Origin of the sequence: Paenibacillus canaveralius (assembly GCF_047238265.1) — a bacterium.
Classification (GTDB): domain Bacteria; phylum Bacillota; class Bacilli; order Paenibacillales; family NBRC-103111; genus Paenibacillus_F.
Genome location: NZ_JBDFMM010000001.1, coordinates 1,812,844 through 1,869,984, shown reverse-complemented (window position 1 = coordinate 1,869,984; position 57,141 = coordinate 1,812,844). Strand labels below are relative to the sequence as shown.

53 protein-coding genes, 3 pseudogenes and 1 riboswitch (1 of these 57 only partly in view) are annotated in these 57,141 nt (G+C 54.1%); of the genes and pseudogenes, 11 read left to right on the top strand and 45 right to left on the bottom strand.

Annotated elements, in window-relative coordinates; translation table 11 throughout:
* Window positions 1–120: 120 nt before the first annotated feature.
* A riboswitch (FMN riboswitch) is annotated at window positions 121–302 on the bottom strand.
* A gap of 333 nt (window positions 303–635) precedes the next feature.
* On the top strand, window positions 636–899 hold the full coding sequence (locus tag ABC395_RS08760; protein WP_413002307.1) for a hypothetical protein: 264 nt from the start codon (window positions 636–638) through the stop codon (window positions 897–899).
* A 48-nt stretch (window positions 900–947) separates the two neighbouring features.
* Here ABC395_RS08760 and ABC395_RS08755 read toward each other — a convergent pair whose 3' ends face one another.
* The 5 genes and pseudogenes from ABC395_RS08755 to ABC395_RS08735 all read right to left on the bottom strand — a co-directional run bounded on the left by ABC395_RS08755 (window position 948) and on the right by ABC395_RS08735 (window position 6,393).
* Window positions 948–1,379 carry a peptidylprolyl isomerase gene (locus tag ABC395_RS08755; protein WP_009674443.1) on the bottom strand — a complete coding sequence of 144 codons (432 nt, stop codon included), beginning with the start codon at window positions 1,377–1,379 and terminating at the stop codon, window positions 948–950.
* 171 nt (window positions 1,380–1,550) lie between these two features.
* Complete coding sequence (gene lysA / locus ABC395_RS08750; protein WP_413002305.1) at window positions 1,551–2,882, bottom strand: diaminopimelate decarboxylase; 1,332 nt, start codon at window positions 2,880–2,882, stop codon at window positions 1,551–1,553.
* 142 nt (window positions 2,883–3,024) lie between these two features.
* Window positions 3,025–4,717, bottom strand: a pseudogene (locus tag ABC395_RS08745) (spore germination protein).
* Window positions 4,718–5,335: 618 nt separating this feature from the next.
* Complete coding sequence (locus ABC395_RS08740) at window positions 5,336–5,755, bottom strand: stage V sporulation protein AB (protein WP_413002303.1); 420 nt, start codon at window positions 5,753–5,755, stop codon at window positions 5,336–5,338.
* Window positions 5,752–6,393 (bottom strand): stage V sporulation protein AA, encoded by a 642-nt coding sequence (locus ABC395_RS08735; RefSeq protein ID WP_413002302.1) that lies wholly within the window; start codon window positions 6,391–6,393, stop codon window positions 5,752–5,754. Before ABC395_RS08735 ends, ABC395_RS08740 begins: the two co-directional genes overlap by 4 nt.
* Window positions 6,394–6,582: 189 nt before the next feature.
* Between ABC395_RS08735 and ABC395_RS08730 the strand changes: the two genes are divergently transcribed.
* Window positions 6,583–6,792 carry a DUF378 domain-containing protein gene (locus ABC395_RS08730; RefSeq protein ID WP_103995167.1) on the top strand — a complete coding sequence of 70 codons (210 nt, stop codon included), beginning with the start codon at window positions 6,583–6,585 and terminating at the stop codon, window positions 6,790–6,792.
* 131 nt (window positions 6,793–6,923) lie between these two features.
* On the opposite strand, the gene sigF is transcribed toward ABC395_RS08730, so the two are convergent.
* The 15 genes from sigF to ABC395_RS08655 form a co-directional block, all read right to left on the bottom strand.
* Entirely contained in the window at window positions 6,924–7,679 is a 756-nt protein-coding gene (gene sigF, locus ABC395_RS08725; RefSeq protein WP_217556212.1) for an RNA polymerase sporulation sigma factor SigF, read from the bottom strand.
* Between the two features lie 12 nt (window positions 7,680–7,691).
* Complete coding sequence (gene spoIIAB / locus ABC395_RS08720) at window positions 7,692–8,138, bottom strand: anti-sigma F factor (RefSeq protein WP_009674418.1); 447 nt, start codon at window positions 8,136–8,138, stop codon at window positions 7,692–7,694.
* Window positions 8,135–8,488, bottom strand: coding sequence for an anti-sigma F factor antagonist (gene spoIIAA / locus ABC395_RS08715; RefSeq protein WP_009674398.1), 354 nt, complete (start codon window positions 8,486–8,488; stop codon window positions 8,135–8,137). The genes spoIIAB and spoIIAA overlap by 4 nt, the downstream gene beginning before the upstream one ends.
* Window positions 8,489–8,608: 120 nt before the next feature.
* Window positions 8,609–9,784, bottom strand: a complete 1,176-nt coding sequence (locus tag ABC395_RS08710) for a D-alanyl-D-alanine carboxypeptidase family protein (RefSeq protein WP_103995169.1) — start codon at window positions 9,782–9,784, stop codon at window positions 8,609–8,611.
* Window positions 9,785–9,976: 192 nt separating this feature from the next.
* Window positions 9,977–12,679, bottom strand: coding sequence for a CHASE3 domain-containing protein (locus ABC395_RS08705; RefSeq protein WP_413002298.1), 2,703 nt, complete (start codon window positions 12,677–12,679; stop codon window positions 9,977–9,979).
* A gap of 275 nt (window positions 12,680–12,954) precedes the next feature.
* The gene (locus tag ABC395_RS08700; protein ID WP_103995170.1) at window positions 12,955–13,335 is read right to left on the bottom strand and encodes a cupredoxin domain-containing protein; all 381 of its coding nucleotides are present in this window, start codon (window positions 13,333–13,335) and stop codon (window positions 12,955–12,957) included.
* A gap of 170 nt (window positions 13,336–13,505) precedes the next feature.
* Complete coding sequence (locus tag ABC395_RS08695) at window positions 13,506–14,327, bottom strand: purine-nucleoside phosphorylase (protein ID WP_413002296.1); 822 nt, start codon at window positions 14,325–14,327, stop codon at window positions 13,506–13,508.
* Window positions 14,328–14,577: 250 nt separating this feature from the next.
* Window positions 14,578–15,477, bottom strand: a complete 900-nt coding sequence (gene xerD / locus ABC395_RS08690) for a site-specific tyrosine recombinase XerD (protein WP_413002295.1) — start codon at window positions 15,475–15,477, stop codon at window positions 14,578–14,580.
* An 82-nt stretch (window positions 15,478–15,559) separates the two neighbouring features.
* Window positions 15,560–15,796, bottom strand: a complete 237-nt coding sequence (locus ABC395_RS08685) for a DUF4227 family protein (protein ID WP_103995173.1) — start codon at window positions 15,794–15,796, stop codon at window positions 15,560–15,562.
* Window positions 15,797–15,920: 124 nt separating this feature from the next.
* On the bottom strand, window positions 15,921–16,730 hold the full coding sequence (locus ABC395_RS08680; protein WP_413002293.1) for an SDR family oxidoreductase: 810 nt from the start codon (window positions 16,728–16,730) through the stop codon (window positions 15,921–15,923).
* 227 nt (window positions 16,731–16,957) lie between these two features.
* Window positions 16,958–17,479: a ferric iron uptake transcriptional regulator gene (gene fur / locus ABC395_RS08675; protein ID WP_413002291.1), complete on the bottom strand. Its 522-nt coding sequence runs from the start codon at window positions 17,477–17,479 to the stop codon at window positions 16,958–16,960.
* Between the two features lie 102 nt (window positions 17,480–17,581).
* Entirely contained in the window at window positions 17,582–18,223 is a 642-nt protein-coding gene (gene spoIIM, locus ABC395_RS08670) for a stage II sporulation protein M (protein WP_413002289.1), read from the bottom strand.
* Window positions 18,224–18,542: 319 nt separating this feature from the next.
* Window positions 18,543–19,046, bottom strand: a complete 504-nt coding sequence (locus ABC395_RS08665; protein WP_413002287.1) for a PCYCGC motif-containing (lipo)protein — start codon at window positions 19,044–19,046, stop codon at window positions 18,543–18,545.
* A 182-nt stretch (window positions 19,047–19,228) separates the two neighbouring features.
* Window positions 19,229–20,470: an endonuclease Q family protein gene (locus ABC395_RS08660; RefSeq protein WP_413002285.1), complete on the bottom strand. Its 1,242-nt coding sequence runs from the start codon at window positions 20,468–20,470 to the stop codon at window positions 19,229–19,231.
* Window positions 20,470–21,036 (bottom strand): NUDIX hydrolase, encoded by a 567-nt coding sequence (locus ABC395_RS08655; protein ID WP_413002283.1) that lies wholly within the window; start codon window positions 21,034–21,036, stop codon window positions 20,470–20,472. Before ABC395_RS08655 ends, ABC395_RS08660 begins: the two co-directional genes overlap by 1 nt.
* A gap of 217 nt (window positions 21,037–21,253) precedes the next feature.
* Between ABC395_RS08655 and mciZ the strand changes: the two genes are divergently transcribed.
* Window positions 21,254–21,391, top strand: coding sequence for a Z-ring formation inhibitor MciZ (gene mciZ / locus ABC395_RS08650; protein ID WP_103995180.1), 138 nt, complete (start codon window positions 21,254–21,256; stop codon window positions 21,389–21,391).
* A 35-nt stretch (window positions 21,392–21,426) separates the two neighbouring features.
* On the opposite strand, the gene ABC395_RS08645 is transcribed toward mciZ, so the two are convergent.
* A complete protein-coding gene (locus ABC395_RS08645; protein WP_413002281.1) occupies window positions 21,427–22,452 on the bottom strand; it encodes an LCP family protein in 1,026 nt (341 codons plus the stop codon).
* A gap of 268 nt (window positions 22,453–22,720) precedes the next feature.
* On the bottom strand, window positions 22,721–23,857 hold the full coding sequence (locus ABC395_RS08640) for a M20/M25/M40 family metallo-hydrolase (RefSeq protein ID WP_413002279.1): 1,137 nt from the start codon (window positions 23,855–23,857) through the stop codon (window positions 22,721–22,723).
* 71 nt (window positions 23,858–23,928) lie between these two features.
* Between ABC395_RS08640 and prli42 the strand changes: the two genes are divergently transcribed.
* Window positions 23,929–24,030: a stressosome-associated protein Prli42 gene (prli42, locus tag ABC395_RS08635; RefSeq protein WP_016423989.1), complete on the top strand. Its 102-nt coding sequence runs from the start codon at window positions 23,929–23,931 to the stop codon at window positions 24,028–24,030.
* Between the two features lie 6 nt (window positions 24,031–24,036).
* Here the strand turns inward: prli42 and ABC395_RS08630 are convergent, their stop codons facing one another.
* From ABC395_RS08630 to lpdA, 4 genes are all read right to left on the bottom strand, one after another.
* Window positions 24,037–25,446, bottom strand: a complete 1,410-nt coding sequence (locus ABC395_RS08630; RefSeq protein WP_413002277.1) for a dihydrolipoamide acetyltransferase family protein — start codon at window positions 25,444–25,446, stop codon at window positions 24,037–24,039.
* A gap of 14 nt (window positions 25,447–25,460) precedes the next feature.
* Window positions 25,461–26,441, bottom strand: coding sequence for an alpha-ketoacid dehydrogenase subunit beta (locus tag ABC395_RS08625; RefSeq protein ID WP_413002275.1), 981 nt, complete (start codon window positions 26,439–26,441; stop codon window positions 25,461–25,463).
* A 26-nt stretch (window positions 26,442–26,467) separates the two neighbouring features.
* A complete protein-coding gene (locus ABC395_RS08620) occupies window positions 26,468–27,469 on the bottom strand; it encodes a thiamine pyrophosphate-dependent dehydrogenase E1 component subunit alpha (RefSeq protein WP_413002274.1) in 1,002 nt (333 codons plus the stop codon).
* 120 nt (window positions 27,470–27,589) lie between these two features.
* On the bottom strand, window positions 27,590–29,014 hold the full coding sequence (gene lpdA / locus ABC395_RS08615) for a dihydrolipoyl dehydrogenase (RefSeq protein WP_413002272.1): 1,425 nt from the start codon (window positions 29,012–29,014) through the stop codon (window positions 27,590–27,592).
* Between the two features lie 457 nt (window positions 29,015–29,471).
* Here lpdA and ABC395_RS08610 point away from each other — a divergent pair, with 457 nt between their 5' ends.
* Window positions 29,472–29,729, top strand: a complete 258-nt coding sequence (locus ABC395_RS08610) for a DUF2627 domain-containing protein (RefSeq protein WP_413002270.1) — start codon at window positions 29,472–29,474, stop codon at window positions 29,727–29,729.
* A 249-nt stretch (window positions 29,730–29,978) separates the two neighbouring features.
* Here ABC395_RS08610 and ABC395_RS08605 read toward each other — a convergent pair whose 3' ends face one another.
* Both ABC395_RS08605 and ABC395_RS08600 read right to left on the bottom strand, forming a co-directional pair.
* A complete protein-coding gene (locus ABC395_RS08605; protein WP_413002269.1) occupies window positions 29,979–30,344 on the bottom strand; it encodes a carboxymuconolactone decarboxylase family protein in 366 nt (121 codons plus the stop codon).
* Between the two features lie 144 nt (window positions 30,345–30,488).
* Window positions 30,489–30,698: a hypothetical protein gene (locus ABC395_RS08600; protein WP_413002267.1), complete on the bottom strand. Its 210-nt coding sequence runs from the start codon at window positions 30,696–30,698 to the stop codon at window positions 30,489–30,491.
* A gap of 202 nt (window positions 30,699–30,900) precedes the next feature.
* On the opposite strand from ABC395_RS08600, the gene ABC395_RS08595 reads away from it, so the two are divergent.
* Window positions 30,901–31,155: a hypothetical protein gene (locus ABC395_RS08595; protein ID WP_413002265.1), complete on the top strand. Its 255-nt coding sequence runs from the start codon at window positions 30,901–30,903 to the stop codon at window positions 31,153–31,155.
* On the opposite strand, the gene ABC395_RS08590 is transcribed toward ABC395_RS08595, so the two are convergent.
* Window positions 31,098–31,373: a hypothetical protein gene (locus ABC395_RS08590; RefSeq protein WP_413002263.1), complete on the bottom strand. Its 276-nt coding sequence runs from the start codon at window positions 31,371–31,373 to the stop codon at window positions 31,098–31,100. The genes ABC395_RS08595 and ABC395_RS08590 overlap by 58 nt on opposite strands.
* Before the next feature lie 108 nt (window positions 31,374–31,481).
* On the opposite strand from ABC395_RS08590, the gene ABC395_RS08585 reads away from it, so the two are divergent.
* Window positions 31,482–31,751 carry a hypothetical protein gene (locus ABC395_RS08585; RefSeq protein WP_103995191.1) on the top strand — a complete coding sequence of 90 codons (270 nt, stop codon included), beginning with the start codon at window positions 31,482–31,484 and terminating at the stop codon, window positions 31,749–31,751.
* Window positions 31,752–31,878: 127 nt separating this feature from the next.
* On the opposite strand, the gene ABC395_RS08580 is transcribed toward ABC395_RS08585, so the two are convergent.
* Both ABC395_RS08580 and ABC395_RS08575 read right to left on the bottom strand, forming a co-directional pair.
* Window positions 31,879–33,909, bottom strand: coding sequence for an ATP-binding cassette domain-containing protein (locus tag ABC395_RS08580; RefSeq protein ID WP_413002261.1), 2,031 nt, complete (start codon window positions 33,907–33,909; stop codon window positions 31,879–31,881).
* Window positions 33,899–34,843: an ATP-binding cassette domain-containing protein gene (locus ABC395_RS08575; protein WP_413002259.1), complete on the bottom strand. Its 945-nt coding sequence runs from the start codon at window positions 34,841–34,843 to the stop codon at window positions 33,899–33,901. The genes ABC395_RS08580 and ABC395_RS08575 overlap by 11 nt, the downstream gene beginning before the upstream one ends.
* Before the next feature lie 77 nt (window positions 34,844–34,920).
* Between ABC395_RS08575 and ABC395_RS08570 the strand changes: the two genes are divergently transcribed.
* Entirely contained in the window at window positions 34,921–35,520 is a 600-nt protein-coding gene (locus tag ABC395_RS08570) for a biotin transporter BioY (protein ID WP_413002258.1), read from the top strand.
* Window positions 35,521–35,593: 73 nt separating this feature from the next.
* Here the strand turns inward: ABC395_RS08570 and ABC395_RS08565 are convergent, their stop codons facing one another.
* Entirely contained in the window at window positions 35,594–36,043 is a 450-nt protein-coding gene (locus ABC395_RS08565) for a FixH family protein (protein ID WP_413002256.1), read from the bottom strand.
* Between the two features lie 320 nt (window positions 36,044–36,363).
* Between ABC395_RS08565 and ABC395_RS08560 the strand changes: the two genes are divergently transcribed.
* Complete coding sequence (locus tag ABC395_RS08560; RefSeq protein ID WP_413002254.1) at window positions 36,364–38,196, top strand: UbiD family decarboxylase; 1,833 nt, start codon at window positions 36,364–36,366, stop codon at window positions 38,194–38,196.
* Between the two features lie 241 nt (window positions 38,197–38,437).
* Here the strand turns inward: ABC395_RS08560 and ABC395_RS08555 are convergent, their stop codons facing one another.
* Window positions 38,438–38,908, bottom strand: a complete 471-nt coding sequence (locus ABC395_RS08555; protein ID WP_413002253.1) for a DUF6884 domain-containing protein — start codon at window positions 38,906–38,908, stop codon at window positions 38,438–38,440.
* 167 nt (window positions 38,909–39,075) lie between these two features.
* Between ABC395_RS08555 and ABC395_RS08550 the strand changes: the two genes are divergently transcribed.
* Window positions 39,076–39,999: a S66 peptidase family protein gene (locus tag ABC395_RS08550; protein WP_413002251.1), complete on the top strand. Its 924-nt coding sequence runs from the start codon at window positions 39,076–39,078 to the stop codon at window positions 39,997–39,999.
* Between the two features lie 57 nt (window positions 40,000–40,056).
* Here the strand turns inward: ABC395_RS08550 and ABC395_RS08545 are convergent, their stop codons facing one another.
* The 4 genes and pseudogenes from ABC395_RS08545 to ABC395_RS08530 form a co-directional block, all read right to left on the bottom strand.
* Window positions 40,057–40,980, bottom strand: coding sequence for a copper amine oxidase N-terminal domain-containing protein (locus ABC395_RS08545; RefSeq protein ID WP_413006710.1), 924 nt, complete (start codon window positions 40,978–40,980; stop codon window positions 40,057–40,059).
* Window positions 40,981–41,672: 692 nt separating this feature from the next.
* A complete protein-coding gene (locus ABC395_RS08540; protein ID WP_413002249.1) occupies window positions 41,673–46,073 on the bottom strand; it encodes a polysaccharide lyase family 8 super-sandwich domain-containing protein in 4,401 nt (1,466 codons plus the stop codon).
* Window positions 46,074–46,107: 34 nt separating this feature from the next.
* The gene (locus ABC395_RS08535; protein ID WP_413006709.1) at window positions 46,108–47,115 is read right to left on the bottom strand and encodes an Ig-like domain-containing protein; all 1,008 of its coding nucleotides are present in this window, start codon (window positions 47,113–47,115) and stop codon (window positions 46,108–46,110) included.
* Window positions 47,116–47,495: 380 nt separating this feature from the next.
* Window positions 47,496–47,633, bottom strand: a pseudogene (locus ABC395_RS08530) (sporulation initiation factor Spo0A C-terminal domain-containing protein); the annotation flags it as partial.
* 140 nt (window positions 47,634–47,773) lie between these two features.
* Between ABC395_RS08530 and ABC395_RS08525 the strand changes: the two are divergent.
* Window positions 47,774–48,148, top strand: coding sequence for a site-specific integrase (locus tag ABC395_RS08525; RefSeq protein ID WP_413002248.1), 375 nt, complete (start codon window positions 47,774–47,776; stop codon window positions 48,146–48,148).
* Window positions 48,149–49,227: 1,079 nt separating this feature from the next.
* On the opposite strand, the gene ABC395_RS08520 is transcribed toward ABC395_RS08525, so the two are convergent.
* The 8 genes and pseudogenes from ABC395_RS08520 to dxs form a co-directional block, all read right to left on the bottom strand.
* Window positions 49,228–50,037, bottom strand: coding sequence for a hypothetical protein (locus tag ABC395_RS08520; RefSeq protein ID WP_413002246.1), 810 nt, complete (start codon window positions 50,035–50,037; stop codon window positions 49,228–49,230).
* A 572-nt stretch (window positions 50,038–50,609) separates the two neighbouring features.
* Window positions 50,610–51,404 carry a sporulation transcription factor Spo0A gene (spo0A, locus tag ABC395_RS08515; RefSeq protein WP_413002244.1) on the bottom strand — a complete coding sequence of 265 codons (795 nt, stop codon included), beginning with the start codon at window positions 51,402–51,404 and terminating at the stop codon, window positions 50,610–50,612.
* A 198-nt stretch (window positions 51,405–51,602) separates the two neighbouring features.
* On the bottom strand, window positions 51,603–52,937 hold the full coding sequence (gene spoIVB, locus ABC395_RS08510) for a SpoIVB peptidase (RefSeq protein ID WP_413002242.1): 1,335 nt from the start codon (window positions 52,935–52,937) through the stop codon (window positions 51,603–51,605).
* A gap of 111 nt (window positions 52,938–53,048) precedes the next feature.
* Window positions 53,049–54,788 carry a DNA repair protein RecN gene (gene recN / locus ABC395_RS08505; protein ID WP_413002240.1) on the bottom strand — a complete coding sequence of 580 codons (1,740 nt, stop codon included), beginning with the start codon at window positions 54,786–54,788 and terminating at the stop codon, window positions 53,049–53,051.
* 32 nt (window positions 54,789–54,820) lie between these two features.
* On the bottom strand, window positions 54,821–55,267 hold the full coding sequence (ahrC, locus tag ABC395_RS08500; RefSeq protein WP_103995206.1) for a transcriptional regulator AhrC/ArgR: 447 nt from the start codon (window positions 55,265–55,267) through the stop codon (window positions 54,821–54,823).
* Window positions 55,264–55,734 (bottom strand): hypothetical protein, encoded by a 471-nt coding sequence (locus ABC395_RS08495; protein ID WP_413002238.1) that lies wholly within the window; start codon window positions 55,732–55,734, stop codon window positions 55,264–55,266. Before ABC395_RS08495 ends, ahrC begins: the two co-directional genes overlap by 4 nt.
* A 117-nt stretch (window positions 55,735–55,851) precedes the next feature.
* Window positions 55,852–56,695: pseudogene (locus ABC395_RS08490) on the bottom strand (TlyA family RNA methyltransferase).
* 126 nt (window positions 56,696–56,821) lie between these two features.
* Window positions 56,822–57,141 carry the final stretch of a 1-deoxy-D-xylulose-5-phosphate synthase gene (dxs, locus tag ABC395_RS08485; RefSeq protein WP_413002236.1) on the bottom strand. It continues 1,582 nt past the right edge of the window, so only the last 320 of its 1,902 coding nucleotides appear in the window; its start codon lies off the right edge, out of view; the stop codon is at window positions 56,822–56,824.

The following is a 57,141-nucleotide window of genomic DNA, read 5'->3' as shown; positions in this document are numbered from 1 at the left end:
GTATGAACTCCGGAACTTTCTAGCACAAATAAGCCGGCCGGAAAAGGGCAGCGTATGTACTTAAACAAGCTCTTTCCGCGCGAATGCAGGTAAAGCTTCGTATGCAGACTGAATCGTTTCGTTCTCCTTCTCCCATCCAGACTTTAACTGTCGGTCTCGGACTCTCACCAAGTCAGCCGGATTGTCCCGCGTCGGAACGCTTAAAATCAGACAAGCCGGGTCACGGACTGAACTGCAGACCGGATAACCGGTACTGCGGCAACACCGCCGGTAGGGACTTCCACCCCGCCCCGAAGGATTGATTCAATCTTATTCGATTGTTGACTGAATAGTACCATTGTCATTTCCAAAATGCAAGTGTCAAGTTGACTAGTCCGCTCGGAAAACGGTATAAGAACACCCCCTGCCGGGAATGGCTGAATAAGAACGGTCATAGTGATATCGCTCGGAATGGGAAGTTGAGATTGATCAGGGAATGATTCTTGTTTGCCGTATCACAACGGAACTTGAAGCGGAGAGGCGAGCGGTCGGTCCTTCGGGACATGCTGATCATGCGGAATAGACAGCTCATCCGATTGTTCCTGCCGTTCCGACTTTTCCGGGCGATCAACTTTTACGGAGGGAAAGCGAATACAATGCACCGGTACACAGATTTTTCCTTACATGATTTGAATGCGGCCCGAAATATGACGAAGATCGGTTTTGCAGAGCTATGCCGCTGCGAAAATCGCGCGATTCCTGTTATCGTTCGCGGACGTGTCCTCCCCGAGGGATTAAAGGCAAGCGGGTGGGACAAAGCCCGGCTCTGGCATCAACTCGATCTAGCCGGCGTGGATTCCCTGCTGGATGTCGCGTACGCGGAAATACGCCGCGACGCCCTGATTATAAAAAGCCCCTGACCGGCCGCTATATTTCAGCGGTTGATCAGGGGCTTTCGGGTTCAATTCTTACACTTCGACGATTTCGACTTTCTCCATCGTGTCGCGGCCTTTGAACGCATCCACGTATTCCATGCCTTTGGTTACTTTGCCGAAAACCGTGTGCTGGCCGTCAAGATGAGGCTGCGGCTGGTAGCAGATGTAGAACTGGCTGCCACCCGTATTGCGGCCGGCGTGGGCCATTGCAAGCGTTCCGCGCTCATGCTTGTTCGGGTTGATTTCGCAGTCGATCGTGTATCCGGGACCGCCTGTACCGGTGCCTTGCGGGCAGCCGCCTTGGGCTACGAAGCCCGGGATGACGCGGTGGAAATTAAGTCCGTTGTAGAAACCGGAATTAGCCAGCTTCTCGAAGTTTGCCACCGTATTGGGGGCATCCTTTTCAAAAAGGTCGATCAGCACTTCGCCGCCGCCTGCCATCGTAATTTTCGCTTGTTTTGCCATGTGGGACACTCTCCTTTTATGTATCGGTTCCTGCTTGGATTGCGGGGTACATGATTGTGAAGCAATCTCTCTCATTGTACTCCATATTGAATGGATGTACAAATAAACAAGCCGGAGGGCAGCCCTCCGGCTTGCTGGCCGTTCCGGGAGGGTTTCCCGGATATCGGGACTTCAGCGGACCGGCTGAATTTGTTTCATCCGTTCCGGCACGACGTCGTTGCGGACCAGATCTTCATACGTTTCCCGTTTGACCGCAACGTCGGCCGTTCCGTCCTTTACGAAAACGACGGCAGGTCTGCGGATCCGGTTGTAGTTGCTGGCCATGGAGTAATTGTAGGCTCCCGTACTGGCAACGGCCAGAATATCTCCCGACTGCACAAGAGGAAGCTCCACGTCCCAGATCAGCATATCGCCGCTTTCGCAGCACTTGCCCGCGATGGATACCGTCTCCTGTGAAGCCTCCGAAGCCCGGTTCGCCAGCATCGCTTCATACTGGGACTGGTACAGGGCCGGACGCGGATTATCCGTCATGCCACCGTCTACAGAAACATACTTACGAACACCGGGAATGTCCTTGTTCGTTCCTACGGTGTATAGAGTCGTTCCGGCATCGCCGACGATGCTCCGGCCCGGTTCGATCCAAATCTCCGGCATCGGATAAGATACGGCCTCGAAGCGGGTTTTGACCGCTTCCGCGATCGCTTCGACGTAAGTCGACATCGGCAGAGGCGTGTCACCTTCCACATAGCGGATTCCGAAGCCGCCGCCCAGGTTGATGACCGAGAAAACCACGTTCAGCTCATCCCTTACCTGCGAAGCGAACTGGGCCACCTTCTCGGCCGCCACCCGGAAACCTTCGACCTCGAAAATTTGCGAGCCGATATGGGAATGTACGCCGAGCAATAGCAGATGATCCGCCGCGGCGGATTCTTTGACCGCTTCGAAAGCGGCCCCGTTCCCGAGGTCGAATCCGAACTTCGAATCGATTTGGCCGGTGGAAATATATTCGTGCGTATGGGCTTCAACGCCCGGTGTTATTCTCAGAAGAATCGGCACGCGCTTGCCTTTCGAACCCGCAATCGCATTAAGCATGCGGAGCTCCGTGAAGTTATCGACGACGAAACAGCCGATTCCGGCGTCAAGCGCCATTTCAATTTCGCCCGGCGTTTTGTTGTTGCCGTGGAAGTGTATGCGCTCGGGAGGAAAACCGGCCTGAAGCGCCGTAAACAGCTCCCCGTCGGATACGACGTCAAGGGACAGTCCTTCCTCGGCTACGATGCGGCACATCGCCATGACACAGAACGCTTTGCTTGCGTAAGCGACCTGAAATTTTAACCCCGACGCCTGAAAAGCATCGACAAACTCGCGGCAGCGCCTGCGTACAAGCGCCTCATCCACAACATATAACGGTGTTCCATAACGGGCGGCCAGTTCCGTGGTATCCACACCGCCGACTTCCAAATGGCCTTGAGCGTTAACTCGGCTTGTTCCATGAAGATGCATCGTCCGTTTCCCCTCTTCGTTATCCGTATCCGTGACTGCTTCCGTGTTGGTTCTCCATTACATTATTAACTAAAGTAACACAATGTCACTTAGCTGACAACACAACTTTCACGGAAGGAGGCAAGCCGGAACGGACGCACTGTCATTCGGGCGCAGGCTGGCGGGTTCCGTCTTTCGAACGGGTGATGCTCAGCCTTGTTTTGTGCTTCAGCACCGGCAGACGGAACACGATATTAAGCAGTCCCATCGCATTGAACGGAAGGAAGGGCCACATGTAGGGAGCCGTGTGCGAACGCTGAAGGGCCAGGAACATCAGCCACACCGTGCATGCGATGACGAAACCCGGAACTTTGAAGAGCGCCACCGAAAACAGCAGGACTAGCCGGACGATCCGGTTGGCGAGGCTAAGCTCATAGCTCGGGGTGGCAAACATGCCGATCGTCGCGATTGAAATGTAGAAAATAATTTCATTCGTGAACAGCCCCGTTTTGACGGCAATGTCTCCGATTAGAATAGCCGCCACCAGTCCCATGGCCACGGATAAAGGCGTCGGCGTATGGACGGATGCCATCCGCATCAGATCGATCCCGAGTTCGGCGAGAAGAAACTGGACCAGAACGGGGATTTTACCCGGATTTTGCGGCCCTATGAATTCAAGTCCGGCCGGTTTAAGCCCCGGCTCCAGTACCATCAGGAACCATAAGGGGAGAAGAAACAGGGAAGCCAGTATACCCAGAAAACGGACCCAGCGCAGATAGGAGCCGATGATGGGAAGCTGGCGGTATTCCTCCGCGTGCTGGAGATGATGAAAGAACGTCGACGGCATGATCATGACGCTGGGCGAAGTGTCGGACATCAGGATGACGTGCCCCTCCAGCAGATGAGCGGACGCAACGTCGGGCCTCTCCGTATAACGGACCAGCGGGTAAGGGTTCCACCCTTTCGCCACAATCGCTTCCTCCAGACTGCTTTTCGGCCAGCGGAATGCCGTCGAGCTCCACGTTTTTGACTTTGTCGCGTATCGCCTCGACCAGCTCGGGATTCGCTATGTCGTCGATATAGCCGATGCAGATATCCGTGCTTGTCCGCTTGCCCACCTGCATGATTTCGACCCGAAGCTTCGGATCGCGCACTCGTCTACGGACGAGTGCCACGTTCGTCATCAGCGTTTCCACGAATCCGTCCCTTGATCCGCGCACGACCCTTTCAAGGTCGGGCTCTTCCGTGGAGCGGACAGGGAAGTTTTTGGCGTCAACGGCGAGTGCCGTGCTTTCCCCCTCGATAAAAATACCCGTCGCACCGGTCATAACCTGGCCGATGACTTCTTTCATCGTCTGGTAAGGGTTCACCTGGATATGCGGGATAAGGTACTCTTTCAGGCTTTCGGCTGGGTTTTCCTCCATTGCCGCATGGTCCGCATAACTTAACCTATCGAGAACCATGGTCAGGACCTGATCCTTGGCCAGCCCGTTTACATAAAAGAAGCCTACCCGGACCGAACCGAAAACCATTTGGCGCAGCACCAGGTCGAACGAGGTCCCGAGTCCCGAGCGCTCCTCCAGCATATCGTTGACTTCCTGCATCGAAAGAGGAATGGGGTCATCTGCAGGCTCGGAAGAGTCACCGTTAGACGGTTCCTTGTCTTTTTGGCCCTGCTCGTCCCCCTTTTCACCGGTTTTCCGTTTCGGCCCCTTCGAGTTCGCGGTTTTCCCGCTGCCGCCTTCCTTGGTGCGGCTGTCTCTGTCTTTGTCCCCGCCATTCTCCGGCTGCCCTCCGCTCTCCCGCTCCCCTTCTTGGCTTGCAGCCGGATTTTTCCGGAAGAAAGAAGCTTGAATAGGACCCTTGTGTCCATCCTGCAAAAGCTTCTTGATCCCGAAGGCATCTTCTTCCGGAAAGCCTCCGGAAGAGACCCGCTCCCTGTCTGCGGGTCCGCCTTGGCCGGAGGATTCAGCCCCTTGGCCCAATCGGCGCCCGTGCTCTTTACCAGCCGCCCCGGTCCCCTCTTCGGATGATCCTTTGCCGGCCCGTTCGTCCTCGCGGTTCCCTTTGTGCATTCTGCCGGGGGCGGAATTGTCCGGCGCTTCTTCATGCCGGGATTCGACCGGATTTCCTTGCGCCCGTTCATGCTTACGGCGATCCGGATTCCCGCGCCCTTCACCTTCGGGCGCTTCTTTCTCCGGAGCATCTTCCGGCGCCGTGCCCAGAATTTGCGGCCGTTCCTTACGCCCGGCATCTCCGGCCTCTTCGTTCAGCTCCGTCCCCGATGGAGCGTACTCCTCCGTTTCCGGAGCGGCGAAGAGATTGCCCGCTTCATCGATCTGGAGGGCGGGAGGTTTAGTCCTGCCGCCCGCGGTGTCACCGTGACCGGTCTCTTCGCCCGGCCCCGCGTGCCTGCGGTCTTTATCTTTTACCATCTTACCGATTAACTTCTTCATGCCTACTCCTCCTCAGCCTCAATAAATAAACCATTCGAACAAGGAGCCCAGAACCTTGCCTGCGATCATGGCCATGAGCAGCCATACCATGTAGGACGTTACGCCTACCCGTTTCGCGAGTACCGGCAGGACGTTGATAATTTCCGTCAGGGCTGCGGACAGCATGCCTACAAACGCGCCGGCAAACAGCCCGAAAATCCCCGTCCACCAGACCGGAGCGGACAGCTTCCAGTTAAAGAAATCCGTAACGGTGAAAAAAAGCGAGCCGGCAATGACCGCGATCTCGCAGCTTCGGATGCGGTTCTGAGCCCGGCTCACCTGCAGCAGACGCGGGATGATATCCAGCACAAGCAGAAAAGCCACCATGCCGCTGCCGACCGCGATGCCCCCCGCAAGTCCGGTTACGACGGCGGCCGTCCAACCCAGCAGCGTGATCATGAGGAGGGCTCCTGCGGTTTCTCGCGGTTTAAAGACTGGTATTCCTCGGTTATCGTATAGCGGTCGATATTCTCCTGATAAGTAAACATTTCAACTTCGAGCGGGCTCGGTTCTTCGTTGAATTTTTTCTTGAAGAAATGATTAAAAAAAACCGCCATACCGATTCCGATTCCAAGCGAATACGGAATTTGCAGAAACAGCGGATGCTCGGTTTTACTGCCGGTTACAAGCTCGTACACCCGCTGATGCACCTCAAGCATGCTGACGTCCGCATGAAAATTCATAATGGTGAGGCCCGACCCGATAAAAAGCAGAACCCAAACCGCCGCGAGAAACAGCAGGTTGGGTTTGCGGGAGCCCGAATCGACCTCCACAAGCGTATGCGGTTCGCCGAAATGTTCGATCTGCAAATGAGGGTGCACGTTCTTGACAGCCGCCACAATGCTCAGCATGTCGATCAGAATACGGTTGCCGTCCTTGACTTTCGGGTGAACCAGAACAAGCTCCCGGAGCGTGCTTTCATACTCGGGCTCGACAATCATCTGAGCCACTTTCCCCAAGGTAACCGGCTCCCGTGCGGGTACCCGTATTCTGCGGCGCAAGCGGATATAGAGACAGGCGTCTGCGGTTTGTTTCAACCCTCATCCCCCCAAAAACATCCTTTTGCCACTAGTATGCGGCGCTTCCGGCAGAATCATCCAAGGAACCGTTCCCAAACTTTGCTTAGGATGCGCTCCGCTTAAATACCGCCATGTATAAAAATCCTCCGCCGAGGAACATTAGGTACGAAAATGTTAGTCCAACTTCCAAACAGGTGGTGAACACCCATGTCTCGAATCGCTCTTACCCTGATTATCGTAGGCGCGCTGAACTGGCTTCTCGTAGGAATCTTCGAGTGGGATCTGGTTTCCGCGATTTTCGGCGGCGAAGTACACCGCGAATCTTCCGCCTTCAGCCGCATTATTTATACGCTGGTCGGATTGGCGGGCATCTACAGCCTTTCGTTCTTCTTCCGGGACGATGCGGCCGTACGCTAACGAAACCTGATCCCGGTTCCGCTTCTTAGGAAAAGCCGGGACAGATCCACGAAACGTTTCAGTCTCCCGGCGGGCGGACGTATCGTGGATTTTTCTTTTATTCCGGAAAAAACAAAAAAAAGACCAGAGCGCTATTGAGCGATCTGGTCTTTTATGGACTGCAATATTTTTTTCTCCAGCCTGGATACCTGGACCTGTGAAATGCCGAGCCTGCTGGCGACCTCCGACTGTGTCTGATCCCGGAAATACCGGAGATACACGATCAGCCGTTCCCGTTCGTTCAGAGCGCCGATGGCTTCATTAAGAGCCAGTTTCTCGAACCATTTGTCCTGGGTTTCGTCGGCGATCTGGTCCATCAGCGTGATGGGGTCCCCGTCGTTCTCGAACACGGTTTCGTGGATCGAGGAAAGCGGCTTGCTCGCCTCCTGCGCGAAGACGACTTCCTCCGGCGTAATCTCCAGCGCATCCGCGACCTCCTTGATCGTCGGAAGGCGGTTCATGCCTTTGGAGAGCTCGTCCTTGGTCTTGCGGATCTTGCTGGCCAGTTCTTTAAGCGATCGGCTGACTTTCAGCGTTCCGTCGTCACGGAGAAACCGCTGGATCTCCCCGATTATCATCGGAACCGCATAGGTCGAAAACTTCACATCGTAGGACAAGTCGAACTTGTCGACCGATTTGAGCAGCCCGATGCAGCCGATTTGAAACAAATCCTCGGCTTCGTAGCCGCGGTTCAGAAAGCGCTGAACGACGGACCAGACGAGCCGGATGTTGGAATTAACCAGCCGTTCCCGGGCGAGCGAATCGCCCGATTGGCTGAGTGCGATCAAACGCTTGACTTCACTATCATCCAGGAAACTGTGCGAGGAACCTTTCAAATCGACATCCATCGTATCAAACCCCTAGTTTACCAAAGCTTTTTTGGATTCAATTCTCTTCTTCATCCGGATGCGGGTACCGGTACCGACTTCGGTGACCACGTCGACCTCATCCATAAAGTTTTCCATAATCGTAAATCCCATTCCGGATCTTTCCAGCTCCGGTTTGGACGTATACAGCGGCTGCTTGGCTTCTTCCAGATCTTCGATACCCGCACCGTTGTCTTCCACGGTGATATAGACCTCATCATCCACAATTTCCGTTACGATCGTGACGACTCCGTCGGGTTTGTTGTCATAACCGTGGATAATGCAGTTCGTTACCGCCTCGGAAATGACGGTCTTGATATCCGTCAATTCGTTCATGGTCGGATCGAGCTGGGAAATGAACGAAGCGACGGCGACACGCGCGAAAGCTTCATTCTCGGACTTGCTGGCGAATTGGAGCTTCATGAAATTCGATTCGCTCATAACGCGACCTCCAGACTGGAGATCGCGGATCTCTCGTTGTCTTCGATCGTTACGATCTTGAACATGCCCGACAATTCGAACAAGCGGTAAACTTCCGGAGAGATATCGCAAACCACCATCCGGCCGCCTTTGCCCGTAATCTGCTTGTAGCGCCCTAGAATGACACCCAGACCCGAGCTGTCCATGAAGGAAAGATCCTTCAGGCTCAAAATGAGGTGTTTGGTATCCTGCCGGAAAATGGCATCTTCCATGCGGGTTTTGACCACATCGGCCGTATGGTGATCCAGTTCCCCTTTCAGACGAACGACCAGCGCTTTACTTCTGTGCTCAAATTCGATTTGCAAACTCATGTGCCATGTCACTCCTTCCCACATGACTCACAAGTTCTACAATTCCTTTGGCATTTCCTGCCTGCTGACAAAACTAGAAGAAAAGCGCCAAAAGCTCTTCGGAAGCGGGAAAATGCGACTTTATTCTCCGCCGAACAGGCTGCGCGCCGACCTCTTCATCAGCGTCCACCAGCCAGCTTTTTTAACCTCGGCGGGAGACTCGATCGGGTACTCCGTCAGCACTTCGTTGTTCTTGTACACGACGATTTTGCCGATAGGCTGTCCCTTGGCGATCGGCGGCTTCAGATCCTGGTTAAGCTGGAGCTCGTGGCGAATGCCTTCTTTGCCCTCGCCTTTTTTCATCAGAATGCTGTACGAACGCGCTGCGGTCAGAGGTACCGACGCCACGTCGCCCTTGCTGATCTTAAGCTCCCCGAGGGCGTCTCCGGCTTTGAAGATCGGGAAATTCGTGTACTGGGCAAACGCGTAGTCGAACAGCTTCGTCACTTCGGCATTGCGTGTTTTCGTGTTGGGTTCGCCGAGTACGACGGCAATCACGCGGAAACCGTCACGGATAGCGGTCGCGGACAAGCAGAACTTCGCTTCGCTTGTGTATCCCGTCTTCAGGCCGTCCGCTCCCGAATAAAAACGGACGAGCTTGTTCGTATTGACGAGCCAGAACGGTTTGGCGGAATCTTTCCGCAAATGGTCTTGGTAGTTGCCGGTAAACTTCGTGATGCCGGTATGTTTGAGAAGTTCACGCGACATAATCGCGATGTCATGCGCGGAGGTATAATGATTTTCCGTCGGGAGCCCGTTGCAGTTGGAGAAATGGGTGTTGTTCATTCCGAGCTGCTTGGCGCGCTCGTTCATCATCGCGACAAAATTTTCCTCGGAGCCCGCCAGCTTCTCGGCCATCGCTACGGACGCGTCGTTCCCCGAAGCCATGGCGATACCTTTGAGCATTTCTTCAACGCTCATCTCTTCGCCGGGCTCCAGGAAGATTTGCGATCCGCCCATCGACGCCGCATATTCGCTGGTGCTGACTTTGTCCGTCATTTTGATTTTTCCGCTGTCTACGGCTTCCATAATGAGAAGCATCGTCATGATTTTCGTGATACTGGCCGGCGGAAGCTTCGTATCCATGTTTTTGTTCACAATAATTTCGCCCGAGTCCGCATCCATGAGTACAGCCGATTGCGCATTGGGAGCGAGATCAACCTGCTGAGGCTTCTCCTCTTTGGCCCAAGCGGCCGGCCCGGCTGCGGTCAGCAGCAGACTCAGCGCCAGAACCGCGCAGCTCATTTTCTTCCACATCGTCTTCTACCCCTCCTGCTCAACAATTAGACATACGATTCACAAACCGGGTGGCCGGCAGGTAAACCGGGAATTTCATTAAGCAGTCTTGACGGAACCGGGTGAAAATATTCCAGTGATTCCCTGTCCCCCGCAAAAGTCTTCAACAAAAAAGAGCGGGCTTCTCAGCCGCGCTCTACTCTTTCCCCTATTTCAATTCTCGTTTAACCAGACATTCAGCAGAGAGATCAGCTGATTTAAATCGACGGGCTTGGAGATGTAGTCCGAAGCGCCGGCCTCGATACATTTATCCCGGTCGTTTTTCATGGCTTTGGCCGTGACGGCAATGAGCGGAAGATCCGCCCACTCTTCGCGCTGCCGGATGCGCGTCATCGCCTCGTATCCGTCCATCCCCGGCATCATGATGTCCATCAGCACGACGTCGATATCCGGCGTCCGTTCCATCAGCGCGAGACATTCGATCCCGTCGCCAGCGGTCAGCACGCGCATTCCTCTGCTTTCCAGCGCCACGCTGAGCGCCGTGACGTTACGGGGATCGTCATCCACGATAAGCACCGTTTTTCCCGCGATAATCGTTCCCGTACGCCCGGAAGCTTCCCGCTTCGGCCTAGCCGGAGCCGGCAGGGCATCCGCCTCCGCTTCCATTGCGGAAGCCGCTTCCAGACTGGCCGTATCCGCCCGTTCCAGGCAGCAGATATACAGCGTGAAGGTGCTTCCCGCTCCTTCCTCGCTCGCCAGATGGATGCAGCCGTTCAGCAGACCGGCCAGATCGCGGGAAATGGACAGTCCCAGCCCCGTGCCTCCGTACTGCCGGCTCGTGGCCCCGTCCGCCTGCCTGAATGCCTCGAAGACATGCTCCTGCTTCTCCTTCGGAATGCCGATCCCCGTATCCCGCACGGATATCGCCAGTGCCGTCGTCCAGTCGAGCCCGGGCAGCAGGTGGTTCTCTTCGCTCTCTTTGGCACGCCGCAGCGATAGGGTTACTTCGCCGTAATGCGTAAATTTAACCGCGTTCGACAGCAAATTCTTGACGATTTGCTCCAGCCGCTGACCGTCGGTCTGGATGATCTCCGGCAGTCCGGGTTCGATGGTACGTTTGAACGCAACATCTTTGTCTTCCAGCATTTTGCCGAAAAGATGTTCCATTTTGTCGGGCAGTTCCGTCAAATTAAACGGCGCGTAATTCACTTCGAGCTTGCCCGCTTCGACTTTGGAGAGATCGAGTACGTCATTGATAAGGGCGAGCAAATCGTTGCCCGCTTTATGAATCAGCTCCACGTACTGAAGTTCTTCCTCGCTCAGCGTGTTGTTCTGATTTTCAGCGAGGAATTGGGACAACAGCAGCATGCTGTTCAGCGGTGTCCGCAGTTCGTGGGACATATTCGCCAGAAATTCCGATTTGTATTGGGACGCCAGCTGCACCTGCTCCGCCTTGGCCTGGAGCTCCAGTGACGCCTGTTCAAGCTCCAGCGTTTTTTGTTCCGATACCCGGTACTGGGCTTCCAGCTCTTCGTTGGTGACCTGCATTTCTTCCGTCTGGGTGCGCAGCTCTTCGGATTGAACTTGCAGTTCCTCCGCCATCACTCTGGATTCCTGCAGGAGGCGCTCCACTTCCATGCGGCTTCCGACGCTGTTAAGAATAATAGCGAACGAACTGAGAAGCTCTCTCAATACCAGACGCTGAGAAGCCGTAAACGGCTCGAAAGAGGCAAATTCCACCACGGCCGTAACCGAACCTTTAAAGGAAGCCGGGGCGATCAGAATATGCCGGGGCGCCGCTTCTCCGAGGCCGGAGCGGACCGTCACATAGTTTTCCGGCAGGTGGTCGACGGCCAGCATCCGGTTTTCTTCGGCACACTGCCCGACAAGCCCTTCGCCCGGCTTAAACATGCGGCGGCGCTCCCCGTCTCCGCCATCGGACGCGTAGGCCGCCATCCGGTGAAGGCCGTATTCGCCTTCGACGGTTTGAAGCACGTACACCACACCATAGGGAGCGCGGAACAGTTCCGCCGCTTTGCGGACGAACATTTCGGATAGTGCCGTCGTGTCCGTAAAGCCCTGCAAAGCAGTCGTCAGCTCGGCCACCTGCGTTTTCTCCCCGGTCTCACGCTGCACGTTGTCGAGCAGACGGTTCGTGGCGTCCCCAAGGTCGCGGATTTCATCGCGCGATTTCACTTCGATCCGTTCGGATAAATCTCCTTCCGACGAAGCCAGGTGGTTGATGGCGCGGATCACCTTGCTGATCGTTCCCTGAATCGAGCGGGAGATGAGTATGGCCGTCGCGATGGCTACGGCCGCCACGCCGAACATCATCAGGTATAGGGCGCTGCGCATATCCTGATTGCGCTCGTCGAGATTGGCTACCCGGTCCACCGTCAATTTCGTTTCCGTGCTGCGGAACGTGTCGATCATCACACGAATCCGGTCCATATATTTCTTGCCGGGATCCTCTTGAAAATACTGCTGGATTTGCGGAGTATTCCCGGCCTTTTTCCAGGCAATGACAGGCTGTCCCGACTCGGCGATCCATTTCTCGATGACCGAACGCAGTTCCTCCAGACGTTTCTGCTGAGAGGGATTGTCGGCAACAAGCCCGTGAAGCGTATCGTAATCGGACAGCCAGCCAGCCTGCGCTTTCTCATATGGCTCCAGGTAGCGGTCGTCACCGGTAATGACATACCCCCGCTGGCCGGTCTCCATGTCGAGGAGCTCTTTTTCTATCTCCGACGTAATGTCATGCACCGCGATATCGTGTTCGGTGACAAAGTCGATCTCGTTCTGTAAAGATACAATCCGTCCGTTAACGGCAAAAATCGAGGCCCCCAGGCAGATCAGGATAAGCAGGTAGCCGGACATAATTTTCCACCGGATACTGAAACGCCGTGCTCGCGCCACACTTACTCCCCCTAGCTAGTTATACTTCTCTTTAACGAATACAAGGGCACGGCCGAAAAGGCCGCATGCTCCCGATAAGGCACACGACTCGCAGAGGCCTGCAGCAAACACAGCCTTTTGCATTCGCATTAAAAAGCTCAATTTAACTAGTATACTACTGATCTCTATCACGTGCTAACTGTCTTTACTAGATTTTTATAAAAAAAAGCCCTTGCCGCGTTTGGGGAAACAAAAAGGAGCCCGCCCGGGACTCCTTTTCCATAACCGTACCGCTCTTATTCGACCACCAGAACCGATTTCATCTCGTCATGGCCTTCGCCGCAAGGCAGGATACACTTAATTTCGTATTTGCCCGGCTTCTCGAAGTTCACTTCCTGAGACTTGTTCGTTCCGTCCAGCTTAACGTCAACGCCTTCACCCGTAATGTCGATGGCGTGCACGCCTTCTTTCAGGATGAGAGAAACCTTGGTCTGGCCTTTCGGAATTTTGTACTCCGCTTGATCGAATTTCCAGTTGGATGCTGCAATTTTGAGAGAAGCGCCGGCTGTTTCTTCCGCGGCTCTTTCCGCTTGTCGGGCATTGATATCTTGAAAGAGGAAACCCACTCCCATAGCACTCGCGCCGATAAATAGTACAAACATGATCCACTTGTACATGAAGATCCCCCCATCGCGTAATTACCTAATTATTGTACCTAAAATATCGGAAATTGCCTAATCCTTTCCTGAGGCAAACTTCGAATAATTTGTGACAATTTTGTGATATTTGATCTCCAGGCCGCTTCGGACCTACCCTGCCCCCCGAGCGGCGCCGTTTGCAAAAAGCTCTACAGCTCCTCGATAATGCCGAGAACCAGCTGAAGGAACTTGGGCTTGACCTTCTCGGTCGTCTCCATCACTTCCTGATGGGAAAGCGGCTGGTCCAGGATGCCCGCGGCCATGTTCGAGATGCAGGAGAACCCGAGCACTTCGATGCCGGCGTGGCGTGCGACGATCACTTCCGGAACGGTCGACATGCCGACGGCATCCGCTCCGAGCGTACGGATCATGCGGATTTCGGCCGGTGTTTCGTAAGTCGGTCCGAGCAGGCCGAGGTAGACTCCTTCGCGCAGAGAGAAATTCTGCTTCTCCGCAACGCTGTGCGCAAGCTTGCCGAGTCTTCTGCTGTAAGCTTCGGACATATCGGGGAACCGCAGTCCGAGCTCGTCGTCGTTAGGACCGATAAGCGGATTGCGGAACATGAAGTTGATATGATCCCGGATCACCATCAGATCGCCGACTTCATAAGAGGTGTTTACTCCGCCTGCCGCATTGGTCACGATGAGCGTCTGAACGCCAAGGTCTTTCATGACACGGACAGGGAAAGCGACCGTTTCCGCGCCGTATCCTTCGTATTGATGGAAACGGCCTTTCATCATGACGACTTGTCTGCCTTTGATCGTACCGGCCACCAGCTCGCTTGCATGACCTTCAACGGTCGAAACCGGGAAGTGCGGGATATCGCTGTAGTCGATAACGACAGCTTCTTCGATCAGATCGGCCAGGACGCCGAGTCCGGAGCCGAGAATAAGACCCACGGTAGGACGGAAGCCGAGCTTTCCTTCAATATAAGCCGCCGCTTCGGTGACGCGTTGTTTTTCTGTGCTCATGTAAGAACACTTCCTCTCTTATTGTGTCCGATTATTTGAATTCCTTGACAAAGGTCGTTTCATTTGGACAACCCCCTCCGGTTGTCAAATGCGGGGGTACAGCCCGGTCATTTTTTATGTAAGGCAAAAACAGCATGGACATTATCTCATTATTGCCTCCGGGATGCAAAAATACCCAATACCGCATTGACGCGTTAAAGGAAGCTTTCGTACCGGCAAAAGGAAAAGCCCCTAAAGGGGCCGGGAACCGTTACGTCATTTTCGCTCTCGGATGCGTCCGGTCGTAAACTTCCTTCATCTTGGATTTCGTCACATGCGTATACACTTGTGTAGTGGAGAGGTCGGCGTGACCGAGCATTTCCTGCACGGAACGCAGATCCGCCCCGTTCTCCAGCAGATGCGTGGCGAAGGAATGCCTCAAGGTGTGCGGCGTAATGTCCTTATCCACTTCGGCGTCCGCGGCGTACCGCTTAAGCATTTTCCAGAAGCCCTGGCGGGTCATGCGCGTACCCAGATGGTTCACGAACAAGGCCGTTTCCGGCTTGTGAACCTTCAGCAGATGCGGCCGCGAAGCGGATACATACTCGTCAACCACCTTGGCGGCCATAGTTCCAAGCGGAATAATCCGCTCCTTGGCCCCGCTGCCGACGCAGCGAACAAATCCCAGGCTCGTGTTGACGTCGCCGACATCCAGGCTGATCAGCTCCGACACGCGGATACCGGTCGCGTACAGCACTTCCAGCATCGCCTTATCCCTGATGCCGTTGCTCGTGTCCGTCTGCGGCGCGCCGAGCAGCCGCTCCATCTCGTCCATGCTCAGCACCTGGGGCAGCTTCTTCTCCTGTTTCGGATTCTCTATATCCCGCGTCGGGTCGAAATCCATCTTTCCGCGGCGGATCATATACCCGTACAAGGAACGGACCGAAACAAGCGTCCGGGACTGGGTCGCCGTTGCCCTGCCGAGCTGCTTCAGACGGGCGATATAGCTGACCACATGCACCTTGCTCGTCTCTCCGAGCGTCCGGACGTTCTGCTGTTCCAGAAATTCTATATACTGTTGTAAATCCCGAGCATACGATTCGAGCGTATTCCGGGACAACCCTTTCTCATGTTCCAGATAGTCCATGAATACTTCCAGATCTTCTCTCAAGGTTCCTTGCTCCTTCATGGCGTTTCTAAGCTAGCCGGTTTTAAGTCTATATACCATTCGTCACAAATCCGGTAATTCCTCTTTATTCCCCGTACCAATAAAACAAACGGAGCCTTGTCGCCATACTCTCGCTGCCTTCCGTCTGAATCGCGTGCTGCTGGAACACTTTTACCGAGGTGCCGCTGGGATGACGGTATTTGTCAACCGGTTCGACCCAGACCGAGAACAGGGCAAACACCCGGTACAGGACATACGTAAGCGTGACGAACAAAATGAGAAACTTGGTTCTTTCCAGCCATTTATGTACGGATACGATCATATAACCCGTCCCCCTTTAATACAAGCGTATGACCGGGGAACGCCGGATATGCGGCTCCGGCCGCATTCGGGAAAGGTTCTGATTTGTAAAAGGAGCACCCGCAGGCGCTCCTCCGCTTGAGCCGTTAAAGGAGCGATTCCGCACCGTCGATGTATACTTCCGTCCCCGTAACGTGGCTGGACAGGTCGGAGCCGAGGAAAACGAGCAGATCCGCCACCTGTTCCGGCGTTCCGGGTCGGTCCGCCAGCGGCATGCTCGTCTCCGGATATTCGACCGGAATCCGGATTTCCTCCAGCTCGGGCGTGCGTTCCGTGCTGTCCTCGATGTTCGTGTTGATCGAACCGGGGCAAATCACGTTGACGCGGATTTTATAACGGGCCAGCTCAAGCGCAGCCATTTTGGCGAAGGCCACCTGCCCCGCTTTGGAAGAGCTGTAGGCCGTGAACCCGAAATTTTTAAAAATTCTCGTTCCGTTGATGGAACTGGTGATAACGATGCTGCCCCCGTTTTCTTTGAGCAGGGGAATCGCATGTTTTACGGTCAGGAACGTGCCTTTCAGATTGGTTTGCAGGGTCGCGTCCCACTCCTCCGGCTCCAGGTCCTCGATCGGCGCTATTTTGCCGTTAATTCCCGCATTGGCGAGCACGATATCAAGTCTTCCCCACGCATCCCGCACCTTCCCGAACGCGGCTTTGATCTGCTCCGGGTCGGAAATGTCCGCTTCCGCGACAATCGCTTCCCCGCCCTTGCGCATAATTATTTCCTGAACATCCTCGGCATGCTCTTTGCTGATATCCACCAGGCAGACCTTGACCCCCAGCTTGGCTAGTCTGAGCGCCGCCGCTTTGCCTATCCCCGAGCTTGCTCCCGTGATCAGAGCCGTTTTTCCGGCCAAGCAGTAGTCCCCCGTATGTACGCCATTCGTTTGCTCCATGGTCCGTCCTCCTTTGAAAGCCGATCCTGTGCCAGGCAGCGGCATGTTGGTGTTGGGTATGTTCCACTGCCTCCTTACCCGGTGAACCGCCCGAAGAAACGATAGCACGCGCCCGAATTTATCTCCGTCGGGAAGGGCTCCGGAAGCGGCAAAAACCCGCTGGATTTGCAGCGGGTTTTCCGTAACCACGGGTCGCGTCAGACAGACAAAAACCTTCCGCGCCTGCGTTAAACGAGCGTGGAAGGTTTTGCGCTTGCATGATGATGGTGATGCTTGTGGTTACTGTCTTTATTTTTCGGCTGATCGACGCCTTTTTCCTGACATCTGTGACAGATACCTTGGAAATCGAGACGGTGATCCAGCACTTTAAAGTTATATTCACGGGCGAGCCGTTCTTCCAGCGGTCCCAGCCAATCTTCCATAATCTCGTCCACTGCGCCGCACTGCACGCAGATCAAATGATGATGATGGTGATGGGTGCTGTCGCTGCGCAGATCGTAACGGGCTACGCCATCTCCAAAATTCATTTTCTCAAGCACATGCATATCGCTAAGCAATTCGAGCGTCCGGTACACGGTAGCAAGTCCGATTTCAGGAGCTTTATCCTTGACGAGCATAAATACGTCCTCGGCGCTAAGGTGATCTTCTTCATTCTCGAGCAGCACTCGAACCGTCGCTTCCCGCTGGGGAGTCAGCTTGTAACCTTGGGATTGCAGCTGCTGCTTGATCTTCTCAATACGTGCTTCCATACTCCTCCCCCTCTTACAACGCGTCTAAACGGCGCGATAGTTTCCCTTTTTTCATTATAGAGGGAGGGAGTCACGAAAGTCAAACGACTATTTAGAATAATTCTAGTTAGCAAAAGCCGCCAGCATCGGTGTAACCCACTTCATCATCGTCGGAGACACGAATGCTTCCAAAAGCGCCGCTCCAAGCATGCAGACGCCCATCGCCAGCGTAACGCCCGAGTACCGCATAAACGGGTGATAAATGGTGCCGCTGCGGCGGACAAGCCTGTTTTTGATGATGAAAAGAGAGAAGCTGATGGAAACGACGCTGCAGATCAGAATGGCCGGTACCACGATCAGATTCGGGGGCGCGATGGAGACTAGGGCGAAAGCGATGCCTTTCCAGGAAAGCTGCCCGACCATAAAGCCTACGCTGAAGCCGATCAGGACCCCTTTGAGAAAATCCAGCACGAGGATGAGCGGCAGCCCGATTACGGACAGCCCCAGCGTCCAAATGAGCAGGATCCATTTCATGTGAAGCGAGAACGCCGCCAGCATCGACTGCTTTCCGTCCACCTGGGCCCCGTCTTCTATCGTCCGGTAGAACGAACTGAGATAGCGCCCCAGCTCCTGCTTCTGCTCGAGAGACAGCGCATTGACCATAACTGCGCCGAACACGACACCCACGACGAAGAGGACCGAGACGAATAGAAAGAGCGTAAACTGTTCTCTGAAATACTGCTTCAAGGTCTGCATAGCCGGCATGATAAGTCCTCCTTGTCCGCTTGTTCACTATAAGCATTCTATGCGGAAGGCAACAAGGATAGACCAGACGGCGGTCTTGGGCTAAAACGGACTGGAATGGCGACCGCCGCCATGCGGCTCCCAAATAAAAAAAGCCCTCATAAGAATCGAGGGCTTTCCTTTTTGCGGCAGCGGCGGCAGGCGGTCGATCGTCCGGCAGGAATGCCTTCCGTCGTTCCCAGCCGGATTCTGCCCGCTGCGCGGGATGCTTCTGCTGCGCGGGATGCGTCTGCTGCGGCGGGCACGGTCTCCGGCCGCTGCGCGAAGGCCGCCGCCTGACTTACGCCTCCGGCAGAGGCGTATCGGTCGGCTTGCCCGCACTGCCCCCGTAGGTCTCGTCGATCACCTTGCGGATTTCGAGCGGCGTCTTGCCGTCCTTCTTGAGTGAGACGGCCTTTACCGCGATCTCGAGGCAGATGCCGCAGCGGGTCCCGTGATCGTCCCAGACAACGGAGCCGTCCGCGTTCGTTTCGCGGATAAAGCAGTTCTGATTGCTCTTGTGACCCGCGCTCTCGCCGCAGCCGCAGTAGCACGGCATGGATTGCAGCAGGTCCGCGTTTTTGCCGGCCAATTCGTAAACAATCCGAATCTCTTCGCGCTGCTTGCTCAGGAAGGACGGCAGGACGGCGGACGAAGCCGTCTTCTCCTGCAAGTCCCCGTTCGCGGCATGATGCGCCTCGCCGGCTCCGTGCACTTCCTCCTTGGCTCCCCCGCTTCCGCAGGCGGCCGCCAGCATACTTGCGCACAAAAGAGTGGCCGTAAGCAGGCCCCATTTTTTGTTCATCTTCACATTCCCCTCTCCCTATGCGGGAATAAGATTATTCTTCCCGCTTCCCCACTCTAGAGGCGCGCGGGCATACGCCTCATTCAGCCCTCAACATTCAGCCTTACTTCCAGCCAAAGCATTCTGCCTTAACATTCAGCCTTAAATACCAGCCAAAGCATTCAGCCTCAGCCTCCCAGTCTTCAGCCAATTGAACTTTTGTCCGCCGTACCCCCGTCGGCCGGCTGTGTTTTCACGGAAGCTTTCACCGGCGCTTTTACCTTCCCGTAGGTGCCTCCGCCGCCCACCTGGAGATCAAGAACTCCCGAACGGGCCTCCAGAATCATCCCGGCGATGTCGTCCCCCACCGTCTCGGCCAGTTCTTCCCGCGTCGCCCGGTGCAGGATGTTCATTTCGGTGCCGAACCTGGCCAGCAGCCCGTCCAGCTTTCTTTTGCCCAGTCCCGGAATGAACTCCAGGGGAACCTGGTAGTAGTAAGGCGGGCGGTAGTCCGGCACATAAGGCTCCTCGCGTCCGGCAAGCTCCAGAATGCGGTCCATGACGCCCCGCACCACTTTGGGGCTGCCGCAGTACAGGCATCTTCCGACCGCCGCCTCGCTCTCATCCAGGATGCTTTCGCAGCTTAGACAGTAGGTACGGTGATACTTGCCGAGCCGCGGATTGAGGCCGTAGTTCGCGGTAACCGCACGACCGCCTTCTCTCCGGAGAGCGAGCACAAACTCTTCGAACGTGGGCTCCGCCAGCAGCAGCTCATTGTACTCGCGGCCGATTTTTCCGAGCGAATGGGCATCCGAATTCGTAACGTACGTGTAGCGGTCCAGTTCCGGCAGATAGCCTGCCATCTCGGAATCGGAGCTCAGCCCCAGCTCGACAGCCGCCAGCCCGTCCAGGTCCAGCATGTGCTCCATGCGGGTCGATCCGCTGCCGTAAATGCTTTTGTGCGGCGTAAAAATATGGGCGGGAATCATAATGCCGCCCCGGCCGAGCACTTCGGCCTGGAGCTCCCTGGCCGTGACGTACATACGCTGGGAGCTCAGCTCCACATTTTTCATGCGCGGACGCATCCACTCTGTAAACTCTTTCATCTGAGCCAGTTTCGGGAGAAAAACGAGCAGATGCACCGGTCCCATCCCGGGATCGCGCACCTCGATTTCACTTCCCAGCAGAACGGTGGTCTGATGATAGCGGATGCCCCCGCCGTCCAGCTCCTTCATTTCTCCCACAGCGAGATAGTGCTCGATTTCTTCCTGCACCGCCGGAGAATGACAGTCAATGATGCCGACGATCTCGATTCCTTTACGGTCGGACGCCTCGCGGGCAATGTTGTAGAACGTCAAATTCCGGGCTCCGCTGATCTTTACCGCGGCCCCCTTCTCCGTCCGGCCGATATGAATGTGAAGATCCGCGTAGTACGTCCGCAGCATCAGAACGAGCCCGTCAGCTTGTACGCCTGCCAGGCATACACGGCCGTAATGGTTTTGGCGTCGCTGATGCTCCCGCGCGCAATCAGCTCTTTCGCTTCCTGGAGGGTGATCGCTTCGCACTCCAGAAATTCATCCTCATCCGGCCGCGCTTCACCCCGCACCAGATTTTCGGCTACGAACAGATGAAGAATTTCATCGGCAAAACCCGGCGACGTATAGAAGGAGCAAACCGGACGGACCGACTCCGAGCTGTAGCCGGTTTCCTCCTCCAGCTCCCGGATGGCCGCCCGGATCGGCTCTTCGCCCGGATCCAGCTTACCCGCCGGAATTTCCACCTGGCTTTTCTCCAGCGCCTTGCGGTACTGCTCCACCACGATCATCCGGTCGTCGTCGGTTAAGGCCAAGACTCCCACGGCACCCGGATGCTTCACGATCTCGCGCGTGGCCGTTTCCCCGTTCGGCAGGCGGACGTGATCCACCTGCAGCGTGATGATTTTCCCCTCGAAGATGGGTTCGGTTTTTATCGTTACTTCCTCAAATTTCCGGTTGTTTTGATCTGCTGACATGTTCCGCTCCTCCCCCGGGCAATCCCCGGAAACGCTTGTTTTCTCCCCTATTATATCAAATGTCGGAAAAAAAGCGGCTTTACCCTGTGTTGAATTATGGCAAAACGGGGAAAGAATGATTACAGGGTTTTGTGCCTTATTTTAACAGCTGACATAACTCGTCCCTTACTCGCATAGGTTTTTAACCTAAACTAATTGCGGAAATGAGGAATGAATCATGAAAAATTATACAGCTTCCGAAAGCCTGCGTCTCGTCGGAAAAGCATGGGAGATCAAACAGTACCTGGAGCTCGCCGTAAAGAAGGGCGGACGCGATCTGCCGCTTGTCGTTTTTCTGGAACAAAAATCCGGATAACCAGGCGCTCCGCAGCCTCGACAGGCATCAATCGCTTACGGTTTCCCGAACCTGTTTCCGTTCCAGAACTCCATCTTGTCGTAACTTTCGTATGATTGTAAAGGCGCCGCGGCAGGGTCCGGCTGTTTACGGATGAGCCGCTGCAATTCGGCCGATACCCGGCTGCGTTCGCTCTCCGTTATATTCATATACGACACTCCCCCGATCGTCGCCGTATCGGCTTCAATCGGCATCGTAACCACATCGTCACCGGTCAGGGCCGAAAAAGTTCCCGCAAACTGGAATACGGTCCGGGCCGGTATGTCCATACGGACATTGCCTCCCATAATTTTGAGCAGGTTATTGATCTTGGCCACGTTGCGGTATTGAACCGTCTGGGTAAGAAGCTCGCGCACAACCTGCTGCTGGCGGCGCATTCGCCCGAAATCGCCGTCCGCATCTCCCCGGTACCGGGCGTAATTCAGCGTCTGCTGACCGTTCAGCGTCTGACGGCCTTTCTTGAGATACACATGACGATGCGTAATCCGGTCGTCGAAGTCCATATTCTTTTCCACGTCAACAGACAGTCCCCCGAGCGTGTCCACAAATTCTTTGACCCCGTTGAAGTTAAAAGCCACATAGTAATCCACCGGAATGCCGAAAAACGCTTCGACCGTTTTCACGGCCAGATCCGCTCCCCCGTAAGCGTAAGCGTGCGCCAGCTTCTCTTTGCCGTGTCCCTGAATCCGGATCCGCGTATCCCGCGGAATCGACAGTAGCGTTATTTTCTGGTTCGAAGAATCGGCAACGGCCAGCATGTTCGTATCCGAACGCCCCTGTTCGACGTTTCCCGAGTCTATTCCCAGCATCAGAAACACATACGTCTCTTTGGCAAGTGTTTCCCTCACCGGAGCGGGATTAACCGGCGCGATTTGCGGAACACCCGTTTCGGTCCGTTCTTTGTACACCAGATCCCAGCTGTGATAAGCGTGCCAACCGTAATAGCCGCCTACCGCGAGCAGCAGTGCAAGGGGCAGCGCCGCCCAGAGCCAGAGCTTTTTTCTTCTGCGTTCTCGTTTCATCCGTTCCGTCTCACCCCCGGTTCTGCAATGTGCACTTATCCGTAGTATGGGAAAACCGCCGGTAAAAAAAAGCTCCCCGCCTCTAACATCTTCTGTAGAAAGCGGGAAACTTTGTGAAACCGAAACGAAGACTTACTTCTCCGGGGAAGACGTACGTCTTTGCCGATTTTTAAACGGAGCGGACTGTAAGCAAAAAAACCTAAAAACAAAACCTCCATCCCGAGTGCCGCTAAGGCTTCTGGAATGGAGGTTTTTGAGCCGGGACTGCTTATTTTGCCTGTTCGGTCACTTCCCGCACGATAGCCACTACCGCTTCGGCTGTTTTCACGAGGTCGGATACCGCGATATGTTCGTTCGTCGTGTGAATTTCCTTGTAACCTACCGCCAGGTTTACCGTAGGAATTCCCATGCCGTTGAAAATATTCGCGTCGCTTCCTCCGCCGGAATGGAACGTGCTCGTTTTGCAGCCCATGCCTTCCAGGGCTTTCATGGCCAGCTTCACAACCGGCGATGTTTCGTCGTGCATGAAAGCGGGATAAACGATATCCGCTTCGAAATCGCACGTCGTGCCGAAATCGGCCGCCGTATCTTTGCACGCCTGCTCCATCGCGGCCAGCTGGGCCTCCAGCTTGCTTTGAACGATGCTGCGCGCTTCCGCTTCAAGAAGCACACGGTCGCAGACCACGTTGAGGGGACCGAGGCCGGAGAAGCTGCCGATGTTAGCCGTCGTCTCCGAATCCAGGCGGCCCAGCTTCATGCGGGATACCGCTTTGCTCGCCACTTGAATGGCCGAAATGCCGTCTTCCGGATTCACGCCCGCATGAGCGGATTTGCCGTACATGACGATCTTGATTTCGGCGCGGGCCGGAGCCGCGACGGCGATCTCGCCGATTTCGCCGTTAGAGTCCAGCGCATAACCGAACTTCGCCTTCATGACGGACGGATCCATCGCGCGGGCGCCTTTCAGGCCGGACTCTTCCCCGACCGTGATCACGAACTGGATGGGACCGTGAGCGATATTCTGCTCCTTCAGCACGCGGATAGCTTCGAACATGGCCGCGATTCCGGCTTTATCGTCGCTTCCCAGAATCGTAGTCCCGTCGCTGCGGATAATGCCGTCTTCACCGATCTGCGGCTTGATTCCGTTGCCCGGAGCCACCGTATCCATATGGCTGGTGAAGAAAATACACGGAGTCGATTCCGGTGCGCCGCTCGCTTCCAGCATGCAAATCAGGTTGCCGGCGCCATGTCCGGTTTTCTCGGCCGCGTCGTCCGTCTGGATGGAAAGGCCGAGGTCCTTGAATTTCTTTTGCAGGACTACACTGATCTCCTGTTCGTATTGCGTCACGCTGTCGACCTGTACAAGCTCGATAAATTCTTTTATTAACCGTTCCTGCTGGATCATGGGTTCCCTCCGTTGTTGCTATGGTTTACAATAGAGTCAGCGAAAAGTTTGTCCGAATAGGAGTGATTGGTATGAAACGCAACCGTCTGTTCAAAATCGTCGTGTATATCATGCTGTTCAGCATGGTCGCCTCGACTTTGATGGTCTCCCTCAGCTTCCTGACAACCTCATAATACGCCTCAATACAGCTTGGTTTCAAGATTGTAGGCTTCCATATTTTCCTTCACGCGCTGTAAAAAGCGTCCGCAGATAACCCCGTCCAGAATCCGGTGGTCCAGCGACAGGCAGATGTTCACCATCGAACGGACCGCGATCATATCCTGGATGACGACCGGCCTTTTCACGATGGATTCGAAGGTCAGGATGGCCGCCTGCGGATAGTTGATAATCGGCTGCGAAAGGATGGAACCGAAGGACCCCGTGTTGTTCACGGTAAAAGTGCCCCCCTGCAAGTCGTTTAACGACAGCTTGCCGGAGCGGGCCTTTTTCGATAGGGTGTCCGCTTCGCGGGCCAGCCCGGCGATATTCATCTGATCCGCTTTCTTGATGACGGGCGTCAGAACGGATTCCTCCGTGCCGACCGCAAGCGCGAGATTGATATCCCGCTTGATAATGATTTTGTCGACCGCCCAGACCGAGTTCATGATCGGATAGTCTTTGATGGCGTTGACCACGGCTTTCAGAAGAAAAGGCAGATACGTCAGATTGATTCCTTCCTGACGCATGAATTCTTCTTTAACCTTGCTCCGCAGGGTGACGAGATTCGTGACGTCCACTTCGATCATGGTCCAGGCGTGCGGAATTTCCGATACGCTCTGGCGCATGCGGCTCGCAATCGTGTTTCGGATCGGCGTCACGTCGATGAACGTTTCGCCCCGCGAATCGGAATTCGCGTCGAATTCGAGCGGTGTCGGCGGATTCTGCGAAAGGTGAATTCCGCTGCTGCGCACCGGAATTTGCGGCTCCGGCTTGTAAGGATTCACGACCGGCGCTTGCGCAGACGGCTGGTGAGCCGGCGCGGACGGCGCCTGCTGTGCCGCGGGGGCTCCTTGTGTGTGCGGTGCGGCAGCAGCCTGGCCGCCGCCGTTCGGAGCCGATGCGGTTCCGCCCTGCGCTATGTAGGTTTCGACGTCCTTGCGCGTGATGCGTCCGCCGAAACCCGTGCCCTTGACGCGGCCCAGGTCCACGGCGTTCTCCGCGGCAAGACGCTGTACGGCAGGCGAGTAGCGGCCGCGCATGCTCTGGTCGGCGCTGTCCTCCGCGATTGCCGCCGCGGAGTCTCCCTGCGGTGCAGTGCCGCCGCTTGCGCCAGCGGAAGCCGCATCCGCCGTCTCCGGCACTTCCATGAGGCAGATCGGGTCTCCTACGGCTGCGGTTTCGCCGCTGCCGACAAGGATTTTGACCAGCCGGCCTTCGATCGGGCTGGGCATTTCGACGTTGACTTTGTCCGTGTACAGCTCGCAAAGCACGTCGTACTGCTGGATATAGTCACCGGGCTGCTTCAGCCAGGTACCGATCGTAGCGGAAACGAGACTTTCCGCCAGATGAGGCACCGGCACTTCGGCCAGCCGGAATTTTGATTCGCTCATATCGCGTTCCCCCATTAAAACTGCGCGAGTTCTCTCATCGCGTCCGCTAATTTGTCCGTGTTAAGCAGGAAAAACTTCTCCATCGGCGGGTTCATTCCGACGGCCGGAACATCCGGTCCGCATAAACGTCGGATAGGCGCATCGAGATCGTACAGCAGCTCTTCGGCCACGATGGCGGCTACTTCCGCTCCGATTCCGCCTGTCTTGTTGTCTTCATGGGCAATCAGAACCTTGCCCGTTTTTGCCGCCGCTTCCAGAATCGCCGGTACGTCAAGCGGCTGGATCGTGCGCAGATCGAGCACGTGGGCGCTGATGCCTTCCTTCGCCAGCTCTTCCGCCGCCTGAAGGGCGAAATGCACGGCAATTCCGTAAGCGATCACGGTCAAATCCGTGCCTTCGCGCTTCACTTCGGCTTTGCCGATCGGTACGATATAGTCACCCTCCGGCACTTCAGCCGATAACGAGAGGTAGCATTTTTTATGTTCAAAATAAAGCACCGGGTCCGGGTCACGGATAGCCGCCAAAAGCAGTCCCTTGGCGTCATAAGGATTGGACGGCGCGACCATTTTGAGGCCCGGCGTTCCGAAGAACACCGATTCCGGGCACTGCGAGTGATAAATCGCTCCGCCTCCCGCCGCTCCGTAAGGGGCGCGGATGACGATCGGACAGCTCCAGTCGTTGTTGGAGCGGTAGCGGATTTTGGCCGCTTCGCTGATAATCTGGTTCGTCGCCGGAAAAATAAAATCCGCGAACTGGATCTCCGCGATAGGTTTCATCCCGTACATCGCGGCTCCGATCGCCGTTCCGACGATAGCCGATTCGGCCAGCGGCGTATCAAGCACGCGGCTCTCGCCGTACAGGTCACGAAGACCTTTCGTCGCGTTTAGCACGCCGCCTTTGCCAACGTCTTCTCCCAAAACAAATACATTTTCGTCGCGCTGCATTTCGTCCTGCATCGCCGAACGGATTGCTTCCAAATAGGTAATTACTGCCACGTTGCTGCCTCCCTCTGCTCTTGCACTTACGCCTGGGCGTATACGTGCTTCAGCGTATCTTCGCCTGTCGGATAAGGAGCCGCGTCCGCGTAGGCTGTCGCTTCATTGATTTCCTTCTGAATCGCAGCCTGAAGCTCCTGGTCCTTCTCTTCGCTCCAGATGCCGCAGTCGATCAGATATTGACGGAATTTCGGCAGTCCGTCTTTGGCGCGGTTCTCTTCCACTTCTTCCTTCGTGCGGTACAACAGATCGTTGTCGGACGTGGAATGCGGGGGAACCCGGTACAGATCCGCCTCGATCAGCGTCGGTCCTTCGCCCCGCAGAGCGCGCTCGCGGGCTTCCTTGACCACGCGGTACACTTCCAGCGGATCGTTGCCGTCCACTTTCACACCCGGGAAGCCGTAGCCGATCGCCCGGTCGGCGATATTGCCCGCAACCTGCTTATGGTGCGGAACCGAAATCGCGTACCGGTTATTCTCGCACATGAGAATGACCGGCAGTTTGTGCACGCCGGCGAAGTTGCAGCCTTCGTGGAAGTCTCCCTGGTTGCTGGAGCCTTCCCCGAAAGTAACGAAGGAGACGAGCTCGTCGCCCTTCATTTTGGCGGCCAGGGCAATCCCTACCGCATGCGGCACCTGCGTCGTAACCGGGCTGGAACCCGTCACGATCCGGTGCTTCCGGTGTCCGAAGTGGCCCGGCATCTGGCGGCCGCCGCTGTTGGGATCTTCCGCTTTCGCGAATACCGAAAGCATCAGCTCCTTCATCGTCATGCCTACCGAAAGAACAAACGCGTAATCGCGGTAGTAAGGCAGGAAATAATCTTTCTCCGCGTCGAGAGCGTACGCCGCTCCCGCCTGGGCGGCTTCCTGGCCTACGCCCGATACGTGAAAGGCGATTTTGCCGGAACGCTGCAGAAGCAGGGACCGCTCGTCGAATTTGCGCGCGAGCAGCATGGATGTATACATTTGAATGACTCTTTCATCGGAAAGTCCTAATTGCTGATGCTTAACGTATTGACCGATGGACATTGGGGCTGCGCCTCCTTTTTGTTACCTGGTCTTAATACTAGACACTATAACTTTATTATAAACGGTATTCTTGTCCAATTCAACGGACATTTGGCACAGACAACCGTTTTAGACCCTTGGTTAAATGTGGATCGCCCGGCCTTCGGCCGCGAGAACCGCTTCCGCGAACGCCTCGGAAAGCGTCGGATGCGGATGAATCGTGCTTCCGATTTCCCACGGGGAAGCTTCCAGAAGCTGAGCAAGCGCGGCTTCCGCGATATAGTCCGTGACGTGAGGCCCGATCATGTGAACGCCGAGCAGATCGTTCTTCTCCGCGTCGATCACGACTTTGACAAACCCGTCGTTCTCCCCGTACACGATGGCTTTGCCGAGCGGCTTGAAGCCGAATTTGCCCGTTTTTACCCGGAAGCCTTTCTCCTTGGCTTCCGCCTCGGTCCAGCCCACGGACGCGATTTCGGGCCGTGTGTACACGCATCTCGGGATGCGGTGCGCCTCGTGCGCGTGCGGCTTCAAGCCGCAGATATGCTCGACCGCGACGACGCCTTCGTGGCTGGCCGCGTGGGCCAGCTGCAGACCGCCGATCACATCGCCGATGGCGTAGATGTGCGGGATGTTCGTCTGCATGTGCCCGTTCACGCGGATAAAGCCGCGCTCCAGCTTCACATCGGTGTTCTCCAGCCCGAACTGTTCCACGTTCGGAGATCTTCCCACCGATACGAGGATCTTGGCGGCGGCGAGCTCCACGCGCTCGCCTTTCTGCTCGGCCGCGACCGTGACGCCGGACGCGTCCTTGCGGAGCGTGTCCGCGAGCACACTGGCGTTTGCGAGCACCTTCACGCCGCGTTTGCGGAGCAGCCGGTCCAGCTCGCGGGAGATTTCCTCGTCCTCCGTCGGGACGAGACGGGGGCCTGCTTCTACGACGGTTACGTCCACGCCGAAATCGTTCATCATCGACGCCCATTCCACGCCGATAACACCCCCGCCGACGATGATCAGGGACTCCGGCAAGTTTTCAAGCGCCAGAGCTTCGTCGCTCGTCAAAATGTGCTCACCGTCCGGTTCCAGACCCGGCAGAACGCGCGGACGTGATCCTGTAGCGAGAATAAGGTGCTCCGGAACCAGCGTCTCGAAGCTGCCGTCCGGCATTTCGACGGAAAGCGTTCCGCTTCTCGAAGAGAAAATCGACGGGGCCATAATACGTCCGATTCCGTTGAAAACGTCGATTTTATTTTTTTTCATCAGATACTGCACGCCCTTGTGAATTTGCGCCACAATCCCGTCTTTGCGGGACTGCACACGGGTGAAATCCAGGGAAACCTCCGGCGCGATAACGCCGAACTCTTCCGCCTGTCTCGTCGTGGCCAGAACCTCCGCGCTTCTGAGCAGCGCTTTGCTCGGGATACAGCCGCGGTGCAGGCAGGTCCCCCCCAGTTTGTCCTTCTCCACCAACGCTACTTTCTTGCCGAGCTGGGCCGCACGGATTGCAGCCACGTAGCCGCCCGTTCCGCCTCCGAGAATAACGATATCGTATGCTTGTCCACTCATTCCTGTTTCCTCCTGTTCTTAACAAGACCGTTGACTCCGGCCCGTTCTTCGGATCCTTCTTTGGATTTTTGGATCCTACTTTGGATCAATCTTTGGATCCTTTTCCGGATCCCTCTTTGGATGCACATATAGATCCTGCTTTCGGATCCTTTCTTTTGGTTACTTCCTTAGAATCTTGTACGGGTCTTTCATGCTTCTATGTGTAGGTATCTTTTATGTAAGGCAGGGCTGGTTCGTCCTCATTGTACAACGTACAAGGGCCTTCCGTAAAAGCCGGCTGCCGGGCAGGCGTGTGCCCCCGTACGGCCGAGCCCGTCCCGTTCATTGTAACTCCTGTACGCCTTTAAAATATAGTAGCCGTCCGAAAATAGACAGAACCATCCGGACACGGTATCATGGGAATAAAGGCGCTGAGCCCTCACTTATTCTCTTTTCTGATTTGTAAAGGAGCCGCATTATGAAAGATAAATTAAGCCGTTTTGTCGCGATTATGCTACTCGTTGTCCCCGGTGTTATGGCGACCTACGGTTTTCTGTCCATGAAAGACGCATTCTTCCATCAATTCGAGGCGGAAGGCTATATGCAATGGGGCAAATTCGTCCTCGGTTTCATTCTTTTCGGTCTCGGCGTCGCTTTTATCGGAGGCTGGACTTTTTTCCGCGACCGCAAGCGCAATTATGTCGCACCGCGGTTCAAAGCGAAGCGCAGACGGTAATTATCTGCCGGCCGGCTTGCGGGCAAGGAATACGCCGTTCCCGGTACTTGGCCTATACGCCCTAACGTATGAGGCATTCCCACGGTTATCCGCCGCACGTCAGAAATCATCCCGATCCGTTAACGGAGGACAGGCACTAAAGCACGGACACCTCCGATGCAGCTCCACCCAGACAAACAGCCCCGCCGCCCGAAAGGATTTCCTTTCAGCAGGGAGCTGTTTTTTTATGCCGGGAACGAAAATATCGAGTTAATGAACGACACCTTTGAGCGCCTGCTCCACCCGTGTGACTCCCTGGGACATGGCATGTCCGCCGCCGATTGCAGCCGCAACCGCGACCGTTTCCATAATTTCCTCAGCGTTCGCCCCTTTGCTCAGCGCTTCCTGGACGTGGTAGAAGGTGCAGACTTCATTGTTGGCAAAAAGCCCCATTCCCAGCGCGATCAACTGCTTCGTTTTGGAAGGAAGCGCACCGTCTTTGAAGCATTCGCCCGTAAACCGGTGATAAGCGTCCGCTACCGCCGGCAGTTGCTGCTGAAGCTGTGAAATTCCCGTTTTATAGGCGTCGATTTTGGCATCCATCGCCCCGCCGCCTTCGTGTGTTACAGAACTCATATTAGTCACCCCACTGGCAGATTCCGTTTAGTCTCCTGTAGAGTGCCCCAAGCGTCTTGAGCCCATACGAAAAGCAAATAAGGCGGCGGCGTTTCGGCTCCATTTTGGGATTCCGTATCCTGACAACCGGTTCGGTCCTGCTTTTCAGCCTTCTTCTTCGTCTTCGGGCCGAACGGGGGGCTCCACGATCTCCCAGGAGATTCCGACTTCCCGGTCCGCCCAGCTGCGGATATTAATCTCAACGGCTTGAAAGAGCTCCTCCTCCGTTAAATGATCCACTTTACGATCCTCAATCTCGAGAAAAGCTTCTTTTACGTTCTCGCCGCCTACGGAAAGATCGATTCTGATCTTCACGCCCAGCACCTCCTAGGTATCCGCGGTCTCTTGCAATCAAGTAAGCGTCCCGTAATCTTCAGACCCGTCCCGCTTGCTCCGTCGGGAACTGCCTATGCTCACGCCCCCTGCCAGTACTATTCATTGTCAATCCGGCGTCTGAAGGAGTATACTAGATAAAGTATTCAAGAGTCTGTCAAGACTTAAAAGGAGGCCAACCGATATGGCAATCAGCCGAGCGCGCAAACTGCGGGACAAAAAAATCCGCGAAGGAAAACTCGATCCGGCCATCAAAAGGAAGACGTGGGACGGCATTCAGCCCGCCACCAAATCCACCCCGACTCTGCAGGAGAAAAAAAGAAGAGTCGCTCACAAACATAAACGGAACTCGTTCCCGCATACGGAGGACGGTTCCGTTTATTATTTTCCGCCGGCTTCTTCATCCGGGATTATCCAAGGCAGAGCAAGCGGGTTATGAGCGTTTAAGTACCGGACGAGCTGCTCCTTCTCCTCGGGCTTGAAGTCATATTTACAGGCAAAGCCGTTAAACATCAGTTCCAGACTGTGTATGCGCCCTTCCGGCGAAGCCAGGACATCCACGACGTAGTAGGAATCCGGTTCGTCTTCGAAATGGACGCCGACGGCAATATTCAGTCCGTTTTCCGCCGATATCACTTCCGTATAATCGATCTCCAAAGGGCCTCCAACCTTTCTATTGAATACAACGTGCTGAATTTATTATAATATAAAAATCCACTGCCTGTCTTTGTCCGAAGATGCAGGAGTGACTAAGGAGGAAGAAACATGGCATATGATCCGCAGGTTGTTGAAGCAACCAAAGTAAGCGATAACCCGAAAAACGGCTTGTTTGAAGTCGTTGTCGTTCTGAAAGACCGTACACACGGCCGTATTTTCTTCGAACGCAATCTGCAATCCGGAGAAATCAAACCATCCCGTATTTCCCGGCTGCTGAAGGAGCCTTGCCCGATCTGCCGCAAAGATTTTCTTTGCAACTGCCTGGACCGGTACCTGGACAACATTTCCGGCCAAGCCCTTCAAAAAATCGAATCCTAACCCTTCTACGGAAGGAAGCATAAAAAGCCTGTGGAACGCATCCGTTCCGCAGGCTTTTTATAATTCGGGCATGTATGGCCCTTCCGCGGACAAAATATCCGGCAGGATTACGGAACAGCCCGTATGTTTATCCGAGCAGGCGGGCGAGAACGACCAGACAGAGAAACACAAGGAGAAAAACACCTATCGCGGTATAATCGCGAGCCTGCATCCGCAGGGTTTGGCTCCGGGTTCTGCTGCCTCCCGTCCGGCTGTAGCCTCTTATCTCCAGAGCCGTCGAGAACTCGTCGGCCATGCGGATGAGAGCGAACATGAACGGCAGCGCCATAATCCGGAACTCGGCAAACCCGAGCCCGCTTTTACCGCCGCGCCCCTGTCCCCTGGCTTTGGCGATCCGGCCGAAACGGTTCCACTGCCCGCCGATAAGCGGAATGAAACGGAACATAAGTGAAGCCGTCAAGGCAACAGCCTCAACAGGAAACTTCAGCCGCGCCAGAAAGGCCAGCCCCTGCTCCACTCCCTGTTTCATCCGCAAATAACCCACCGCAAGGGGAAAAAGGACGCCAAGAACAAGCACCAGCATCAGGTTCGATAACGCCCGGACGGCCGAGAGCGCCGCTTGGGGATCGAAGCCGACAGGACTTCCTCCTTGACCGGCTCCAATCTTCAGTCCTGCGATGACGGCCGACACGCCCGTAAAGATCAGAAATGCGCGCAGAGGCTTCCAGACCGCCTTGAAGGGGACCTGCGACAGCAGGACGGCCAGTACGGTTACCGCCGCGGCTGCGGCCAGGCCCGTCAGCGAATGCTGCAGCAGAATTCCCGCCGACAGAAGCACATAGCCGGCCCAGAAGGTCCGCGGATCGAAACGCCGGCCGACCGGCATGGCGGGCGGCCGGGGAGCCGCCGCCGGGGATGTGCCGCCGCCGGAAACGGCGGCAGCATCAAGGCCGCTTGCGGCGTTGGCCGGCCTGCTGACGCGCGTAGAAGACCGGTCATCAGCCGAGGCAGCGGCGTTTACGGTCTCCGCGGCAGACGAGTTACCCGCGGTAGTCGGGGAACCGGCCCGTGCGCCGCTTTCAAGCGGACCGGCCGATACTGCATCTGCCGGGTCCGTTGAGCTGCCCGAAGCGGGGGCAGGCGGGCTGCCGCTGCCGGAGGCGGTTGGCGCGCCAAGGCCGCAAAGCAGCACGGCCTCGCGGGCCGCGCCGCCGGGGCTCACGGCTGCATGGGCGGGCGCAGCGGTGTTCTCGCCCTGCGCCCGCCCCTCCGCCGCGGCGGCCGCTGCGCCTTGCCCGCGGAGCGGCTGGGCCGCCAGCGCGGCAGCAATCGCCCGCGCCGTCTCCCCCGGCGCGGGAAGCCCTGCCGGCACGTCCACGCCGTGCCGGCGGAGCAGGCTGCCGAGCGCCAGCGTTTCCGGCAGCAGAAGCCCCGCGTCCCCCGCAAGGGCGGGACGCGCAGCCAGCTCCGCAGGGGTACAGTCGTGCACGACTGTGCCCTGCGAGATCATCACGATGCGGTCCGCCACCGGCAGGAACGCATTGAGATCGTGCGTCGCGACGAGCGCGCCGCCGCCCGTCCGCCGCGTCCAGTCGCGCAGCGTGCCGGTGAGCCTCGCGGCCGCCTCGTGGTCGAGGCCCGCCGTCGGCTCATCGAGCAGCAGCCAGCGGGGCCGGGACGCGAAGACGGACGCGAGCGCCGCTCTGCGCTGCGTGCCCCCGCTGAGCTCGTGAGGGCGCTCGTCCAGCAGCTCAGGACCGAGGCCGAACAGATCCAGCGCTTCGGCTATGCGGGCCTCACGCTCCTCCCTGCTCAGCTTGAACGGCCTCAGCGCGTACTGAAACTCCCCGCGCACCGTCGACGCGAAAAGCTGCTCGTGCGGATGCTGGAAAACAAGCGCAAGCTCCCGTCTCGCCTCCCGTACGCTTTGTTTGCTGCCCGGCCACAGCCCGGTGTTTCCGTACCGGATGCTGCCTCCGCCGGGAACGGATAATCCTCCGAGCATATCCAGCAGCGTCGATTTACCCGCTCCGCTCCGTCCGATAAGCAGCGTAATCTCTCCCGACCGGGCAGTGAAGGATACGTTCCGGACGGCAAAAGAAGCATCCGGCCCGCCGACGGTTTTCGAAAGGTTTTTAACGTGCAGATCATAGCCCATAGCGCTTCAAAACCTCCATCAATTCGCCCGGCGTTACAGGCCGCTCTTCAAGGCCGAGTACTCCCAGCCTGTGCAGCTCCCGCGTTACCTCTACCGTGTACGGAAGCCCGTATCCCTGCTCCACACAAGGAGAAGCGGCCGTGCCGTTTACTCTGCTCGTCTCGCGAGGGCCTTCATCCGCTATGCTCCCGTAGAAAAAATCTGTGGCGTCGCCCGAATAAACGGTCTTCCCTTCGTCCAGAACGATAACCTTGTCCGCGTGAGCCAGCTCGTCCAGCCTCTGGGTGATCCAGACGATAGTTATCCCCTGCTCGTGAAGCTGCGAAAGAGCGGAGATTACCATGCTGCGCGAAGACGAATCCAGCATCGATGTCACTTCATCCATCACCAGAACGGAAGCGCCGACAGCCAGCGCTCCCGCCACAGCCGTCAGCTGCTTTTGGCCGCCTGACAAGGTTTCGCAGCTGTCATTCCGCTTATCCGCCATGCCGACCAGCTCTAAGACATGAAGGGCTGTTTCCGGCATCCGGTCGGGATGAAGCCCGGCATTTTCCATACCGAAGCAGAGATCTTCGTAGACGGTTTCGCCGATAAGCTGGGTGTCGGGATTTTGCAGCACCATGCGCATCCGTTCACCGGCCGTCCAGCCGGGTTCGATAGATCCGCCCGCCGCCGGAATGAGGCCGGCCATTACTTTCGCCAGGGTGCTCTTGCCGCTTCCGTTGCGGCCGACGATGGCGAGCCATTCGCCTTTGTGCAGCTCTATATTTATTTCGTTAAGAAGTGCTTGATCCGCGGCTGAGACGCCTTCCGCTGGCTCTCCTCTTTTTACGACGGACACTTCGTGCATTCTGTAGGGAGATAGCGTGTGTTTCTCGTGATCGTTTTCCATTTCCCGTGCAAATACCTCCAGCCTGTTCACAAACCTATTCACAAAACCGCCCCTGCTGTGCTACAATGCGATTTGTCAACCGGAATACATAATACAAAGTTAACAAATGATTGGAGAAGATGCAATTGAAACGTTCGTCATTCACCGTCCGCGGGATTACGTTCAGCGCGATGTTTGCGGCCCTGCTTGTTGCGCTTAGCTTCGTCAACATTCAATTCGGCTTTTCGCAGGTGCCTTTTACGCTGGCGAATTTCGCCATTATGCTCGCGGGAGCTCTGCTCGGCGCCCGTTACGGCTTTTTCAGCATCGCTCTCGTCGTAGGCTTAACGGCCATCGGGCTTCCGCTCTTGCACGGAAGAGGAGGACTGGATCTGGTGCTCGGTCCGACGGGCGGGTTTATCTGGGCGTACCCTTTCGCCGCTCTGTTCATCGGCCTCCTTGTTCCACGCATCAAAGGCAGCGGAGTCACCGCCTTCGTCCTTATTTTCCTGACTCTCTTCGTATTCGGCTCGCTGCTGCTTTACGTTACCGGAGTTCCCTGGATGGCCCATGTCGTTACCAATATGAGCTTGACCAAAGCTTTGGCCGTCGGCTGCTTTCCTTATCTTCCCGGCGATGCCGTAAAAGCGTTTGTCGGAGCCCTGATCGTCCTGCCCGTCAGAAAAATGTATCCCGTATCCCGGCTGGACGGTGCGGGGAGCGCCTGGGTTTCCAGGTAAGCGGTGCCCGTGTCCCGCGCTTCACAGCAAAAGCCGTGTCTGCTTCCGCAGATCCGGCTTTTTACGTGCGCTGCTATTTTTTCTTCGTGTTCTCTTCGAACGTCTTGATCTCTTCATCGGACACATTGCCGGCAATAATTCTCTGCTTGGGCATGATGTGCTGATTGCGAGCGATTACATGAGTCCGGACAAAATAAATCCCGTCCTCTTTAAATGTGTTTTTTACGCTATAGACCCCCTTGTCCTCGTAGGCTGCAACCACATTTACGGCAGTGTCGACGTTCTTGACATTCCAGATTTCGAACTGGATATCTCCCGCATCTTTGACGGGCTCCTGGCCCTGCTTGACCTCTACCTTCAGAACGGTTTCCTGGTTCAGCGGCACTTTATCCGGCGCCATAATGGTCACGGTTAACTCCTCTGCGGACTCCTGTTTGGTCCCGCCCGAAGTGTTTGCCGTCTGCGAGCAGGCCGATAGCGCCAGCGAAGCGGCCAGTAACGTTAATGCGAGTAATTTTTTCATAGTAGACGCCTCCGGTTATCCGTTTAGCTTTACGGGCCGCGGTAACCTTCTATTCGAATCCACACGTTCTCACTCTCTTAGAATAGGAGATTTAAGCACGTTAAACAAGCCTTTTTTACAGACTCTTCCACGGTTCGCCGTTTTCTTACAAAAGCAGATACTGCCACCTTCTAATCGGATTAAATGCGATGTTTTCCATTCAAGCGCCGCAGCTGAGACGGATTCATTTGACACCCGGCCGAAATTGGCTTTAACTGATTTTAAGGGCTGGCGAATTTTCGCGTAAACAGCCGACCTCAAGAGAACGGAGACTATCGATCATGTACGCCCATTTAGAAGACTGCATCGCTGATTTGGAGAAAAACGGACACCTGATCCGCATAAAAGAAGAAGTCGATCCTTACCTGGAAATGGCGGCCATTCATTTAAAAGTCTATGAAGCGGGCGGTCCGGCACTGCTCTTCGAGAAGGTTAAAGGCTCGAAGTTCCGGGCGGTTTCCAACCTGTTCGGCACGCTGGAACGAAGCAAATTTATTTTTAGACATACATGGCAGGACGCCGAAAACATCATCGCCCTGCGAAACGACCCGGTCAAGGCGCTTAAACAGCCGTTTAAAACCGCTGGCAACGGCCTTGCCGCCTTTAAAGCCCTCCCCTTAAAAAAATCCGGTCTTCCCGGGGATTTCAGGGAAATCTCGATTTCCGATCTTCCCCTGATCCAGCACTGGCCCATGGACGGCGGAGCTTTTATTACCCTTCCGCAGGTTTATTCGGAGGATCCTGAAAAACCGGGTATCATGAACTCCAATCTGGGAATGTACCGCGTCCAGCTCACCGGCAACGACTATGAAACGGACAAGGAAATCGGGCTGCACTACCAGATTCACCGGGGCATCGGCATTCATCAGGACAAGGCGACCAAGCGGGGCGCTCCTTTAAAAGTAAGCATCTTTGTCGGCGGTCCTCCCGCTCACACGCTGTCGGCAGTCATGCCTTTGCCGGAGGGACTGAGCGAAATGACCTTTGCCGGCCTGCTTGCCGGACGCCGGTTCCGCTACAGCTATGCGGACGGCTACTGCATCAGCCACGATGCGGATTTCGTCATTACGGGCGAAATTTATCCCGGCGAAACGAAACCGGAGGGCCCCTTCGGCGACCATCTCGGCTACTACAGCCTGACGCATCCGTTCCCGGTTCTGCGCGTGCACAAAGTGTACGCCCGGGAAAACGCCGTCTGGCCGTTTACCGTCGTCGGACGTCCTCCCCAGGAGGACACCTCTTTCGGCGAGCTTATCCACGAATTGACGGGGGATGCGATCAAGCAGGAAATTCCCGGCGTCAAAGAAGTTCATGCCGTCGATGCGGCGGGCGTGCATCCGCTTCTGTTTGCGATCGGCAGCGAACGGTATACGCCTTATCAGCAGGCTAAGCAGCCTGCGGAAATTCTTACGCTGGCCAACCGCGTGCTCGGCACGGGGCAGCTCAGCCTGGCCAAGTATTTGTTTATGACGGCGGAAGACAAGCAGCCGCTCGATACCCACAAGGAAAAAGACTTCCTCGCCTATATCCTCGAACGGATCGATCTGAGGCGGGACATTCACTTTTACACGAATACGACGATCGATACGCTCGATTATTCGGGAACGGGCCTTAATACCGGAAGCAAGGTGCTTTTTTCCGCTTACGGGGATAAGAAAAGGGACTTATGCACGGAAGTCCCCGCCGCTCTGACGGAACTTTCTCCGTTCGGAGGGGCAAGGCTCGTCATGCCGGGCGTTGTCGCGATGCAGGGACCTGCCTTCGGGACGTACGAGAAGGCTTCGTTGGAGCTTAAGCATCTATGCGGCGCTATCGCGGGCAAAGGACCGCTTCCAGGCTGCCCGATGATCGTTTTATGCGACGACAGCGAGTTCCTTAGCGCGGACTTTGCGAATTTTCTGTGGGCCACGTTTACCCGCAGCAATCCGTCCCACGATATGTACGGCGTGAACAGCGCCTATGAGTATAAGCACTGGGCCTGCGACAACGTCATCATCGATGCGCGCGTCAAGCCGCACCAGGCTCCGCCACTCGTTCCCGATCCGGAGGTCGAGAACAATATCCGGCGGCTGTTTGCCCCCGGTGCAAGCTTGGGCGGAGTCGTTAAAGACTGAGCGGCAGCGGAGATTTTATCTTTTATGGCAACTGCGGCCGATAGGCCTGCATGGAACTTCACATGGCTCCAAGCGGGCGTACCGGCTCTAATCAGCAGTTCGGCGTGGAACATCAAACACCACAGACTTTTTGCCTGTGGTGTTTTTTATTTTCAGGAGGAAATTGTTTCATTGGAAAATTTGAGAAAGCCAAGTGTTTGAGAATTCTGCACGCCCCTCAAGTCACTCTATGTTCACAAGGCTATTTAAATTTCCTCCGCCTCTTTTTCATCCCTACTGTCAAAGCATCCAGCAAGTGCAGCATATCCCCGATTCCGCGGCTGGTTTCGAGAGGAAAATCCACGTGTGCCGTGCCCGCCAGCGCCCCGATAATCGGGCGGAACTTTTTGCCCCCGAGCACTTCGATCCGCTTATAGGTGTCCAGCCTCATCTCTTTCCACTGCCTTGCCAGTTCCTCCGAAGTGATGATACCGGCATTCGCGGCTCCGAAAGCCGTGTCGTAATTGCCGGGTACCGTATCCTCCGGCATCAGAAAGCCGTGTTTGGCGGATAAAATAACCCAATCGTAGCCGCATGCTTCCGCATAGGCCCTGGCTTTCCGGTTCAGGGTCCCCGTGTAAGCGTGTTTCGCCGGTGCCGGCCCGTGGGCAGGGTCCCGGTCCCATAGTTTTCTTTTGCCGGGAGGAATAATGCAAAGGGTATCGGATCGCATAGTCTGGACTCTCCATTCAAGTGAGTATGCCTTTAAGTGTATCAGAGATCATCCGCTAGCGCTTTCGCAGTGTCGGATAGATCAACGGATTTGATGCAAGTTGCTAGCCTATTCCCCCTCCCTCTCTCATACGTTAGTAATAAACGAGCGGGAAAGGAGGCGGTTTTATGGCGATCAAGCCAGGAGCCCTGCTGCCCGGCGATACGGTCGGAATCGTCACCCTGGGCAGTCCGCTGAGCGCCGAAACCATTCAGGCACGGATTGCTTATTTGCAAAGCTTGGGGCTCAACGTTCTTTTGGGCCGCTATGTGTACTCCGCAAACGGGTACCTCGCCGGAACGGACCGGGAGCGCGCGGAAGATTTTATGTCGGTCTATGCCGATCCCCGCGTGAAAATGATTCTTCCTACTAGAGGCGGCGTAGGCGTCGCGGACATCCTGCCGTACCTGGATTATGCTTTTATCCGGCAAAAACCCAAGATCGTGACAGGCTACAGCGACATCACTGTACTGCTGAACACCCTTTATAAGCTGGCGGATCTGATTACGTTTCACAGCCTGCTGCTCATCGATTTCAGGCCGGACACGCCGTCGTACAATTTCGAGCAATTTTTTACGGCGACCTCATCTGTTGCGGCCCCGCGCCTCATCACTAACCCTCCGGGTATCCCATTAATCGGGCGAGTTCCCGGCAACGTATCGGGCCCGATTATCGGAGGAAATCTCACCTCTCTGGCAGGATCGCTGGGAACGCCGTTTGAAATCGACACCACGGGGAAAATATTGCTCCTCGAAGAAACGCACGAGCCGGTCAATACCGTGTACCGCTATGTCGATCAGCTTCGGCTGGCCGGCAAGTTCCAGGCTTGCGCCGGTATCGTCATGGGCGAGTGCACCAACTGCCAGACTGCTTACGGCAAGACGTACGAGAACCTCATCAGCGAAGTGATCGTTCCCTTGGGGAAACCGCTGCTGACCAACCTTGCCTCCGGGCATGGCTACTACAAAGCCGCCATCCCGATCGGCGCCAATGTGAATTTGAACGCATCGGCCGCAGCGCTTACGCTACTGGAGGCGGCTGTAAGGTACTGAACGGAAAAAAGCTCACTCCGCCGCAAGGGCTGGGGTGAGCTTTTTCGATGTTAGTTACTACTTATACTGCTTTTCGTTAAATTTCATCGTTTGCAGTAATTGCTGAAAGTTTTCGAGCGAATTTTTATAAGTAACCGTATAGGATGAGTTCCTGATGGTATAAAATTGGGAATCCGATTTGAATACGATAAGCGTATCAATTCTGCTGTCCCAATCCAGATGGTTTTTGTAAGTCAATTGGACAGCGTCATGGCCAAACACACTTATTTGTTTTTCATCCAGGATATCATCGTTGGAAACGGCCGCCTTCTTTTTGACAGAATCCACGTATTGTTTGGGCGTAAAGTTTTTGGTCCGCTGGTTTTCGGGTTCCTCGGCTATAAATAACATCGTATAATTAAAATACTTTAGCGCCAAACGGATATTTTCCTCATCTTCTATGCTGATATAATCTTGAGCCCGTTCATCCACTTCCGGTTGTATAGAATCGATTCCGTCCAAATTACTCCAGAGCCCGTATGCGGTAAAGCGAAACTTGTTATCGGTACTCGTATATTCGTTCTTGCTATAGATCATCGCATCCTTCCTATTCGGGTCCCATTCCACCTTCGCTCCTGCAGATTCCGAAACAAATCTCAAAGGAACAAACGTATACCCGTCCTTTAGCTTGGGGGCCACAGGCAGCTTAATAAATTGACCGTTCACCTTTGCGACGGGGTTATCAATTTGCAATTCAATTAAAGTATCCCCTTTCTCCCCTTTTACGGTCCGGGTCTGTTCATCCCAAGTGACGTTCAGATTCATCCTTTCAAAAATAGGCCGGAATGGAACAAGTGTCGTCGAGTTTTCCATAAATGGCGGACTGTCAAATTTAACCCACTTTGCGTCTAAAATGACTCCGATTTCTTCTTCCGTATCCGTAAAGTTATCCGCTCTGACATTTCCCGGACCTGTAAACAAAAAAGATAAGACCAGCAGCATCCCCACATAGTTAAACAACCTTTTTGACATCGGAACACGTCCTTTATGTATTTAAATTTCGCGCGAAAAAAGACCGAACATTGGCGCCCGCTCTTCCTCTATCTTCCAATAAGGTTAGTTCTTCAGAGAAAATTTGTCAATTACAACTGATAAAAAGTAGGCCGGCTTTCATATACCGGGCTATCGGAACCCAAAATTCAGGAGCTGTCAATAGGCATCAGCATAGTCAATAGTTATTCACCTACATATCTTGAAATATGAATTTTCTTATGAATACCTGACTAAAGGAGTGGAATCCAATGTCATTTTTACAACCCCTGCCGCCACCTCATCCCCCTGCATTCGTGCAGCCCAATCCGTGTTTATATAAACTAACTTATGTTCAGCTCTGGACCGGTGAGAGATTCTGGTTCTATCCAATTCATGTATCGTTCAACGAAGCTTCAGGTTACCGATGGAACGGGGCTTTCTGGGCCCGTTACCGGTTCGATCCAAGACTGGCTTCTATTTTCGATTGTTCACCCGTTCCAACTCTTTATTAATCCGGCTATAAAAAACCCCTTCAAACAGACAACATAAAGACCATCCTAGCCGATGTCTACATATCGTTGTCTACCGAAGGGGAAATTATCTTACGTAACCTACATGAGAGTCTCCTGCTTTTTACATATCAAAATACTCATTCGTCCGAACTACTTCTTCAAGGATAATAAATTCAGAAGAATGACAACCGCTTCCGCGCGAGTTGCCGGTGCCAGAGGAGCGAATGTTTGGTTATCCCGCCCTGTAACGAGACCTTTGCTTACCGCCGCTGCTACCCATCCCCGTGCCCAGACGGGAATATCGGCTCGGTCAACGAACGATGTTAAATCCGGTGATTCCTCCGCCAAATTCAGTGACTTCACGGCCATCACCGTAAGCTCAACTCTCGTTATGTCCCTTTCAGCACGGAATGTGTTGTCTTGATAACCGGAGACAATTCCCTTTTTAACCGCCTTAGCGATGTCCGTCTTTGCCCAGTGATCATTTAGATCCTGGTCGCTGAACGCTAGCTCGGCCTCTTCATCCAGTTTTAATCCTCTGACGAGCAAGGAGGTAAATTCGGCGCGTGTGATCTTCTTGTCCGGCTGGAATGATCCGTCGGGATATCCTAAAATCAACCCTTTTTTAGCCGCTTCTTGTATTTTATCTTTTGCCCAATGACCGTTCAAATCATTAAGGGCGATGGCTTCGTTATCGTTTGGGTTGTCCGTTGGAATTCCGGGCTGTACATGGCCTCCATTTTCCGTGTTTCCGTTTCCGTTTCCGTTGCCATTACCGTTCCCATTACCATTTCCGTTACCGTTATTGGTTCCGTTACCGCTTCCGTTGCCATTTCCGTTATCAATGCCTGTCCCACTGCCGTTTCCGTTTCCATTACCATTTCCGTTATCGGTTCCGCCCCCGTTTCCATCTCCATTGCCGTTATCTCCCGGGTTAGGTTTAACCGGACCAGGCTCTTCTGTTGAAGCTTGGACGCTAAAATGAAGAGAACTCGGCGTCACAGCCATTTCGCTCCCCTGTTTATCGGAAAGGATCGCTTGGACCACCTCAATCTTGCCGCTTACAGCCTCCGTTGCTTTTTTTGCTTTAAATGTAAGCTTCAATAGGTCGGCGTTCCCTTGGATTTCTTGTCCTTCGCCGGCAATCACGAGCCGCAGACGACCGGTATCTTCCGTCTTCGACTTGAGGATGGATACGCCTTTTTGCATAGACTCGGCAGAGACAAATTCCAGCACATGAGCATCATAATCGAGTGTCAAGTCATGGGCATACATATCGCTCACGGCTTTTTTGATTCGGTAGGTAACAATCAGCGGCTCACCCTTAATGACTGTCTGATTTCCGTTTAATTCCGTATCCGCATTGGCCAGGACGACGGTCAATTTCTGTGCTTCTTCCATATTGCCGGCCTTGTCTATCGAGCGGTATTCGATGTTATGCACACCTTTTTCTCGAATAACGACCTGACCCGCTTTAACGGCCGTCCATTTCCCGCCATTAATTCGATACTCGCTCCTCAAAACACCCCAGCCGTTCGGATCGTCCGCCGCGCTAAAGTGAAGGATCACGTCCTTGTAATTCACTTGATCGGCTCCGCTATTTCCATCTACACGCACGGAGGTTGCAGGCGCTTTCGTGTCTTTAAGCAGCACTTCCAAATAAGCCTGATATTTTCCTTCTTCACTTTTGCGGCTCCGAATCGTTGAAGCCAGGTTACTTCCGACCTGCTGCAAGGCAAAGCTTGCCACTTTGTCTCCTTGCTGCTGGGTCAGCACGAACGGAGTCACATCGAATGTACGCCATTGTTCGGGTGTTGTGAACGTAGCCACATCCATTTGTTTACCTGGTGCCGGCTTATTCGCATAAGTTAAGGTTGTTTCTGTCCAGCTATCGTCGGGCACCTCATAAACGCCAATATCCGAGATATTGCCGCTTCCGTCTTTCGTTTCCCCATACACATTAAGGCTGACAGAATGAATTTCCTGCAAAGAGGAAGGCAGCCCGAATTTCAGAAAAACTTTGCGGTCTGTGTTACCGCTCCCATTTCGAATATTTAAATAGCCTCTCGTTCCGAAATTGTTGTTCGCATCCGTCCCGCCATTGACGAATGTGTCTTCCGTGACCGGAATTCGAACCTTTGCGGCCGGATCCGGTTCATAATCGTTTTCCCCGGGAAGCTCCACTTCCTGATTCGGGTTAATTTTCAATTGAATACTATGGCTTTTTCCCAAAGTACCTCTCGTATCCACTTCCAGCTGCAGGGTTGGCAGCATCCGCAATACTTTCACGCCGGGATCACTCACAAGAACTTGCGAAGCGGCAACTGCCAGCTCCACTTTCACTTTGGACTGGGACTGCGTCGGGTCTGACACCGAAATCGTAAGCTCATCGCCTTTTTCCTTCACCATAAGCGAAACAGGCTGGTAAGCGCGTATGCGATCCAGCGTCCCCGGTACCCAAAAATGAACGCCGGTCAAGCCCAATTTGGTTTCTTGAACACCTTGTATTTGCGCCGTGTTGCTCAAGATACGGACATCGGGGTTTTCACTATAAGATTGGGTAGCCGCCGCATTTAAAGCAGGCAGCAGCACGTAGGAATAAGATTGATCGGCCGGCTTGGTTCCATGATCGATCGCTAAGCTTACATAATTACGCGTGATGATATCCGTCGGGCCTGTCGGATTGATATCTCTCCACGAACCGCTCCTCGCCTCCCGTAAAGCGCTGACATTTGCCGTTGCGGGAAAATAATAGCCGATATCGGCCCCGGCTTCCGTACCTTGCAAGTTGGCCCATTTCACTCCTGCAAGATTTTTGGACCAGCCCAAATCACTCGGCATCGCCTCTCCGTTCACAATCAGCTTGTTGTTTCCTGCCGCATTAATCATCCGGTTCTCAACAATCGTTTCGACTTTTCGGCTGTCGGAAGTTGCGATTCCCGCTCCCAATGCGACAATCTCGTTATCGAACATAAACCACGATTTTTTTCCCGTTAATTTACTTCCCGGCGGAGCCAGATCCATTCCTGCCGCACCATACAGCCCGTCTATCGATGCTCCGCCGACCCAGCTTTTCGAGGTTACTTTACTGCCTGTTCTGGGCAGGCCGTCGGAGGTTGTTCCCGGCATCCGGTATGAATTCACCGTCGGCCAGAAGGCGTCCCTGAACTGAGCGGCATCGTTGTTGTACAAATACGTCATGCCGTCACCCGTGTACCAGCCCTTCGTATGCTCGCCGTTGATTCCCCCCTCGTAGTTGGAAATCCGCGAGGACGACATACTGATGGCGTAGGCATATCCTTGGCGCGCATGAACAACACGATCCATCGCCGAAAATTGATGATGGACAATCAAATCCCCGCGCGGGACGACGGACGTATCCTTCATTAAAGCTTTAAAAAGAACAAGATCCCGAATCGGCATGCCCTCATATTTGTTGGACATACTCGTATCCGATAAAACCCATTCTTTGACCATGCTTTTGTAACGCGCCGCAAGCTCGGGAGGAGCGAATTGTGACATCCGGTTAATGGTCCACGCAGTTCCGCGGGTATTGTTGTTATACCGCGATACCGCCCGCCCGCTGACCATTTCCATCATATGTCCGCCGTAAACGAGCGGCTCGAACGAATTGGTGATCCAATCGTACGCATTCACCAAGTTCGGATCTTGAATCGGCCAAGGCGAATCATTCAATATCGTCAAAAGCTTAGCGATATCGCCAAGCAGGACGCTGCCGTAGCTTCCGGTATACGCAATATTGTTATGCTGAATAAAAGAACCGTCGGCATAAAAACCGTCGCCGCTTGTCACCGGCGGGAACACCGGGCTAATGGAGCTCCGTGCCTGAACGATTTTCGTTTCACTTTTGCCGATAACTCCCCGGATCAATACCGCCAATGCTTTATCCAAAAGGTTTGCGCCTGTTTCTTTCAATGTGCTTCCCAGCCGCAGGGTGGGATCGGGTACAAACTTGTCAACCGTCCGGGTATACCGGGCAACTTGCTCAGGAGAAAGGTGATCGTACATGAGCGTCATAATATCGCCGAGAGACAGGGGCGATCCGATCTCCCAGTCCCACCAGTTGTTGTATTTCGCTTTATTCTCATTAAATCGGTTCGTATACATCCAATCCAAACCCGCGATAATATCTTGTTTTAGCTGCTCATTCCGGTACAAGTCCGAGCCTTGAGTCGAGTAGGCAATCGCCATGTCTTTCAACCGGTTATACGAAAGAGTAATATGGCTTGAATCCGTCGTACTCCCATAATCCGCCCACAACGACTTGCGTGCCGGGTCTTTAAGGAGCAGGTCCCAAAAGCCGGTTTTTTGGGCGTTGGTTACCTTTTTGGCGTTAGCCTCCACCGCTTGACGGATATCTTCATCGTTCAAGTCGATTTGCCTGCCGCCCGTCAAAAACGCAGCCCACTTGTCCCTCATGGAATCAATCGGGTCCGGCTGCGCGGCCAGAACAGAAACCGGAAAAGAGGTAGAAACGAGCGCGATTATCGTTAACGCAATGACAGCATATCGCAAAATAAACTTTTTCATAAAATTATACACTCCTTTCGTTCATGTCACTGACTTATGGAAAAATCCGCTCCGCGAACCACATCAGGTCACTGCGGTCGATTTTATGGTCTCCGTTCACATCGGCAGCCTTTACCATTTCCCAGTCCGGGCTGCTTGTATCTTTACCGAAATGTGCGGCCGTCATGGCCAGATCACCGACCGTTATTTTCCCATCGTTCGTAAGATCACCTGGGATGCTTGCTTCTTTTACTGTAATTTCACTCGCCGCCGCGAAAGCACCGTCTTCTGTCATCACCGTTACGATCGCCTTACCCGGCTTCAAAGCTGTCATAACAGCGAGCGGACCCTGAGCCTCCACCTGCACAACATCTTTGTTGTCAACCTGCCATTGCAGCGATAAACCGCTTACATTTTCAGGCGTTACTTTGGCCGTTAAGCTTGCGGTTTGCTTTGTATCCAGCGTCACGCTCGTTTGGTCCAGCGCCAGGCCCGTCACGCTGTTCCATTTGACTAACGAAATATCATCGAACCATACCGTGCCTGTCCCTGTTTCGAAAAACGGTTCGAGCCGGATATACTTCGCGTCCTCCGGACTGGTTATGATCACGTCCCGTTTCATCCAGTCTTGAGTCCCCGTCAATTCTTCCGTCGAAGGCCCGGACCCTATCTTTTCATCTTGCGTTTTTCCGTCAAGACCTTTGATGCTTTTAAAAAACTGCGTTCTTACAAACACGCCGATGCCCGAATGGACATCCTTTGTTTTTACCCAAACGCTCAGTTTATACGTTTGTCCGCCCGTAATCGATACATCCTGAGAAAGACCCGTTCTGCTCAGAGCCGAATGTTCAAGCTGGACCGCTTGAGTCCCCGTATGGTAAACGTCCTTGGTCACAGAGGCCTTTCCTGTCCCGCTCGCCAACCATAACCCCCAACCGGCGGGTTCAACTCCTGCCGCCCACTTTCCTGTCCCGGACTTTACACTTTCAAATCCGCCATTAGAAACCAAATCAGGCTGCGGCTCGCTTGCATGCACGCCCGTCCCAAATGAAAGCGCCTGCATCACCAAGCAAAAAAACAGAATTACCGAGATTCTTCTGCTCATCGTAGTCATTCACTGTGTTCCCCTCTCATTCTGATCTCAAGAAAAAAATTCTCTCCACCCTATCCTAGAGAAATATTTGGCAGCGTCCTAGTTCATTTTTTTGCTCTATCGTGAACGATTTTGACTTTATTAGGTCATTTTTTTACCTTAGGCTGTTCTTCAAAATTGTTACAACAAAAAATACCGCCCTTCATTGGATTTTTGCAAACCCAATAAACAACGGTATCGGTTGGTAGGGTATATAGTTGTTTTTTGCCTTAAAAACGCTGATTTTACGATTTACCGCAAAAATTGTTCTTGCAGTAAATATCGGAAACCGCTTAGCTCCAAACCTACTTTCAGCTCACCTTGTGCTCAATCCGCAGCTTATCCGCCACCATCGCGATGAACTCGCTGTTGGTGGGTTTCGACTTGGCGATATTGATCGTGTAACTGAACAGATGGCTGATGCTGTCGATGTTGCCGCGGGTCCAGGCATGACGTGGGTTCAGACCGTTCGCATCCTATGCGAACAACAGCCGATAAATTGCCGAGAACGAGTCGTTAAAAAACGCAATAGCGACAAACTTTATCGGAACCTTCTGCGCAGAATTTACCGCCATTGGAGGACGATAAAATGTCAACCGAAAGCACGCGCAGCAATCCGAAGTTTCTGTTTATGTCCAAGCGAACGAACGCCCCAATTAAACTAGATTTAGAGACGGAAATCGCGAATTTTCTGTATGCGAATCGCATCGAGAAACGGTCACCGAAAACGATCTCCGCATATGAACAGGCCCTCGGTCAGTTTGCGAAATGGTATCGCGCTAACAGCTACGAGCAGATCACGCCGGATTTAACCCGAAAATACGTGCATTACCTCACCTTTGAAAAAAAACGCTGGGACGATCACCCCACGAGCCCGAACGGCGTTAAAGGCTTATCGCCGCGAACGGTTGACGCGGCCGCGCTCGTCGATAACGTCGGCGACGGTCATTCGCAATATATCTGATATGCGCAGCCCCGAATTGATCCCCAGCGTGAACAGCAGCGCGTCTCGTTTATTTCCCGCGAGATACTTTCGCATATCATCGACTTTCTTCCGGTCCCGGATCGGTTGGACAAGTTCCATATGTAAACGGCCTCCTGTTGTCATGTTGTATCTGACATATCGGATCATATCTCACATTATGACAGATGCAATCGAGGCGCACTCATGTACGGATAAACAAAAACGGCTCAAACGTATGCGGGGCGCGAGTTTGGTCCATTTTTTCGAATCTGTCAAAATTAGATTGTGTAAGATTCAATCCAGATGGGCTGTCGTTTTCAATGCCATGATAGAAGCCGTTATATATGATGCGCTGTGTACCGTTAAGGGCCGAATATGCGTTACTGGCGGGATATTACCGGGCACATTATGCGACGCGTCAGACCGGCGTCCTGCGGGTGTTTCTGCACAATGTACGAACCATACGCGAATAGGTCGGGCGCATCTTTTCGGTAGCGGTCCCGTCGTACAGTGGCGCATGGGTCCGACACAGTGGTGGTGTAGGATCCTCGGCGTTACCCGGCGCAATATGTCCGACCATATGCGGCATGGTACGGCATGGGATTCGGAAGGGGATCGGCCTCGACCAATACCTCAACAATGCGAACAACAAACAAGAAGCAACGCTGGCGTTGACGCCGGTGTCAGAGGCCCAGCGGGTCGCTGTGCGGTCGATGTTGTCAATTATTGAGAAGCTTTTATAAACGCATTGAAACGAAACAGTAACGACAGACAACGACGCCACAGGCGCAGGGATCGGCGCGGACCCCCAAGGCACACCTCGCCGTCCCCTAGACTGCTGTCAAAAGTTCGCGCAATTTTTTTCGATCTCGGGGCGTTATCAAAGCCGATGCGCGACGAACATGAAAGCCTCCGGTGTGACTAACACGCTCGTTCAGGACAAACAAAAAAACCTCGGTGCGATATGCCGAAGCCTTTGCATTAAGTTGCGGTTTCCTGCTCGAAAACTGAAGGTTATTTGTGCGGTGTATCGACCACTCAGTTAGTCAGATCCACGTGTAACATCACCATGCATTTCGCTAGCTTAACAAGAAATCAGTTACTTGTTCAGACCAACGAGGGTCGTCGACTACCTTAGTGGAAAGTTTAAGCAATGCCTTTTCACCCAAGGCATACATCTTTCCTACAAACGACTTTAGTTTACCTTTATCAGGCTCACTTTTTTTCAATTCTTCCTCTATGTGTTGACTTACCTGCTGAATTTCTGCGTGCTTATCTTCTGGAATATCACCGGATGTTCTCACTTGGTCCATAATTCGTTCGGCAAGTCCAGTGTAATTAGTGTTTTGGGTGATGCTTTGCCCGATAGCCACATTCGCGCCTTGATGAGCGGCAATTGTGCCATAATTGAATATTTGTAACGCTGTTGGGGCCACTGATTGTTTACCTTCGACATTGTCCTCGTACATATCATGAAGCTGAAGAAATAAATCGCGAATTGCAGGAGACACTAATTCACTTAAAAACTGGCTAATGTTGACCGCATAACTTCTTTGCTTGTAGATCTTATGTGATAAATCGTCAATATGCACTTCTGCTCTTGATGCCTTATCGAGCAACTGCAGAATGACTGCAATACGTTCGCTCGGCTCAATTGGCAACTGCACATGATTAATCCAGAAGCCATTCCCTGTGAAAATGGAATCCCAATCAAGTTCGACTTGGAGCAGGGGGCTTACAATTTCAGTAATGACTGGATTCGACCGTGCTAGATCCATAATTCTGTTCACACGATTATCCAGTGTTTGAGGGGAGGCTTGAAGTAGATCTTGTGCTGCATTTTCAAAGTCTCGTATAGCTCGTTTTATTTCATTTGATGTGAATTGCATTATTCTCCCACCTTTTCTACTCTCTTCAGGCATACTCTTAGCGGGAATTTTGCCCACCAGTATATTGATTATACTATCATATACGAAACTTTTGGAAAAGGTTTCAAATTGTTTTATTCCTGACGATGCCCTTTATCGCCATGAGAGCTATAACTCAATACGCGCAAAGAAAAAAGCCTCGGCGCATATGCCGGGGCCCTGTCGATTGTGACGGCGTTTCGATGGAGTGAGTTTACCTTGCTGCAGACCTTTCATCCATTTGTTTTTACCAAACTTATGCAAGTAAATATATACATTATCCTTAAGTATCATAATCACACTCCATCCTCCAAAAAATTTACACATAAAACGCGCGCCTACACAAGTCGCTATCGCGGGGTGGCCACAACTTAAACAAGAAAAAGACCGAGCCATTGCGCTCGATCTTAATCTGTCGTTAACAGCGCGCAGGTTCCGTAAAGTTTATCGGCATCATTGCGGCTGAGATTATCGGAACCTTTTCGAACAACGTCCGATAAATTACGCGAACGACCGTTCTATCCAGTCGCCATAAACGTTGACACTTCGCGCTTCTAGCTCACCTTATGCTCAATCCGCAGCTTATCCGCCACCATCGCGATGAATTCGCTGTTGGTCGGTTTCGACTTCGAAATGTTCACGGTGTAGCCGAAAATAAACGAGATGCTGTCGATGTTGCCGCGCGTCCAGGCGACTTCAATCGCGTGACGGATGGCGCGTTCGACGCGGCTCGGGGTGGTCTTGTATTTTTCCGCAATGGCGGGGTACAGCGTCTTGGTGATGGCGCCGAGAATTTCGATGTTGTTGTACACCATCGTGATCGCTTCGCGCAGATATTGATATCCTTTAATATGCGCAGGCACGCCGATTTCATGTATGATTGTCGTAATATTGGCGTCCAGATTTTTGCTTTTCGGCATCTGAACGACATTCGCTTTGACGGAACTGGTCGACGTGACAGCCGGCTGGTTGCCCACCAGTTGACGGATGCGGTTCGTCAGAACTTCCATGTCAAACGGCTTCAAAATATAATAGGAGGCGCCAAGCTGCACGGCTTTCTGCGTGATATTCTCCTGGCCGAAGGCCGTGAGCATAATGATCCGCGGAGCCGGATTTAAGTTCAATTCGCGAAGCTTCTCGAGTACACCCAGGCCGTCCAGATGAGGCATGATAATATCCAAAATGAGAATATCAGGCACATCATTCTGCGTTTCCATAAAACGGAGCACTTCGTTTCCGTTATAGGCGATGCCTGCAATCTCCATATCTTCCTGTTCACTGATAAATTCGGAAAGTAAATGTGTAAACTCTCGGTTGTCGTCCGCTAACAAAACTTGAATCTTTTGCAACTTGAAAGCCTCCTTTATTTGTAAAAAAATCGAGGGTTTTCTAATTCCTTGTTTTATCATTTCGACACGCCTAATCAAATTCCTTCTGTCGAAAAATTATTTTCTTTATTTTTGTTCGCGGTTATTTTATAATAGAGTTTTATTTTGGTATTTCAACATTTTTCGACAAATCGTTCGCAAAAAAGAAAGAACCAAAGGCTAACTCGCCTTCAGTCCTTTCGCATCTGATTCGGGCCGGAGCACAATGCCTGCATCCTGGAGCATCCACTCGATAAAACAGCCATACCCGCTGGACGGATCGTTTACGAATACGTGGGTAACGGCGCCGATCATTTTGCCGTTCTGGATGATCGGGCTTCCGCTCATCCCCTGTACGATACCTCCGGTCTTCTCAAGGAGCCGTTTGTCGGTTACTTTGATGACCATCCCCTTGGTGGCCGGGCTTCCCTGTTTCGCCACATGCACGACCTCGATATCGAACTTCTCCACCTTTTGTCCGTTCACGACCGTATAAATCTGGGCCGGACCTTCTTTTACCTCTTCCGCGAATGCGACAGGAACCGGAGTCCGGGATAAACTATACTCAGGAGCTTCTTCCATTTTGCCGAAAATGCCGAACGGGGTGTTTTTCTCGATCGTTCCGATCACCTTGCTGTCCCGGAAAATCTGTGCGTGCTTCTCGCCGGGCTCGCCGTTCTGGCTCTTGGCGATCGACGTGACGCTCGAGTGAACGACCTCCCCGCTGCCGACCACGATCGGAGTCTGGGTGTCCATATCGGTAATCACGTGGCCTAACGCTCCGTAAACGTTCTGTTCGGGCGCATAGAAGGTCAGGGTGCCAACGCCTGCCGCGGAATCGCGGATATACAGACCGAGCCTATACGACTTGTCCACGACGTCATACGCGGGCTTCAGCTTAAGGTCGAAGCGCTGATTGCCTCTCTGGACCGTCAATTCCAGCGGTTTCTTGCTTTGACCGGCTTTGTTGACGAGACCGGACACCTTGGATACGTCCGCGGAAGGACTCCCGTTGATCGCAACAATCAAATCACCGACCTGCACCTTCGCTTCTTCACCCGGCGAGATCTTCTGATTCTCGGTCACGGCGACCAGATGATGGCCTACAACCAGAATGCCGGCTGACTTGATTTTGACGCCAATGGTTTGCCCGCCGGGAAGGACTTTAAGGTCCGGCACGACATTGACCTTAACGGTCTTGAGGGGGATGGCTCCAAACAGCTTCAGTTTCATCTCGGTATAGCCCTGCTGATTGGACTGGAGGGAAATCGGATCCTTCAAATTAACTTGAAATGAGTGCCGGGAGTTCCCGTTAACCTTGACTATTTCGGGGTCTTCCACCGTAAGCATGGCGTTGACCGGCATGGAAAGCCTGAGTTCTTTGGCTTGCCCGCTGAAAAACCGGAGCTCATCGGGGAAGGAGGCGAAGCTTTGGAAAGGGGCGGATACACTTAGGATACAAACGAAGAAAACGAGCAGGAGACCAATGAATCTTCTACGACGATTCGATTTCACAAGACACCCTCCTTCTGCTTTCTTGCCCTGACGAACCCTCGTCAAATGCGTACCTTTAAGGTATCCTCCCTCCAATCGTTTTATAACTGCAAATGCTTCTAGGGGCCTCAGTTAGTCCCTCGACTTTTTTTCGTCTGCCAATGCAAGCATTTCTTGAGCATGATGCAGGGTCGTTTCCGTCACCTCGACGCCTCCGAGCATCCGTGCGAGCTCTTCGATACGTCCGCGGCGGTCCAGATCGGTCACGCGGGTAAACGTGCGGTCCCCCTGCACTTCTTTATGAATGTAAAAATGTACGTCGGCCATGCATGCCACCTGGGGTAAATGCGTAATGCTAAAGACCTGGCAGCTGCGCGAAAGCAGGGAAAGCTTCTCCGCGATCGCCTGGGCCGCGCGTCCGCTGACACCGGTGTCCACTTCGTCGAACACGAGAACCGGGATCTGATCCAGCCGGGCGAAAATGCTTTTCATGGCAAGCATAATCCGCGACAGCTCCCCGCCGGAAGCGATTTTGCTGAGCCCGCGAAGCGGTTCTCCGGGATTCGGCGCCATCAGGAACTCGACGAGATCGATCCCGTCCCGGGTGAATTTAACGGGCGGTTCGTCGCCGATCTCCAGCCCTCCGCTGCCCGCAGGAACCGGCGTGTGCGATACCTGGACACGGAACTGCGTGCGCTCCATGTGCAGATCACGCAGCTCGGTCTCGATCTCTCCGGCCAGACGATCCGCGATTTTTTTGCGGGAACCGGACAGCTTCCGCGCCGCTTTCGTGAGCTGCACGATTTCACGGTCGAGCTTTTCCTGCAGCTTCTGGATAATCTCGTCTTTGTTCTCGATCGTGGCGAGCTCTCCGCTGATTTTCTCGCTGTAAGCTAAAATCTCCGCAATCGTGTCGCCGTATTTGCGCCGAAGCGAAGCGATCAAATCGAGGCGGAGCTCGATTTCGTCAAGCCGCTCCGGATTGAACTCGATGTCGTCGCGATAATCCCTCAGCTGGTAAGCGGCGTCTTCAAGCTGGTAAAACGCGCTCTGCATCTGTTCCAGCAGAGGGGCGATTCCCGCGCTGTCGATAGCCGCCACGTCCTGGATGCGGGTGATGGCTTTGCCTATGGCGTCCAGCCCGCTGCTCGCGCCGTACAGCGTGTCGTAAGAGCCCGCCACGCTTGAATACAGCTTCTCGGCGTTCGCCAGCTTGCTTTTCTCCTCCGTCAGCGTGACATCCTCGCCTTCTTTCAGGGCAGCAGCAGCGATTTCGTCCACCTGGAAACGGTACAGATCGATCATTTGCAGCGACTGCTTGCTCGTTTCCTGAAGCGCCTTCAGCTCTTTGCGGAGCTTCGTGTAGCGGTCGTATGATTCGCGGTATGCCGCCAGGTTGGGACCTACCTCTTTATCTCCGTATGCATCGAGCCAGTGGATGTGTTCGTCCGATTTGAGGAGAGACTGATGCTCATGCTGGCCGTGAATATTGACGAGCCAGCCGCCGACCTCGCGCAGCATCGTCAAATTGACGAGCTGGCCGTTGATCCGGCTGGAGCTTTTGCCGCTTGCCGTTACTTCTCGCCGGATAAGCAGCTGTTCCTCTCCCGCGGCCTCGATACCGAGCTGGGCAAGTGTGGTCCATACGGGATGGCCTTCGCCGATTTCGAAAACAGCCTCGATCTCGGCTTTCTCGCTGCCGTAGCGGACCAATTCGGAAGAACCCCGGCCTCCGACAATCAGGCTCAGCGCGTCGATAATGATGGATTTACCGGCACCGGTCTCACCCGTCAGAACATGAAAGCCGGATTTAAATCCGATGTGAACGTATTCGATAACCGCCAAATTGCGGATAGACAGTTCTGTGAGCATAGGTCCTCCCATGAATTCGCTGCATGACCGAGTCAGATCAGCGACATAATCTGATTCACGACTTTCTGGCTGACGTCCTTCGTCCGGCAGATGATCAGAATCGTGTCATCCCCGCATATCGTCCCCATGATTTCATTCCATTCCAAATTATCGATCAAGGCGCAGATCGTATTTGCCGTTCCCGGCATACACTTCATGACAACCAGATTCTCGGTGAAATCGATGTTGATAAAATGATCGCTCAGCGCCCGTTTGAGCCGCTGCATCGGATTGTAGCGCTGATCAGCCGGCATCGAATATTTGTACCTTCCGTCGTCAAGCGGGACCTTGATCAGATGCAGTTCTTTAATGTCCCGGGAAACCGTCGCCTGGGTCACGTTGAAACCGGCGCTGCGCAGCGACTCCACCAGCTCGTCCTGCGTTTCGATTTCATGACCCGTAATGATTTCCCGGATTTTAACGTGGCGTTGCCCTTTCATTCGAACACCTCAATGGTAAACGTAATTTGTTTGATCTTGCGTCCGTTCATGTCCACGTACAGCACTCCGGCCGCTTCCGGCACAAGGAGTGAGTACACCAGCAGCATGTCGCGGATAGCGCTTCCTGTCATCTCAAGCGGCCTTCGTTCGCGCGCCACCTTCACGAGATACAGATTGTCCTCTTTTTCAGCAAAATAATCGATAAACAGGCGGCTGTAAAGCTCCTCCTTCTGATTCAGGGTCATCGAAATGGGGATTTTGGTTTTCCCGCCCACAACGTCAAACCCCGCACCGATCAGAAGCTCGACAACTTCATCGTCCTCCGGAACTTCGTTATAGTCGGTGTCGCGTAAAGAATGGAAGGAATCGGAAGAAGGCTCGTACAGCCACTTTCGGAAACTTATGCCGGCCCATGCTGCGAGAAGTCCTAAGAGCAAAATTAGGATAAGCGTATCCCCGTGCTGCATACCGGATCACCTCGACGTACCTATTCGCTACAGAAGGCGGGGAATCCTTTTGCCGGGAAGCCTTTTCCGGTTGTTTTGCCGTAGAAAAACCGCCTGCGCGGACCAGCCATGATTCCTTCAATAACGGGCTTCCGGTTTGGCGAACATGGCCTTTGCCTCAGGCACGACACGGTCGATCAGGGACTGAAGCGGTTCTTCCAGTTTGTCCGGATCTTCGGGATTGCAGGTCCAGTAAGCAAGGAATTCAATGTTTCCTTCGCCCCCGGTAATCGGAGAAAACGTGAGTCCTTTTAAGTGAAAGCCGATATCCTTCGCAAATCCCAGGACACTTTCCAATACATCCTTATGCACTTCGGAATCCCGGATTACTCCGGATTTGCCGACTTTATCGCGGCCCGCTTCGAATTGAGGCTTGATCAGGGCGACCGTCTCCCCTTTTACACCCAGCATCGCTTTCAGCGGAGGCAAAATAATTTTCAGGGAAATGAAAGAAACGTCGATCGTGGAAAAAGACGGGGACGGACCGGTCAGTTCCTCCGGCGTCAAATAACGGAAATTCGTGCGTTCCATAACCTGGACACGTTCATCCTGACGAAGCGACCAGTCGAGACTGGTTGTAGCCCACATCGATTGCATATACATACGAAGCTCCGTTCTGAAGCGCGCAGTCCGTAAAACCGCCGGTAGAAGCCCCGATATCGAGCATCACCGCATTTTTCACGTCGATGTCAAACTGTTTCAACGCTTTTTCCAGCTTCAAGCCTCCGCGGCTTACATACGGATGAACGGCACCTTTCACTTTCAAAGCGGCCGCACGGCTAATTTTCATTCCTGCCTTATCTACAGGCTCCTCATCAGCAAAAACAAGGCCAGCCATAATGGCGGCCTTGGCTTTTTCCCTGCTTTCAAAATAGCCTTGTTCGACGAGCAGCACATCAATTCGTTCTTTATCTGTCGCCATTCCATAAACTCCTGTTATCGTTCGTCGTTTGGGCCGGCTGCCGCCGGCACGTGTAAGCTGGTTCCCGTAGTTGTTGACTGCCGTTGTGTGACGACAAGCCCGGCCCGGCGGGTTCCTAGCGTGGTGTTAGGCGTTAAGGCCCGCGGAACGCTGGCGTTTGCGCGGCAGCAGCGTGTGCACCTGCGTAATCAGGTGTTCGGCGGTTAAGCCGACTTCCTGGCGCTGCTCTTTGATGGAACCGTGCTCCACAAAGTAATCCGGCACGCCCATCGTGCGGATACGAACGCCTTCGATGCCCTGCTTCGCGTAAAATTCGAGCACCGCGCTGCCGAAGCCACCTTGTTCCGATCCTTCTTCCATGGTGATGATCGGCATATGCTCTTTGGCCAGTTGGAGAAGCATAGCCTCATCCAGCGGTTTGATAAACCGGGCGTTGATTACGCGCA

Excerpts from the sequence above, each read along its gene's own strand:
- ABC395_RS08645 (WP_413002281.1), bottom strand. The coding sequence starts at position 22,452 with ATGAAACGAGAACGCAGAAGAAAAAAGCTCTGGCTCTGGGCGGCGCTG.
- ABC395_RS08660 (WP_413002285.1), bottom strand. The coding sequence starts at position 20,470 with ATGCTGCGGACGTACTACGCGGATCTTCACATTCATATCGGCCGGACG.
- ABC395_RS08585 (WP_103995191.1), top strand. The coding sequence starts at position 31,482 with ATGGCATATGATCCGCAGGTTGTTGAAGCAACCAAAGTAAGCGATAAC.
- ABC395_RS08760 (WP_413002307.1), top strand. The coding sequence starts at position 636 with ATGCACCGGTACACAGATTTTTCCTTACATGATTTGAATGCGGCCCGA.
- mciZ (WP_103995180.1), top strand. The coding sequence starts at position 21,254 with ATGAAAAATTATACAGCTTCCGAAAGCCTGCGTCTCGTCGGAAAAGCA.
- ABC395_RS08710 (WP_103995169.1), bottom strand. The coding sequence starts at position 9,784 with ATGTGGAAGAAAATGAGCTGCGCGGTTCTGGCGCTGAGTCTGCTGCTG.
- ABC395_RS08535 (WP_413006709.1), bottom strand. The coding sequence starts at position 47,115 with ATGCAGGCGCTTTCATTTGGGACGGGCGTGCATGCAAGCGAGCCGCAG.
- ABC395_RS08495 (WP_413002238.1), bottom strand. The coding sequence starts at position 55,734 with ATGCAGCACGGGGATACGCTTATCCTAATTTTGCTCTTAGGACTTCTC.
- prli42 (WP_016423989.1), top strand. The coding sequence starts at position 23,929 with ATGAAACGCAACCGTCTGTTCAAAATCGTCGTGTATATCATGCTGTTC.
- ABC395_RS08630 (WP_413002277.1), bottom strand. The coding sequence starts at position 25,446 with ATGAGCGAATCAAAATTCCGGCTGGCCGAAGTGCCGGTGCCTCATCTG.
- ABC395_RS08545 (WP_413006710.1), bottom strand. The coding sequence starts at position 40,980 with ATGCTGCTGGTCTTATCTTTTTTGTTTACAGGTCCGGGAAATGTCAGA.
- ABC395_RS08580 (WP_413002261.1), bottom strand. The coding sequence starts at position 33,909 with ATGGGCTATGATCTGCACGTTAAAAACCTTTCGAAAACCGTCGGCGGG.
- ABC395_RS08755 (WP_009674443.1), bottom strand. The coding sequence starts at position 1,379 with ATGGCAAAACAAGCGAAAATTACGATGGCAGGCGGCGGCGAAGTGCTG.
- ABC395_RS08550 (WP_413002251.1), top strand. The coding sequence starts at position 39,076 with ATGGCGATCAAGCCAGGAGCCCTGCTGCCCGGCGATACGGTCGGAATC.
- ABC395_RS08555 (WP_413002253.1), bottom strand. The coding sequence starts at position 38,908 with ATGCGATCCGATACCCTTTGCATTATTCCTCCCGGCAAAAGAAAACTA.
- ABC395_RS08685 (WP_103995173.1), bottom strand. The coding sequence starts at position 15,796 with ATGATCGTATCCGTACATAAATGGCTGGAAAGAACCAAGTTTCTCATT.
- sigF (WP_217556212.1), bottom strand. The coding sequence starts at position 7,679 with ATGGATGTCGATTTGAAAGGTTCCTCGCACAGTTTCCTGGATGATAGT.
- spoIIAA (WP_009674398.1), bottom strand. The coding sequence starts at position 8,488 with ATGAGTTTGCAAATCGAATTTGAGCACAGAAGTAAAGCGCTGGTCGTT.
- ABC395_RS08610 (WP_413002270.1), top strand. The coding sequence starts at position 29,472 with ATGAAAGATAAATTAAGCCGTTTTGTCGCGATTATGCTACTCGTTGTC.
- lpdA (WP_413002272.1), bottom strand. The coding sequence starts at position 29,014 with ATGAGTGGACAAGCATACGATATCGTTATTCTCGGAGGCGGAACGGGC.
- ABC395_RS08525 (WP_413002248.1), top strand. The coding sequence starts at position 47,774 with ATGTCAACCGAAAGCACGCGCAGCAATCCGAAGTTTCTGTTTATGTCC.
- ABC395_RS08700 (WP_103995170.1), bottom strand. The coding sequence starts at position 13,335 with ATGTACAAGTGGATCATGTTTGTACTATTTATCGGCGCGAGTGCTATG.
- ABC395_RS08595 (WP_413002265.1), top strand. The coding sequence starts at position 30,901 with ATGGCAATCAGCCGAGCGCGCAAACTGCGGGACAAAAAAATCCGCGAA.
- ABC395_RS08605 (WP_413002269.1), bottom strand. The coding sequence starts at position 30,344 with ATGAGTTCTGTAACACACGAAGGCGGCGGGGCGATGGATGCCAAAATC.
- ABC395_RS08740 (WP_413002303.1), bottom strand. The coding sequence starts at position 5,755 with ATGATCACGCTGCTGGGTTGGACGGCCGCCGTCGTAACCGGACTTGCG.
- ABC395_RS08640 (WP_413002279.1), bottom strand. The coding sequence starts at position 23,857 with ATGATCCAGCAGGAACGGTTAATAAAAGAATTTATCGAGCTTGTACAG.
- ABC395_RS08730 (WP_103995167.1), top strand. The coding sequence starts at position 6,583 with ATGTCTCGAATCGCTCTTACCCTGATTATCGTAGGCGCGCTGAACTGG.
- ABC395_RS08655 (WP_413002283.1), bottom strand. The coding sequence starts at position 21,036 with ATGTCAGCAGATCAAAACAACCGGAAATTTGAGGAAGTAACGATAAAA.
- ahrC (WP_103995206.1), bottom strand. The coding sequence starts at position 55,267 with ATGAAAGGGCAACGCCACGTTAAAATCCGGGAAATCATTACGGGTCAT.
- ABC395_RS08680 (WP_413002293.1), bottom strand. The coding sequence starts at position 16,730 with ATGGAGCAAACGAATGGCGTACATACGGGGGACTACTGCTTGGCCGGA.
- lysA (WP_413002305.1), bottom strand. The coding sequence starts at position 2,882 with ATGCATCTTCATGGAACAAGCCGAGTTAACGCTCAAGGCCATTTGGAA.
- ABC395_RS08695 (WP_413002296.1), bottom strand. The coding sequence starts at position 14,327 with ATGAGCACAGAAAAACAACGCGTCACCGAAGCGGCGGCTTATATTGAA.
- recN (WP_413002240.1), bottom strand. The coding sequence starts at position 54,788 with ATGCTCACAGAACTGTCTATCCGCAATTTGGCGGTTATCGAATACGTT.
- ABC395_RS08620 (WP_413002274.1), bottom strand. The coding sequence starts at position 27,469 with ATGTCCATCGGTCAATACGTTAAGCATCAGCAATTAGGACTTTCCGAT.
- ABC395_RS08560 (WP_413002254.1), top strand. The coding sequence starts at position 36,364 with ATGTACGCCCATTTAGAAGACTGCATCGCTGATTTGGAGAAAAACGGA.
- ABC395_RS08540 (WP_413002249.1), bottom strand. The coding sequence starts at position 46,073 with ATGAAAAAGTTTATTTTGCGATATGCTGTCATTGCGTTAACGATAATC.
- spoIIM (WP_413002289.1), bottom strand. The coding sequence starts at position 18,223 with ATGCCGGCTATGCAGACCTTGAAGCAGTATTTCAGAGAACAGTTTACG.
- fur (WP_413002291.1), bottom strand. The coding sequence starts at position 17,479 with ATGGAAGCACGTATTGAGAAGATCAAGCAGCAGCTGCAATCCCAAGGT.
- ABC395_RS08570 (WP_413002258.1), top strand. The coding sequence starts at position 34,921 with ATGCAATTGAAACGTTCGTCATTCACCGTCCGCGGGATTACGTTCAGC.
- ABC395_RS08665 (WP_413002287.1), bottom strand. The coding sequence starts at position 19,046 with ATGAACAAAAAATGGGGCCTGCTTACGGCCACTCTTTTGTGCGCAAGT.
- ABC395_RS08520 (WP_413002246.1), bottom strand. The coding sequence starts at position 50,037 with ATGCAATTCACATCAAATGAAATAAAACGAGCTATACGAGACTTTGAA.
- ABC395_RS08565 (WP_413002256.1), bottom strand. The coding sequence starts at position 36,043 with ATGAAAAAATTACTCGCATTAACGTTACTGGCCGCTTCGCTGGCGCTA.
- spoIIAB (WP_009674418.1), bottom strand. The coding sequence starts at position 8,138 with ATGAGCGAATCGAATTTCATGAAGCTCCAATTCGCCAGCAAGTCCGAG.